Below are 51,957 nucleotides of genomic sequence, written 5' to 3' on the forward strand. Positions count from 1 at the left end.
GAGCTAAGAGGTGTTATCTCTTAGCTCTTATCATGTTGTTTTATATATTGTTCGATTTTGTTTTGTATAATGCTTCTATTAGCAAGATACTGTTTCTGCTTCTAATAATTCTTTAGCACCTTTGTACTCTACACCGTGAGCTTCTGCAACAGCTTCGAATGTTACGTAGCCTTCTAATGTGTTAATACCTTTTAATAATGCAGAGTTGCCTAGGCAAGCTGCTTTGTAGCCCTTGTTAGCAATTTGTACTGCATATGGTACTGTTACGTTTGTTAATGCAAGAGTTGATGTACGTGGAACCGCACCTGGCATGTTTGCAACTGCATAGTGAACAACACCGTGTTTTTCGTAAGTTGGGTTGTCATGAGTTGTAATACGGTCAGTTGTTTCGAAAATACCACCTTGGTCAATCGCGATATCTACAACAACAGAACCTGGTTCCATTGATTTAATCATTTCTTCTGTTACAAGTTTTGGCGCTTTTGCACCTGGGATTAATACTGCACCGATTACAAGATCAGACTCTTTAACAGCTTCTGCAATATTGTAAGGATTAGACATTAAAGTTTTTACTTGGTTTCCGAAAATGTCATCTAATTGACGAAGACGTTCTGCGCTTAAGTCGATGATTGTTACATCCGCCCCTAGTCCAACTGCAATTTTAGCAGCATTTGTACCAGCTTGTCCACCACCGATAATTGTTACTTTACCGCGTTTAACCCCTGGAACACCTGCAAGTAAGATACCTTTACCGCCTTTGTTTTTCTCAAGGAATTGTGCACCAATTTGTGCAGCCATACGACCAGCTACTTCACTCATAGGTGCAAGTAATGGTAATGAACGGTTTTCTAATTGTACTGTTTCGTATGCAATAGAAACAACTTTCTTCTCAATTAAAGCTTTTGTTAATTCTGGCTCTGGAGCTAAGTGTAAGTATGTGAATAAGATTAAACCTTCGCTGAAGTGTTTGTATTCGCTTTCAACTGGTTCCTTAACTTTCATAACCATTTCCATGTTCCAAGCTTCTTCAGCTGTATCAACGATTTTTGCTCCCGCTTCAACATACTGAGCATCTGTGAAACCAGATCCTAAACCTGCACCCTTTTGAATGAATACTTCGTGATTGTTACGAATTAAATGTACAACACCTGCTGGTGTCATTGCCACACGGTTTTCGTTGTTTTTAATTTCTGCTGGTACTCCAATACGCATAATGAAATGCCCCCTTATAATTAACAGAAAAAAGAAAGTCTTTTTTCTTTTTGTAATAATTAATAACTTATGTCCTTATTCTAGCATAACTTCAAAGTTATGAAAACGCTAACATACTATTTTTTTAAAGTTTATATATTTAGAATAGTGTAAATATATAAAACATTGATTCTATTAGGGTGTTCGTATCATTCCATTATCTATTATTCTATTTTCATTATACTTCTTCAAAATAAACTGCAAACATTTATTATTCGACAATAATGTAACAATGTAAAAAAACCAAATGACAACGCATACATATACAGTTATCACTTCACTCAATACTTTAGAGATATATTCTTTTCACAAAAAACAGCTGCTAGCATTTAGCTAGCAGCTGGGTAACTTATAAAGAACTTTGAAAATAAATCATCTGTCGTTTCCGTAATTTTATCAAACAGATCACTTTCTTCCGCTTCTTGCTCTTTTAACATCTTAATTGTTTCACGTGCCGATTCAGGGTAATCGGTAATGATACCATCTACGTTTAACTTATAATATGCCTTTAAACTTTCCATATCATTTACTGTCCATACGTAAATTGGCTTATTTAATTTCCTTGCTTCTTTTACTAATTTTTTATTTAACATGTATTCTTCTGCTACATAAAAATCAGCCTTCACATTCTTTAAATTAGCTCTACTTGCATACAATACATATCCTACTTTTATATCTGGATTTGCACGCTTAAACTCTTTAATGAGAGGATAATGTAATGTTTGAATAACGCATTGTTTCTCAAAGTCATTATCTTTAATCGTTTTTAATACTTTATTTACAAAATCTTTTTCGCCCCCATGAAGCTTCACTTCTATATTAAGTTTGATTTTGCCTTTTGCCAGCTTAATAATCTCATCAAGCGTACTTATCTGTCCTGAAAATCCATCTTGACTAAGAGTAAGCTGCCTTAACTCATCCATCGTTAAATCTGACACATGCACATTAGCATTGGCAAGACGTTTTAACTTCAAATCATGTATAACCGCTAGTTCACCGTCTTTCGTCTGTAATACATCTATTTCAGCGTAGTCTGCTTTTGCATCAATAGCACCTTGTACAGCTTCTTTCGTATTTTCTACCCCTTTTGATATATACCCACGGTGCGCCATAATAATCGGTTCTTTATACGAATTTGAAATAAACGCTACAATGAAGGCAACGACCATTCCAGCAGTAATAATCCCCACAATATATACACCAATAAATTTCCAACGATGTTTTTGGAAGAAACATTTATCTACTTTCGTTGTTGAATAATCTAATCCTTCTTCTAATAACACATCTTCAACGGGAACCTTTTGTAAGTACAATCGCGTTATAGCCATAATATAAAATGGTGTCACGATAAAGCTAAATAAATACAATGTACTTGTTAGGAATACAGAGATTGTCGATTCAGCTAATAATGCAAATGTCCCTTTAGGATTTGTAAATTCATACACACCCCATAGACATAATAAATACATTCCCAAAAATACAACATACATAATTCCTATTGAAACGAAAAAGCCTACTAAGAAAAATAGTACTTTCAAAAAGCTCTCTTTTACTAAAACTGCACTTTTACGTGCTGCCATGCGAAATGGCTTTTGCTCTAATACAACAATAGGTAGGACAAAAATCCAACGAAGGTTCAAATACGCAACTACAGCAAAGAACGTGTAATAACCCACTTGTCCCATCGTTGTCTTAAACAGTTCTCCTGTAATAAAGTTAGGAATTTGAATTTGCGGGATTAATGCTGTTTCATACCCCATATTTAAAAGGGGTAACAATACGACAGCATATAAAATAAATCCTGGTAAGCAATATGTGAAAAGAGTAGGTAAATACGTTACCGTTTTATATAAAATTGGACGTAGTTTCACCTTTTGTCTTTTATGAGCAAAATACGAAATAATAATAAGTACCGCAAATTCCGTAAAAATAAGAAACAGTGCTAACAATGACAAAATTACGATTGCCAAGATGCCATATGGTGTCTTTAAAAACGCTAATAATTCATCGTTCGTTGCATTTGCATAACCACTAAAATACAATAACTTATTAAAAATGATCCCAAATAGCGGGACAAATACAATCGCTGCTAATAATTTATAAGCAAGTTGAAAGGTTAGTACATTCCAAAAAGCAAATCTAACTGTCTGAAAGGAATGTCCCATTACTCCTGGTATAGATAGTTTTTTACGGTGTTGCATATATTCCTCCAAATTCTAAAACGATTTTTGAGATGGATTCCACATTTCCAGTTCCAATCCATCTTTTAATAATAATATATTCCGCTTAACATGAACACTCTTATACATACAACGAAAAAAGTGATGGCTACTTCCCATCACTTTTTTCATTTCCTCTATTTTTTCTCTAGTCCTTGCCCAAATGCTTTCAAGAAACTAAAGCCGAATGTAATAGCCCTGTTAATGTCTGGGTCTTTTAATACTTTAAAGAAATCCATTACCTTCGTTTTTTTACCGCTATTTAATTCATCTGTTGCAAATTGTAATCCAGTAACTAAACTTGATGTAATTTGCTTCGTTATTTCTGGATCAACTGAAGATAACGCTTCTCCTGCCCCCATCATATTGTTCAGTGCATTTTTTACTGGCTCACGATTTAATTGCTCAACAGCGATTTTTGAAACATCTTCCTTTGCAGCAAGCAAACTAATTGCCGCATCTAAAATCCCTGCTTTTTGTAATTGCGCTAGTAACTGCATCGTTTCCTCGACTGCTTCACGGTTATTCGCTAATTCAGCAAACAGTTCCTCTGCTACTTGCTGTTTCTTTTCTTCTTCTGTTACAACTTTCTTTTTAATTAACGTAATTTCTTTCGCCACTATCTCCGCCCCCTAGTCCACAAGTGATACGTATTGCTTTCTTTGCCATTTTTGCTCGATTTCAACACCATTTTGTGGATTACGCTTTTTATCTCTCGGGTTTGAAGATGGTAACGGACGATTTCCTTTTTCACGTAATACACGCATTTTCACCATCGTTTGTTTATATGCTGGTGTACACGTATAAAGGTCTGTTGCCGTCCCAGTTAAAATATTGATTGCCTCTTCATTTATCGTTGCATGCATCGGTAAATACAACTCTTTCCCCGTTACACGATCTGTAATAAGCGCCTGTACTTTGATTTTTCCAAATGGTGATGCTAATTCCACAAGACCACCATCTTTTACATTGCGCTCTATAGCAAGTTCAGGTGAAATTTCAACAAATACTTCAGATACTTTAGATAAAATACCAGCTGATTTATTCGTCATATTCCCTTCATGGAAATGCTCTAACATACGGCCATTATTTAAAAGTAAATCATACTCGTCTGGCGCTACAACCGGTGGTACCCATTCATCTAATGATAAACGAGCTAGTTTATCCGGGAAGTTAAATCCATCAACATATAATAGCGGTGTATCGCTACCATCATGGCTACCCCAGCATAAACTATTCCATCCTTCTAGACGGTCGTACGTTGCTTGAGAGTATAGTGGTGCAAGTGATGCAATTTCATCCATAATTTCACTTGGACTTTCATAATTCCAATCCCCGCCAAGTGCACGAGCTACTTTTTGCAGAATCCACCAGTCTGGTTTTGAATCACCAAGTGGCTTTAATACTTCATACAATCTTTGAATACGACGCTCTGTATTCGTAAACGTTCCTTCTTTTTCTAAACTTGGTGCTGCTGGTAAAATAACGTCAGCAAAACGAGCTGTTTTCGATAAGAACATATCTTGCACAACAAGGAAGTCTAGATTCGATAAAATGTGTTGTACGTGGTTCGCATTCGAATCTACTAAAGCCATTTCTTCACCCATGACATACATACCACGCAGCTTTCCTTCTTCTGCCGCAAGTAACATTGCAATATTATTTAATCCTGGTGCTTTCGGAATGGTAGTACCATATGCTTTTTCAAATTTTGCACGAAGCGTATCATCTGAAACTGCTTGATAGCCCGGAAGCCAGTTCGGTAATGTCGCCATATCACAAGCACCTTGTACGTTATTATGTCCTCGTAATGGATATGCACCTGCACCAGGACGACGATAGTTCCCCGTAACAAGCAATAAGTTTGAAATTGCTGCTGATGTTGTACTTCCTCCTGTATTTTGAGTTACACCCATTCCCCAAAGTACACAAGTACCATCTGCTTCATATACCATACGAGCCATTTCTTTCAGATTTTCTTTAGAAATACCTGTAATTTCTTCTGTATAATCAAGCGTATACTTTTCTAGCATTTTGCTATATTCATTAAAGTTCTTCACATTTTCAGCTAAGAATTTTTTATCATGCCAATCTTGATCAATAATATATTTCGTAATACCAGCAAGCCATACGTAATCCGTTCCTTGGCGCGGATGAATAAATAGATCCGCACGCTCTGCCATTTCATGTTTACGAAGGTCCGCTACAATTAATTTTTGCTCGTGTAATTTATGAGCACGCTTTACTCTCGTTGCAAGCACAGGGTGTCCTTCTGTTGGATTCGCACCAACGATAATAACAAGACCTGCTTCAGCGATATCTTTCACTGTTCCAGCATCCCCGCCCATACCAACAGTTTTAAATAAACCGTCTGTCGCTGGGGACTGACAATAACGCGAACAATTATCTACATTATTTGTTCCATATATTTGTCGGGCTAGTTTTTGCATAAGATAATTCTCTTCATTCGTTACTTTTGAAGAAGAAATAAACCCAAATGCATCGCTGCCATATTCTGATTTAATATGTTGCATATTAGAGGCAACAACTTCAAGAGCCTCTTCCCATGAAGCTTCCACAAACATATCCCCTTGGCGAATTAATGGCTTTGTAATACGATCCTCACTATTTACAAAGTCCCATCCAAATTTACCTTTCACACACGTGGAAATACCATTAACTGGTGCATCTGAAACAGGCTGTACTTTTAAAATGTGACGATCTTTCGTCCACACTTCGAATGAACAACCAACACCACAAAATGTACAAACTGTTTTTGTTTTATTAACTTTCGTTTTACGCATTGCAGACTCTACTTCCGAAACTGCTAAAATGCTACTATATCCAGGCTCTACATCTTTTACAAAATCAATCATCGGATCTAACACATCTGGTTTCAATCCAGTCATGAACCCAGCTTCACCTAGCATTGTTTTTTCCATTAACGCATTACATGGACAAACTGTTACACATTGCCCACAACTCACACAAGACGAGTCATTTATACTTACACCATTGTCCCAAATAACACGCGGACGGTCTAAGCTCCAATCGATCGATATGGTTTCATTGACTTGTAAGTTCTGACATACTTCTACACACTGTCCACAAGCAATACATTGATTGGGATCGTACCGATAAAAGGGATGTGACATGTCCACTTCACACGCACTTACTTTCGGTTCATACGGATATTTCTGTTCTTCAATCTCCATCATATGTACTGTATTATGTACTTTACAGTTACCGTTATTGTTATCACATACGGTACAGTACAATAAATGGTTCTCTAATATTCGATCCATCGCCTCAGTCTGCGCCTCTTTTGCACGCTGAGACTGTCTTTCAATACGCATACCTTCCTCTATCTTTGTTGAGCAAGCACGCATTAACTTCCCATCTACTTCTACAATACATGTATCACAAGTCTGAATTGGATCTACTTCTGGTACATGACAAATTTGAGGATGTTCCAAGTTACTCTCGTTAAATAATTGTAGTATCGTCTGTTCACCTGATGCGGAAAATTCTTTACCATCAACAGTTACACGGACTGTCTGTTCTGCCATAGTTTCCCCTCTCCTTACAACCAACTGTACAACACGCTTATGAATCCGTTTTCAAAAACGCGTTACTATACATATTTTTGAAACGCTCTGCCCAAATACTTTTCTTATGAAGTCGATTCTAGATGCTATAAGGTATCACTACTAAAGCTTGAAAATGTCACTATTCTACAGTTCTATTATATCGTATATATACAATAATAACCAAAATAATCTGGTGTCTTACCGCTAATTGAAGACATATGGTCCAAAAAGAAAATGGAATTGTTCATGTAAAATTATCAAAAGTGAATCCACTCTATCAAACTTCATTTAATAAACGATACGTCACTTCTTACTGTGGAAAAGGCAGACAAGGGTTTATTAGAAATGAATCTTGCAATATGTAAACACATCCAAAGCGAATTGATGGCTATCAATCGAATGTTTACAAAATAACTCCTTCACCGAGGGAATATTTTAGTTATAAAAATGTAATATATTAAACACTTGAATAGTTAACAAAGTTAATATATAATTTCATTACATAAAGTGACACTTTAATCAGTAAGGGTTTACGGGTAGCCTGACTCCCCTCTTAACTTTTTTGCTACAGCCAATTTTTGAGGCGGGAGTTTTACTGCCCATAAATAGCAGGATAATTAAAACAAAACATTGTAGCATATATCTTTTCATTCTTTTACAAATTAAAAGAGACTGCTAACAAAACGCATACTCAATCTTATAAAAGTAATGGATTTATTTGAAATCCACCAGGGAGGTTACAAATATGGAAATTCGCTTATTAACAACAGAGGACGCAGAAATATATTTAAAAGTTTGTATGGAAGGTTTAACAAAGAACCCTGAGGCTTTTAGCTCTTCTTATGAAGATGTTCTTAAACATGAGGATCCTGTATCTGCTATGGCAAAACGATTAAGCAATCCGGATAAGTATACTCTAGGTGTCTTCAAAGATAACGACTTAATCGGTATTGCTACTCTGGAAACAAAGCCCTTCATTAAACAAGAACATAAAGCAAAAATCGGCTCCGTTTTTGTTTCTCCAAAAGCGCGTGGGCTTGGTGCAGGACGAGCTCTAATTAAAGCAATTATTGAAAATGCAGATAGATTACACGTAGAACAACTTATGCTCGATGTTGTCGTTGGTAACGCTGCCGCAAAAAAATTATATGAGTCATTAGGATTCCAAACTTACGGCGTACAAGAACGTTCTTTAAAACACAATGGTCAATATTGGGACGAGGAACATATGGTTTTATTCTTAAATGATTAATATCTCACTATAAATTTTCCAAAAGCATCTTCTTATTAAAAAAGATGCTTTTTTCATTACAACAATGTAATCTTCATGTCACCTTTATCGATCGTACCAATCCTTACCATTCATTATACTAAAAATATAAAGTGAAACTTTAATCAGTGGGGAGCCCCATCCCCCACTGATTATTAGCCTTCACCAATCGGGCGTTTATGGGCAGCCCGACTCCCATCTAACTTCTTCGCATCCACTAAATTCTTGCATGGGAGTCTTACTGCCCTCAAATAGCGGGATAAAATGAGACTTTAATTAGTGAAGCACTGATCATTAAATGAACGTATAGCATTCAATTGATATGTAGAGGAGAATGTGACATGAAACAAAACAAACGAGCTATATTTTTAATATTTACTACAGCGATTGTAACTTCTGGGTTAGCAATTTTACCTTGGTTTATTATATGAACACTCCCCTACTTAGCAAAACTTGAAGTGGGGGTTTCTAACGTTTCGACCTAACGGACGATTAACGTCAGGGGAGTTAACACATTAGCGAGCTGTTTCACGCCTAACCCCTCTATCCCATTTGTCCATGCATTTGGGATTACTTTTCGTAAAATGTTAGCCGCAGCATTTACATCTGCATTAATTAAAGTTTTATTTGCTGAACGATATATGCCGCGCTCTATTCGTTTTCCTGAAAAAGTTGTATTTTGGTCATTTTCTCCATACGTTGGAATGAAGTCGTTATCCAGAAAACTTGCTTTCGATGTATATGATTCTTCAGTTACAACAACTTGAATGCCTACAGCATTTGCTTTGTATGTAATCATTTGAATCAATAAACTATGTGGGATATGACAAAACGATTGGTTATTTCTTTTTCCCATATTCGTTTCTTGTTTCCAACTTTTGTTTTGACCAATAACGATTTTACAAACTTCTTCTTCTTGAGCTAGTTTTACGATATGGTGACTAACTTTATGGAAGACGTCTTTTATTTTCAAGTAACGTTTTTGATGAAGTTTTTCTATCCTTTTAGAAGTAAAAGGTCCTTCATTAGTTTGTTTTCCATTTCTAAGAACGCTTGTAAAATGACTCTTCATTTTGTTGTAATATTGATTTATGCTTTTGACATGTTTGCCCTTAACAAGGACAGGTTTCATACCTGTGTTTGTTACGATGGTTGCAAGGTTATCAATACCTAAATCAATACTCATATAACGAGCATTCTCTTCAATAATTTGTTGTTCAGAAGGAACATCAATTACCAATTCCACTACATATTCATTGTATTTTGGAATCACACGAACTTGTTTCAGTTTACCTTCAGTGAAACCTAATTTCCCAATATTTAATTGCAATTTCGTCTTTGGAAACTTTAAAAATCTACCGTTTTTAATGATGTAATCTTGGTTTGTATACAGAATCTCTTTTTCATAAGAACGAATATACTTTGGAATCCTAGGCGTTCCAGCATATTTGTTTGGATTCTTTTTATAGTCTTTTAAACTAGCAAAAAAAGATTTCCAATTTTGGAACAAACCTTTCATGATTGACTGGCTACATTGCGTAGGCAAAGCTCGATAATCATTTTGAATCATAGCCTTAAATAGTGCATCTAGAAAGTTGTAATCTACATAAGGTTTTTCAAAATTAGGTTCTGAAAACAAATTACATTTAATCTCTTTCTGTTCTTCTTTAGGCTTTAATTTCTCTTTTTCCAATTTCTTCTGATAGGCAAGAAGTTGTGTGTCATTCATCTTACCAATATTTTTATGAATATTATCCAGAACTTCTTTTTGCAAAGGCTGCAACTCTTTTTCTTGTGTTAATCCAGTGTACACCTGGCGTATATAAAAGTTTGTGGTGTTGTACATATTCTTAGCGTTATGACAACATTCTTGAAAATAAGAATACATACGATGCCCTTTTTTAATCCAAATTTGAAGAGTTTTATAGTTTGATGGATTTTCCTTTGTCATTTTATTCACCTCCTTGTTAAGGATATTATAGCGAAATAGAACATATGCTTCCTCTCTTTTCTTGAAAATAAAATATTTCTTTCGATTCACCTCACCACCTTCACTTACGGAGTCCTCTCGAAAGGCATGATAGAAATACTCCCCCTAACAACGAAAAAAGCTTATTGCTTCTTAAGAAGCAATAAGCTTTTTTTATATTATAAAATCCCCAAAAATTTATTTACACAACTTATAATAATAACCATAGATACGGCAACACACATTACAACCGTATTACGATCTTGCTTTTCTTTTTTTGAAATTTCTTCTTTTGGATTCATGTGTATAATCTCCTTTTTTAAAAAAAGTGTGAGATAGGAAATTTTTCTTATCCGATGCGAGGTGAATACGAAAACCCTCTCTATCTCACATACACAATAGAATGGAATTGTCATTTTATAAATAAAATGACATGACGTTATGTCGCAACATAGGGTATTTTGTGTCGCTACGTTTTCTATTATAAAAAATAGTTGTGCAAAACTAGTGCATTTTTTATGTCAATTGCCCCGAGCGAAAAAATCAGCTGTCCATTCAATCACATAAAAAGAGTTTTTTATTGTTTTCATGTAAACTATACAAGTAGAATGAATAGTTTGGGGTGCACAAGATTATGGTAAAAATTTTATTAGTAGACGATGAAGAACGTATGTTACGATTATTAGATCTTTTCTTAAGCCCTCGCGGCTATTTTTGTATGAAAGCTACCTCTGGCCTTGAAGCGCTGGAATTAATCGAACAAAAAGACTTCGATATTATTTTATTAGATGTTATGATGCCAAATATGGATGGTTGGGATACTTGCTATCAAATCCGTCAAATTTCCAACGTTCCAATTATTATGCTAACAGCCCGCAACCAAAATTACGATATGGTTAAAGGTCTTACAATGGGAGCAGATGACTACATTACAAAACCATTTGATGAGCATGTATTAGTCGCGCGAATTGAGGCTATATTACGCCGTACAAAGAAAGACGGATTTGTTAGCTTCAAAGGTATTGAGTGGGATAAAACGAAACATACTGTCACAGTTTATGACGAAAAAATCTCACTAACTCCTATCGAATTTTCGTTACTTGGATTATTTTTACAAAATATAAACCGCGCTTACAGCCGCGATGATCTCATCGAAAGAATTTGGGGCTATCAAACAGACATCGAATACAGAACGATCGATTCGCATATTCGCAATATCCGTGATAAATTACGCAAAAAAGGATTTCCAGTAGAGGATTATTTAGAAACTGTTTATAAAGTCGGATATAAATGGAAAAGTGAATAATCACTACGGTTAGTTCACCTAATAATCCGTGGGGATGGACAAATTCCCACAGATTATTAGGTGAATTTTATATGAAATAAGGTATGGTGAGAAAATGAGTAAACTTTCACTTAAAGTTGGGACATACTTTTTGATATTAGCTTTATGTATTGAAACAATCGCTTTCGTATCTTTTTATAAAAGCCTTTCAAAAATGCGAGTTGAAGAGGAAACGATTGCTCTTTTAGAAAAAGGAAATCGTTATCGTGATACGATTGAACGCCGGGCAAAATGGAGCGAATACGCCCAGCAAAAAAAAAAATACTGAACATTACAAACGTCCTGGATCCCAAAATTTCTCTATTGAACATGCCGCTGAAGATTTAATGGAAACAGAGGCACTTACTAATTCCGATATAATTATCGTTATAACTGATAACTCTGGGAAAATCACGTCTGCCTCAGCAACTGTAACAAAAGATATGCAGCAGCAACTCTATTGCAAAACACAACCTGTTACAAGAGATGGCTTAATAGTAGAAAAGAACTGGAAAAAATCAAAATTCATCTCAACAGTAAGCCCGATTAGAACAAAAGACTTCAATGGTAACTTACACATGCTTTTAAAGACATCATTTTTAGAAAATATGTTACTTAGACTCATGGATCAATTCATCATCGTTAGTATTTTAACACTTATTTTAACAACTATTTCTGTCTTTTTCTTCTCACGCGTTATTACAGAACCACTTATAAAAATGAAGAGAGCAACAGAAAAAATGTCAAAGTTAAATAAGCCGATTCAATTAGGCATTAAACGTAATGATGAACTTGGGAGCTTAGCAAAAACCATTGAAGATTTATCCAGTGAACTTACGTATATGAAAAAAGAACGAAATGAATTTCTCGCTAGTGTCGCTCACGAATTATTAACGCCATTAACCTATATGAAAGGTTATGCAAAGGTAGCAAAGAGAGACTCTTTAACGAAAGAAGAACGTGAAGAATACTTACAAATCATTGAAGATGAAACAGATAGTGTAACCGATCTTGTACAAGATTTATTCATGCTTGTTCAATTAGAACAACACCAGTTTGTTATTAAAAAACAAAAAATGCTGCTTCAACCATTTTTAGAACGAATGGTTGAAAAAACAAAAACAACATTAACGAACAAACAAATGCAACTTCATGTATATTGTAAAGATGATTTAGAAGTTTGGATAGATGAAAGACGTATGGAACAAGTTATGTTAAATTTATTGCACAATGCTTATCAACATTCGCCAGAAAACACATCTATAACGATACGTGTACTAGCGGAAACAGGTTATTTTACAATAAGTGTACAAGATGAAGGTGAAGGTATTCCTGAAGAAGATATCCAACATATTTTTGACCGTTTTTATCGCGTTGATAAATCCAGAACAAGAGCTACCGGTGGAAAAGGCATTGGACTGGCTGTTGCAAAGGAAATTATCGAACTTCATAATGGTTCTATTAAAGTTGAAAGTGAATTAGGAATCGGAACAGAATTTATAATTAAATTACCCTTCGAATAATATATGCGTGAAATCACCAGTAGTAGTAAACACTACTGGTGTTATTTTGTTCATAAAACCAACTCATATAAGCTAAGCTTTTGAAATTATTCTTATTTCAATATAAAATAAGGGTACATTTGTCAAAGATTTGGAGGGTGATATAATTGGATATCCATGTATTAACAAAAGACGAAGCAGAAATTTACTTAAAACTTCGCGTAGAAGGATTAAAACAAAATCCGGAAGCTTTCAGCTCTTCTTATGAAGATATTATTAATAAAGAGTGTGCTATTGAATATAAAGCACAAAAATTAGCACAAGATGAAAACTATACACTAGGTGCATTTAAAGATGGTAATTTAATCGGAGTTGCAACACTGGAAACGAAACCATACGTAAAACAAGAGCATAAAGCTAAAATCGGTTCTGTATACGTATCTCCAAAAGCACGCGGACTTGGAGCGGGAAAAGCACTGATTAAAGAATGTCTCGAGCTTGCTAAATCTTTAGAAGTAGAACAAGTTATGCTTGATGTTGTTGTCGGAAACGATGGTGCAAAAAAACTTTATGAGTCATTAGGCTTCAAAACATTTGGTGTGCAAGAACGTTCATTAAAGTATAACGGACAATATTGGGATGAAGAGCATATGGTCTTATTCCTAGATGAAAATAAATAGTAAAAAGCATCCTCTCCTATATGAGGATGTTTTTTACTTTCTTGTAAACCACGCTGTACTTAATATTTGAATCGCTTTCGCAATTTCTTCTTCTGATAAAATTGCAAATCCCAGTAGAACTACATTTTCAGGTGCAGTACCGTCTTTATAGTACGTAGAAACAGGATATATTTTAATACTATATTTCGCTGCTTCTTTAATTAATTCTTCTTCCCGCATTCCATTATGCACCTTTAATAAAATGTGTAATCCCGAATCTTCTCCTATCACTTCAACAAAATTAGAAAAATATTTTTCTAATTCCAAAACAAGCCGGTCTCTCTTCTTCCGATAGACGACACGCATTTTATGAATATGCTTTTCAAAATGACCTTCACTTAAAAACCTTCTAATTACTTCTTGATCCATTCTTGAAACACTTTGTGTATAAAATAAATATTGCTGTTGATACTTTTTAATTAATTTCTTTGGCAACACCATATAACTCATCCGCAACGATGGTAGCAATGCTTTAGATAGCGTCCCCATATAAATAACTTTCCCATCTGTATCAAGCCCTTGAAGCGCAGGAATCGGCTTTCCCGAATAACGAAATTCACTATCGTAATCATCTTCAATAATATATCTTCCTTCTTCTTTCTTTGCCCATTGTAAAAGCTGTATCCTCCTCGTGATAGGCATGATCATTCCATGCGGAAACTGATGAGAAGGAGTAACAAATACAACATCCGCATCGCTATTTTCTAAATCTGCAATACAAATTCCATCTCTATCCAAAGATAACATTTGAACTCTTTTCTCTCCCTGTTCAAAAGCGACCATTTTCCTATGATATCCAGGATTTTCAACTGCATAATTGCTTCCCTTTAATAATTGAAACAGTAGTTTCACTAATATTTGTGTTCCAGCTCCTAATACGATTTGACTAGCCGAACAACGCACACCTCTAGATTCATACAAATAGTTCGCAATCTCTTCTCTTAAGCTCACTTCTCCTTGAGGGTGTCCAAGAAAGAGGAATTCATTATTATGTGGCTGCCATACTTCATTTATAATTTTCCGATACATATTGAACGGAAAAGCATTTGTATCAATTCCTGTTTGTGTGAAATCAAATTTGTAATTCTTCTCCTGAAACGCTACTTCTCCTATTCTCTCTTCGCTTCCTTCTACATAAACCATTTGCTCAATCTTACAAACAAAATAACCCTTTCTCGATATCGACTCAATATATCCTTCTGCAAGTAATTGTTCATACGCCGCCTCTATCGTATTTTTACTTACTTGTAAATATATTGCCAACTTCCGCTTAGCTGGTAACTTCGTAAAAGGTAAGATCGTTCCCTCTTTAATTTCTTTTTTTATATACTCATACAATTGCACATACAATGCCTTTTTACTATTCATATTTAAATTAGGTGTTAATTCCAACATAACATCTGACCCCTTAATAAAATTAAAATCTGATACTTTTTACAGTACCAGAAGTTATATATAATTCCTTTTATCATGTCACACATAAAAAATCAAATACTGGAGAGGGGGATGCATGATGATGAACAATAATAGACGTATTGGACTCATTATGATTATTACAGGAGCTACATTATGGGGATTATCTGGTCCAATGATTCAATGGCTATTTCAACATACTAACGTATCATCAATTGATTTTTTAACAATTCGCTTGTTGCTTGCAGGAGTATTTATTTTGTCATTCTTACTTATAAAGAAGCAAAACATATTCCACATTTGGAAACGTCCTAGACAATCTATACACCTTGTTATTTTTTCTATTCTTGGCATGCTTGGTGCACAATACGCCTTTATTGAAACAGTTCATATGAGTAACGCGGTCACAGCAACACTATTTCAATTTCTAGGTCCTGTGCTTATTACGATATACGTTGCATTTGAACAAAAGAAATTCCCTGCTTCAATGCAAATACTCGCAATTATAACGGCACTAACAGGGACATACTTCATTATTACAAATGGCTCAATTGAAAATATTGTTTTATCTACAGAAGCCATTATTTTTGGCTTATTAACAGCAATTGGATTTGCATTTTATACCCTTCATCCAGCTACTCTTATTAAAGAGTGCGGAACAACTATAGTAATTGGCTGGGGGATGTTAATCGGAGGAATTGCACTGCTTATTTATAATCGTTCGTTTGGATGGCATCAGCTTTCACAAACTTTTACACTCAAAACTTTTTCTATGCTGATTCTTATCATTATAAGTGGCACTCTTTCTTTTCTTCTATATATCGGTAGTCTTAAATATTTAGCAGCAACAGAAACGAGTATTTTATCTAGCATTGAACCACTTGTAGCTGCCATCGTTTCGATCGCTTGGCTTAATGAATCTTTTGGAGCATATCAATTATTAGGCGGCATATGTATCGTTCTTTCTGTTATTTTCTTAACGCTACCTCAAAAAGAGAACGAACATACTTTTACAACTGAACGAGTATAAAGTGAAACTTTAATCAGTGTTTTTTTGCATCCCCACTGTTTATTAGCACACACTAATCGGGATTTTACGCGCAGCCCACAAATAGCGGGATAAAAAATGTCAAAAGAGGTCGTACAAAACTTACGTCCTCTTTTTATACTTTAAAGGAATTGTCCCACCTTCTAGCAAATACAATTACACTAACAATAAAAAATAGGAGTGTGGCACCATGAAAAAAATCGGAACTCTGCTACTTCTCTCCTTCCTCATCACTGGATGCACACAAGTACAACCTGATTCAAAAGCACCTAAAAAAGAAGCCATAACAACATCATCCTCTCAAATTAACGCGCCTTCTTTTTTTCATCTTAGCGTTTTAAAAGATGTAAATTGGGAAGAAACGCCATCCTTCGTAGAAGGAAAAACACCTTTAAAGGGGATTGAAAGAAGAATTGCAATGGCTGATACACCTATTATCGCAAATGAACAAAATGAAATTATGTGGTACTTTCTAGATTCTCAAATGCCAACTGGAAAATTATCTATTATTGCGTTAAAACAAGGATCTGTAACTCCAACACAAGTACTCTTTCAACAAGAAACTTCCAAACAAACTTGGACTACTTCAAATACAGTCGATGCTACAATAAAAGAACTCCCCCTCGTAATGTCACTGCCATCATCTGGATTATGGATATTAAATATATATGTGAATGAAAAATATTATGATCAGTTTGTGATCACTGCTGAATAAGTTGATAAAACTACTATACTTCCTTGCACCCACTGAATTTTGAGCGGGAGTCTTACTGCCAGCAAATAGCGAGATGATTAGTGGAGAAACATCAATAATTCTACACTTCCTCATTATTTTAATTTCTCACCTCAAAAAAGCAGTGCCTAAAGGCACTGCTTTTAACTATTAATAACTCGGCATTTTCGTAATCTGTGCCACTCCTGAATCAATGGCTGCTTTTGCTACTGCTTCTGCAACACTTGGAACAACTCTTTTATCTAATGGATTTGGAATTACATAACTCGCATGAAGCTCTTCATCCGTAATGATGTTAGCGATTCCATATGCTGCCGCTAATTTCATCTCTTCTGTAATATCAGTCGCGCGCACATCTAACGCACCGCGGAATATTCCAGGGAACGCCAATACATTATTGACTTGATTTGAATAATCAGAACGTCCAGTTCCGACTACAGCTGCACCAGCTTCTAATGCATCTTCTGGGAATATTTCTGGAATTGGATTCGCCATTGCAAACACAATTTGCTTCTCATTCATCGTCTGTACAAGTTCTTTCGTTAATACGTTAGGGGCAGATACACCAATGAAAATATCAGCCTGATGAATTGCTTCCTTTAATGTTCCGCGCACGAATTCTCGATTTGTTTTCTTTGAAACTTCGACCTGTGCTTCATTCATCCATGTTTCCCCTTCACAAACAATACCTTCTAAGCTAACTAACGTAATATGTTTTGCACCGGCTTTTAATAATAATTTTCCAATTGCAATTCCTGCCGAACCAGCACCGTTAATAACAATTTTTACATTATCCATTTGTTTACTTACGACTTTTAGTGCATTAATAACAGCTGCTAAAACGACAATAGCTGTTCCATGTTGATCATCATGGAATACAGGAATATTCGTTTCTTCTTTTAATCGTTTTTCAATTTCAAAGCAACGTGGCGCTGCAATATCTTCTAAATTGATACCAGAAAATGTAGGCTCTAAATTTTTCACAAGGGTAACGATTTCATCTACATCCGTCGTCCCTAGACATAAAGGGAAAGCATCTACATTCGCAAATTTCTTGAATAAAATACTTTTCCCTTCCATAACAGGCATAGCCGCTTTCGGTCCAATATTCCCTAAACCAAGTACTGCAGTTCCATCTGAGACAACCGCTACCATATTACCACGTGCTGTATAGTCATAAACTGTTTCCTCATCTGCTGCAATTGCTTTGCAAGACTCCGCCACGCCTGGTGTATAAGTCAGACTTAAATCATCCGCTGAATTCACTTCCACCTTACTTGTAATTTCAATTTTCCCTACTAACTCTTTATGCAATAACAATGATCTTTCATTAATTTGATTTTCTAACATACTTATAATCTCCCCTTAATTTGACAAGCTAGCTATATGAATATAGCTAGCTTGTTAATCATGAAAACATTTTCAATAAAATTGTCGCTGTTACGACCACTGCTGCCCCGCCTAAACGCGTTGAAATTTGCGCAAAAGGCATTAATTCCATACGATTTGAAGCTGATAGAATCGCAACATCTCCAGTTCCACCTAAACCACTATGACATCCCGTTACAATTGCTGATTCAACAGGATACATTTTCATCGCTTTTCCTACAAGAAAACCTGATGCTACCATTGTAAGAACAACTGATGCACACACAGCAACATATCCTACAGAAAGAACTGCCGCTACGTCTTTTAACGGAATATATAGCAATCCTAAGCCGACCATTAACGGCCATGTTAAATTTTTTGAAATAAATTTATATAAATGGAATGCTCCTTGCTCCATTTTTGCTGGCATTAATTTAAAGTACTTCACAAGTGCTGCTGAGAAAATCATAATGATTGCCCCAGGAATACCGATGAACTTAGAAGCGAATCCTCCAAAGATGAAGAACGTACATGCAATTAATAAACCTGCTCCCATTAATGAGAAGTCAATTGGCTTCTCTGTATTTTGTTCTTTTAATAATTCTGCTTGATTGTCTGTTTTCACTAATACACCGTTACCACTAAGCTCAGGTTTCTTCTCACCTAAACGCTTCATATAGCCTGCGCTCACAATTGCAAACATATTCCCGATAATAGCTGCTGGAATAAGTTGTGATACAAATGTTGCTGATGACTCATTTAAAATATCACCGTAAGCTAACGATAATGGTAAAATCCCTTCTCCAATACCACCACTCACAATTGGTACAATGATGAAGAAGAATGTCCGCTTCATTTCAAATCCAAATAGTGAACCTACTAATAAGCCTACTGCTATAGAAGCTAGCGTCCCTACTACTAAAGGAATAAACATGCGAACGAAACCTTGTACTAATACTTTACGGTTCATTCCTAAAATACTTCCAACTACTAAACAAGAAATATATAAATATAAAAAGTTCGATTTTTTCATTAACATAGTCGCAGCTTCCATTGAAGCTGGATTCATCCAGTTAAAAAATACAAGTAACGATGGAACAAATAACGAAAGAATTGCTGGACCACCGATATTTTTTAAAATTGGAATTCTCATCCCAATGTCGCCTAAAAAAATACCCATAATCATAATAACTGCAAATCCACCAATCATATCAGCTGGCAATTTATTATATACAGACGCTCCATAAATAATAGCAGCCAATACTACATATAACGGTAAAGGTATAACACCGATTTTTACGTTCATAATTTTAGAAACGAAAGATTCTCTTTGTACTTCATTCTCCTCAGATAATGATATCGCTTCCATATCCTTCCGAATTCCCATATGGCACCCCCTTGTTTTCTTAATAACAATATTAAAACGCTTTCAATAGTAAAAATAGTTTTTGTAAGTTTTGTAATTGATTTTGTAATTAAAAAAAGTATAAGCGACTTATAAATAAGTCGCTTATATGTAAAACTCTATTTTATTTTGGTCAACACATCTTAATTTACTCACAGGTCTTCCCACATGTTGATACACCATTTCGTTTTCTAACACTCCAATTTCAGTCAAAAACATTACATACTTTCGAATAGAAACTCTTGAAACGCCTACTAATTGCGCCATTTCATCTGTTGTAAACGCTCGTCCATTCAGCGACTCGATCTTCTGCCAAATTAATTGCAACGTTTGCTTCGTTAATCCTTTCGGAAGCTCTTTAGTGACAGTAGGCTCTCTTTTTTCTTTTTGCAAAATTAATGAATCTAATTCTGATTGACTAATTTTTTGTTGTTCTTTCATGAAAGTGAGTTTTTCTCGATATACCGTTAATGCCTCTTTAAATCGTTCAAATGTAAATGGTTTAATTAAATAATCTACAACCCCATATTGTAATGCTTTTTTAATACTCCCCATATCATGTACAGCTGAAATCATCATAATATCAATTTCTTTTTCTTGATTTCGAATATACATTAAAAGCTCGAATCCAGTCTCTTCAGGCATAAAAATATCAAGTAATACTAAATCTACTCGTGAGTTTTCTAATGCTTCTATCGCCGATTTAACTGAGTTAACTGCATGAACAAGTTCAAACCCTCCTACTTGCTCTAAATAATGTGTATTTAACATTGCTACCATCGGATCATCTTCTACAATTAAAACTTTAATCATATTTGCCTCTCATCCCTACCTTTAGGTATTTCAATTGTTATCGTTGTTCCCTCTCCTAACAATGAGGAAATGTGAATCCCCCCATTTATTCGCTGTATGCTTTCTTTTACAAGATACAAACCATACCCACGATTGTCTCCTTTTGTGGAATAACCTTTTGTAAATAATGTATCTATCTCATCTTCTTTTATGCCATTCCCCGTATCTTGTACTGTAATAGTCAATGTATCCCCATATTGTATCCCAATTTCAACTTGTTTCTTTTCACAATTCATCACTGCCTCTAATGCATTATCTATTAAATTTCCGACAATCGTAATAAGCTCATGAGTAATACTTTCATCATATATTTCCGGCAAGTAGGCATCTTCACTTATAATTAAATTTATATTTTTCTCTCTAGAATAGCTAAGTTTACCTAATAAAAAACCAGCAAATACTGGATTCTTAATTTTTTTCATAACCCCGCCAATTTCATATTGATGCTCCGATACCATACTACTCACATATTTCTGCAACTCTTCATACTGTTTCATATGTGTAAGACCTAATACGACATGCATTTTATTCATAAATTCATGCGATTGTGCCCGTAACGCTTCTGCATATAACCGAATCCCAGTTAATTCCTCTGCTAATTTTCTAATCTCTGTTTTATCACGAAATGTTGCAATCGCGCCAACTATTTCTCCTTTTACATATAAAGGAACACGATTCGTAACAATCGTAATTCCGTAAATATTTTGTTCTTCGTTTAATTGTACCACTCCTGTTTGCAGCACTTCTTTTATACGTGAATTAGGCATATACACTTCAACATCTTTACCGATAAAGTCGTCTTTAAGTCCGCTTTTCTTAAATAGCCGTTTTGCTTCATTATTAATTAACGTTACTTTCGCTTCTTTATCTACAGCAATAATACCTTCTTTGACCGATTGTAACATCGTATTTCTTTCTTCAAGAATTTTCGCTATCCTATGTGGCTCAAGACCAAATAAACTTTTCTTTATATGTCTAGCTAGCAATATCGCTCCTATAATGCCAACTAATAGCCCAACTCCAACACCGATATACATAATATATCTACTTTCCTTAACTCGCTCTTTTACATTATCTGCTGAAATTCCAACCGCAACCACTCCAAGTTGTTCCCCTGTGTCAGAAAAAACCGGTATAAATACTCTCATAGAGACCCCTAAAGTTCCTTCTGCCAGCGACACATGTTCCTTTCCCTTCAATGCCGTTCCTTCATCTCCTCCAATGAAATGTTGCCCTATTTTTTGAGGATTGGGGTGAGATTTCCGGATTCCATTCATATCCATAACTACAATAAATTGAACATCCGTACTCTTTAATAGCTTATTTGTATACACTTGAATCAAGGAGGGATCTACCTTCCCCGCCAACCCATCAATTACAATAGAATCATTTGCCACAATACGTGCAATTGTCTTTGCTTTCTCTGCTTGGCTTTCTTCTGTCGTTCGTTCAACATTATGGCTAATTAAAAAATCTGTTACGAGTAAAGAAAAAATTACAACTGTGCACACTAATAATGTAATCGTTTTCCATAAATTCCATAGTTTTTTCCTTTTTCTCATCCCTTCCATAACTCCCTCAATTATTAAATCGTAAAATAAGTAGAATGATACCATTTTCACTTTATATTTTCCAATCAATAAAACAATCCATAATAATAAAATGTATTTTCACTTAAATCATGTCATTCTTAAAAGTTCGTATTACAAAAATAAGAGAGCTTCTATGTATAGAAACTCTCTTATTTTATATCCTTTTCTTTTCCTAATTTACTAACTTAAATTCGTCACCCACTCTATCTTTTTCCCCTAATTTATTTTGGGCTTTTCACATAACTAACCGCCTGGCTCCCCATCTGTATCCACGCTTGTTCAAAGCTTTCCCTCGGTACCTTTACATCTAAACTATCATTAAGAGGATCTCGAATATATACAGATTCCTTATCGTATCCAATAAGTACAACACAATGCTCATTATACGTAATAGAAACATCCCCACTATTTGTTTCCCATGTAGTAAATTCATCTTCATCCAATGGTGCATATGTTGCATTCGTAATCATGACTACTGGTTGCCCCGCTTTTACACTCTTATACATTTCTTCTATACTCTTCCCTGTTAAATCCACAGCTTTATTAGGTAAATATTTTTTTGCTAACTGAAAAAGTGGTTCATGATATACACCGTATCCGGATTCAGAAAAGGTATAAATATTCCCTACAAATCCTTCATTCGGATTCCCGCGTACACCACCCTCCATAAAATTAACTTTTTTTATTTCATTTGCTAATTCCATCTTATCTACTGAAACGCCTGCGTATTGTAACATCATTGCTAGACTTGTCACTTCACACCCTCTATCCAGCTCTGGTAATTGCTGAATTAAAGGCACATTGGATAAGATGACTTTTTCATCGTTATTACTAAACTCCGTTCGTTTTCCTCCTTGTATATTGAAGAATGTTAACTTCTCCATGTACTTTGTGATTCCATTTGTATATACACTCCATACTACTATGCCAAGTAAAGCTATACATATATACCACTTCAATTTCCGTATCACTCTCACGCCCTTTTTAATTCGTTAAATAAGAATAAAACGCGTCAGCATCTGTTCGAACCATCGGTACAAAATTTAGTTCTTTTTCTTTTTCAGGATGATCTTTTTTTATTTTTTCTGCCACATCTTGAATATTCATATTCGTTTTGTCCATATTAAGCTCATCTGCCATTTGTAGCACTTTTTGTTCATTGATTTCTCTTAATACTTGATATATATCTTTACCATACAAATCAATATGATATTTTTTTGCTTCTGCCTGTACTTTTTGTTCGTACACCTCTTGCGCTAACTCTTCTATCCCTTTTCCTTTTTGAGAAATCCCTAGCTTTCCTGCTTCTTCTCTTACTTTCGTTCCATAAATTTCTTCCGCGATGTCTTCTATCTCTTTTCCTTCAGTCGAAACCCCTAATTTCTCTGCTTCGTTATTAATTTTGATTGCATTGATTTGGCTTATTAAATCCACAATCGATGTGTTTTCTATAGATATCCCCAGGTTTAACGCTTCTTGCTTCACTTTTGTTTCATAAATTTCTTCTGAAAGAGTTCCAACATCCTTTCCTTCAATCGAAATTCCTAACTGTTCTGCTTCTCTTCCTACTTCCGTTTCATGAATTTCTTTTTCTAGCGTAATTTGTTCTTTTCCCTCCGTTTCGATACCTAATTTCTCTGCTTTTTCTTCTGTATTCATTGTATGTATCTTTCCATTGTTTAATTGCTCTTTACTGCGCTGCGCGTAATCTGTCTTTCCTTTTTGTGCTTCAGAAGGAGAGGCACCCCCTAATATACTTAAACTCATTACTCCAATAGTGAATACCGTCATCATTTTCTTTTTCATATTTACTTCCTCCCTCTTTCACTGTCTTTTCCATCATTCCCATAATTTTTTTAATACTATACATAAACCTCATCGCTGCTTGAGATAACATTATGATCGATATAATTTGCTCAAATACACCTTAATAACCGCTTCTTCGTATGACGAATTTTCTTTGTGCAATACATGATATAAATGTTTTCTTAACTTTCCCTTAAAAAAAAGACGACCTTGTAAAAACAAGATCGTCTTCTTACCTATACTTTTTGGTTTTTAGGAAGAACCACTTCAAAACAAGTACCCTCTCCCCATTTGCTCTCTACTAATATTTTTCCGTAATGCTTTTCTACAATCCAATTGGCGATGGAAAGACCTAATCCAGCCCCTTCTGACGTACTTCTTGCTTTATCCCCCTGATAAAAACGATCAAATAATTTCGGAATATCCTCTTCTTTCACTCCTATCCCATCATCTTTCACCTGTACATGAATTGAACTGCTCGTTTGCGTGCAATCGATTTGAATATGCCCACCTTCATTCGTATACTTCATCGCATTATCTAACAATATGACCATCATTTGATGGATTCTCTCTCTATCACCCATAAACAATATGTCGCGTTCTATTTTTAAAATCATCTCTTTTTCTTGATAAGAGGCAATTTCTTTATATGGATCTATGATTTCTTCTAACAATTTATCCAGTCCAAATGTTTTCTTGTCCATCTCAATCTGGTTAGAATCCGAACGGGCTAACAATAATAAATTGCTAACTAGTTTCGATAACCGCCTACATTCCTTTGAAATTGTGGAGATATCCATCGCTTTTTCTTCTATCGTAGCGGATGGTGACTGGAATAATACATCTGTTTTTGATTGAATAACTGCAAGTGGTGTCCTTAGTTCATGCGATGCATCAGAAACGAACTGCTGCTGCTTTTCCCATGAATTTTGAATAGGTACAAGCGCTCTACCAGCTAGGAAAAAGCCGATTCCTATTGCACATAGACTTCCTATGCTACAACCAATAACAAGAATTAAAAACAATGTACGCAGTACTTCTGTTTCAGTCGTCGTTTCACGTAATATTTGAAATGTGACATTCTCTCCCGAACGTGTAGTTTCTTTGAATGCCACGGTTCTATAACTTTTTCCTTTTATTTCTATATCGTAGAAATCTCCAATTTTTTTGGGGAATAGCTTTATTTTGTTTTCTTCCAGAAAACTACGATCTCGAACTCTCGGATCAATCTCTCGCAATTGCTTACTTTCATCCCATAGTAAGTAAAAAGCTTTTGAATCCCCTATACGCAACTCTTTACCCACCTCAAATCGTGGAGGTCCTAGTGGCTTTTCTCTCGTTATCTTTATAATAAAGTCCTTTATCGATTCATCTACTCCCTTATAAATTTCATTGGATGTATATGAATACACTAAACTTCCTAACACCCCAATTAATATAATAAATACTAACGAATTTAATATAGTTAGACGAATGCGTGTTTTTTGAAACATACTTCCTTTTTTCATTGTTCTTTTAATATATATCCAATACCACGAACAGTTTGAATATCTTTCTGATAACCGAATGGCTCTAATTTTTTACGTAAATGATGCACATACACTTCTACAATGGCCACTGTCGTATCTGAATCAAATCCCCAAACACGATCAAAAATTTGTTCACGCATTAAAATCTTTCCGCTATTTTGAATGAGATACTCTAAAAGTTCATACTGTTTTAATGTCAGCTTAATACCTTGTCCATCTACTTGAACATCTTTATCTTTTCCAAACAATTCAATACCTTTATAACGAATGGTTTGCTGCGTTGTTAAACTACCACTTCTGCGCAACAAAGCACGAATTCTCGCTTTTAATTCAGGAGCCTGAAACGGCTTAACGATATAGTCGTCTCCACCAAAATCCAATCCTTTCACTCGATCTTCTAAAGAATCTCTCGCTGTCAAAAACAGGACTGGCGTTTCAATCTTTTCATTACGTATTTTTTGAATCACTTCAAACCCGTCCATCTCTGGCATCATCACATCAAGCAGGATCGCATCATAAATGTTTTGCATTGCCAAAAACAATCCATCTTCTCCATTTAACGCTGTATCTACTTCAAATTCATCACTTAAAATTTGTACGATAGACTCTAGTAACGAAGCATTATCTTCTACTACAAGTAAGCGCATGTTCTCACCTTCCGTAATCTATTTCAATTCTTTTTATTATTGCATCGCTTCTTCTCATAAAAAAAGAATGTAGTCACATTATGTCATTTCATTTTTCACTATGTCCTTCTAAGATATTTCTCTCTATATAATTTTGAATATCTATTATAAATGCTCTTTCTTAAGTTTTGCTTAATAAAAAATTGAAAGAAATAAGATTCTCCTTACCTCTTTCTAATTATAGTCCAAAACAATAGAAATCAAATATGTTTAAAAATTAATTAGTATGTACATCCATTTCGTAATTAACAATTTTTATTTTCAAAACAAAAATCCCATTCAAATACACATCACTGAATCAATCATACTAAAATGACTTCTTCATTCTGTCTATCTAAATGGGATTATTTCGCACTCTTTATTTCTTCGGCTTGTTACACCATCGGTTGTGGCTGCACTACTTCATTCGCTCCTGCTACCCTCAACATATTTGCAATATCTTTAAAGCCTCTTTTTTCAGCACATTGCAATGGCGTAATATTTTCCTTGTTAGCCATATTGACATCTGCACCGTGTTCAATAAGCATTTGAATTACTTTCTTATGGCTTTCACTACCATTTCCTAATACAATTGCTTCTAATAAAGCTGTTCCACCACGTTCATTTTTATAATTTACATCAATATCTGTATGCTCTAATAATTCTTTAACAACCTCTACATGGCCACGCTCTGATGCAGAAATGAGTGCTGTGCCACCTGACCTATTTGTTTCTTTCGTATTAACTCCTGCATTAATTAATAGTTTTACAATATCCGTATATCCTTCTCTACTTGCATAAAGAAATGGATTACTTTGTTTTTCATCTTTCGTTTCAAGATTAGCACCGGCATCAATTAATGCTTTAACTGTCTCTACATGATTTTGATACGTTGCTGCAAGAATAGGTGTTTCTCCGTTGTCACCTTCTACATTGATATTCGCTCCATCTTGGATTAAATTCATAGCTGTTTCTGTGTCCCCAAGAGTTGCAGAAAGTAACAACTGTTTGTCCATTAAATTTATACTTTTTTCTTCTTTAGATTCTTCTTGTTCTTTATGCTTTTCTTTTTTCTTTTCATTTTTCACATGAACCGGTTTCGATTCTGGTTCTTCTTGCTTATCGCAAGCCACTACCGTCATTAAAAGTCCTAATAACATACATAATAAAATTTTTTGTTTTCTCACAACTACAGCTCCTATGAAAGATAATGTTTTCTTAACCATTCCTCCATCACATACAATAATTCTTCTTGATTACATTTATCCATAAGCTCTTTATATTCCTTCTTTAATCGGACTATCTTAAACTTATACTATGTTTCTCAACCTATTGGAATGATACGCCAGGTAGCCTTATCATTAACATTATGAAGCAATTAGTTTAGCACGTTTTTACCGCATTTGTATACATTTCTAAAAAGTACATAAATGATTGCTTTAGGTCACTATATTCCATTGTAACCGTTCTTCTAAAAATTTTACACCTTTTATATATTTGCACCTGATTAATAATAGAAAAGGACAACCATATATGGCTGTCCTACATTTAAATACTTCTTCATCTTAATGAGAATGACTACCGGTGTTCCCCTTTTGCGGGTTCCCCATCATCTCTTTATTCATTTCCCATTTATGCTTTGATAGCTCTTTATACGAAAGCACTTTCCCCTTATAGTTAGATACAAAGCTCTCTGCATCTTTTTTATTTTTAAATGAAATGACATTATAAGCCATTGGTGTCGTTATTGTTTTATCATATACGTAAGTGGCATCTTCTAACGAAATCCAATCTTTCGAATCATAATCTCGAACAAATTTTTCTTTCGTCTTTTCACCTGAATTAATCTCCATCCATTTATACATACAGCCAATATCATCAAACTTTAATGCTTTTCCATCTTTTAAAACGATTTCTGTTGCGAATTGATTATCCATTACCCCAATTTGGCAAATATCACACTTATCATGTTTCTCATCAATGGCAACAGCTGTTGTTTCCTTTTTCCCACATGCTACTACCGTAAATAAGAAACATAAACATGTAGCAAGCACAACATACTTTATTCTCATCACTATTCCTCCCTAAAAACCGTATACTCCACGAAAAGAATATCAAAAGGTTGTGTGAGATTTGTGAAAAAACAATGTGTTTTTTGTAATATATGGAATAAAAAAAGATGTGTAGCCATTTCTACACATCTCCTTATCATTCACAACCTGTAATTAATAAATCATCTTCTAACTTAACTAATAATGTATCCATATCAATTTTCTGGCCAACTTCTACATTTATTAATCTTATATTTCCACTGATCCCGACTGCAATTTTTTCAAGCTCACCGTCACTTTTTCGGATCATCATTAACTTTTCCCACTCATATACGTAAGAGGATTCATTTACAAAAATCTCTTCTATTTTCCCCTCATAAGAACTATAAATTTCTTCTATTCTCGTTTGCATTCAAAACCTACTCCCTACTTCGCACTTCACTATTTTCACCTTATTCTATCATTCTTGTACGAAGTAAATTATATTTTTAAAAATTCAAAATTACCTCCGTGAACAAAATGATCAAAATAAAAATTATGCTTCTAATGATGTTATTTCTCAAATTATTTACCATTTGAATAGATGCTTTTATGATAAACAAAAAAACTTTTTTCTGAATTTTTACTCTATTTTGAAAACGTAATCATTTTTTGGAGGGGGAAATCATATGTTAGCTCTACTTGGATTTGCGATGGTATTTGTCTTTATGTTTTTAATTATGACAAAACGTATGTCAGCGTTAGTAGCATTAATATTAATTCCGATTGTTTTTGCATTAATTGGCGGCTTCTATGCCAACATGGGACCGATGATGCTAGAAGGGATTCAAAAATTAGCACCTACTGGTATTATGCTTATGTTTGCCATTTTATATTTCGGAATTATGATTGATAGTGGTTTATTCGACCCTGTCATAAGTAAGATCTTAAAGTTTGTAAAAGGTGATCCTTTAAAAATTGTTGTCGGAACCGCTATATTAACTATCATCGTTTCTTTAGACGGCGATGGTACAACAACATACATGATTACAGTTTCTGCGATGTATCCACTTTATAAGCGCCTTGGAATGAATCCCCTTATATTAGCTGGGGTTGTTATGTTAGGAGCAGGGGTGACAAATCTTACACCTTGGGGTGGACCAACAGCTCGTGTTATGAGCGCACTTGGACTTGAGGCTTCCGAACTATTTACACCACTTATTCCAGGTATGATTGCTGGTGCAATTTGGGTTGTTTTCGTTGCCTACTATCTTGGAAAAAAAGAAAGAAAACGTTTAGGAATTATGGATGTACAGTATTTAAAACAAATGCAAACAATGGATGAACAAGCTGCAACAATGGAAGCTGCAGTACATAAACGTCCTAAACTACTATGGATTAACTTTTTATTAACTGTTGCTCTTCTTGTTTGTCTCATACTGGAAGTTATGCCGTTACCTGTTTTATTTACAGTCGCTTTTGCTATTGCTGTTATGATTAACTATCCAAACTTAGAGCAACAGAAAGAACGTATTGCCTCTCATGCAGGAAATGTATTAGCGGTTGTTTCTCTCGTATTTGCTGCTGGTATTTTCACAGGTATTTTATCTGGAACAAAAATGGTAGATGCGATGGCTCAAGGGGTAGTAACTCTTATCCCAGATGCACTTGGACCACAATTGCCAATTATTACAGCTCTTCTTAGTATGCCGTTCACATTTTTCATGTCCAACGATGCATTTTATTTCGGTGTATTACCTATTTTAACGAAAGCTGCTGCTACTTACGGAATTAGTGCAGCTGAAATGGGACGCGCTTCATTACTTGGACAACCCGTTCACTTATTAAGTCCACTCGTCGCATCCACTTATTTATTAGTTGGAATGGCCAAAGTTGATTTTGGTGAACACCAACGCTTTACTTTACTTTGGGCTGTTGGAACGACGATGGTTATGTTAATTACCGGAATTGTGATTGGGATTATTCCAATATAAGATGCAAACAAAAAGCAGTAGGAGAAATGAAATCCTCTACTGCTTTTTGTTATGAAGAAACAAGAAAATACCTTCTTTCTGGTCTCCCCACACTTCCATATGTTAGCTCTGCATGTACTTTCTTTCCAGATATCAAATACTCTAAATAGCGCCTCGCTGTTGATCGACTTACCCCAACCATTGAACTTAATATTTCTGCGGTAATACCTTCTTCATTAACTGTTAACATATGCTTTTTTATTTTCGCTAAAGTTAAAGGATCTATTCCTTTTGGGGCGTATTCGATTTGATTACCCTCCACCCCTCTTTGAGACCACAAATGTTCAATTTGTTCTGGGGATAATTTAGTATTTCTCTTTAACTGTGCAATCTTCTTTTGATAATTTTCTAAACTTGCTTTAAATCTATCAAACGTAAGTGGCTTTACAATATAATCTGTTACTCCTCCTCGTAAAGCATGACGTACGACATCTGTTTCTGATGCAGCCGTAATCATAATAATGTCTGTGTTATGCAAATTATGTCTAATATATGTAACGAGTTCGGTCCCTTGCATATCCGGTAAATATACATCTAATAAAACAAGTTGTGGCCTCACAAGTTCTAGCCACTCCTTTGCCTGTTCCCCAGTCGTCGCTGTTCCAATTACTTTGAATCCTTCAATTTTTTCAGTAAAACGACGATGAATGTCCGCAATCCGAATATCGTCTTCTACAATCAGTACTTCAATCTCCTCACCCATTATAATTCGCCTCTCTCTTTTGGTAATGCAATAATAAATAACGCACCACCTAAATCCCCTTTTTCGATTGCAATACTTCCATTTAAATCTTCTACTAACTCTTTCACCTTTGCTAATCCATATCCTCGCTTTTCTCCTTCTTTCGTCGAAAAGCCTTTATAGAATATACTTGTAATGATTTCATCTTGAATCCCTTGTCCTGAATCTTCCACTTCAATTACTATTTCCTCGCCGATATCTGTTACAAACATTCTAACCTTCTTATCATTCTCTTGATTTCTTTCAATTGCTTCAAATGCATTCGTAATTAAGTTCCCCAAAATAGAAACAACATAATTACTCTCAATGTGCAAGCTGAACTTTTCTAAACTACTTTCTCGATCTAGCATAAAATCAATCTTTAACTCTCGCGCTCTATTATAGAAGCCAATTAAAATTCCACCTAACCATGGATTTTGAATTCGCTTCATAATAAATTGAACAAAATCTTGATATACCGCCGTTTCCTTATGAATAAGCTCTAGAGCATCTTCATATGACTCTAATTGGATAAGACCTGAAAGTGTATACAACAAATTATTATATTCATGCGTTTGTGCTCGCAATGCTTCTGTATACTGCTTAGTTTGAGACAGCTCTGCTGTTAACTGATCCATTTCAGATTTCAAACGTAAACTCGAGACGACTCCAGTTACTTTGTTGTTAACTTTAATAGGTAAACGATTAGCAATGACAGCCTTTCCCTTTATATTTAATTGCCTGTCAAACTGTTCCTCACCACTTTGAAGTACCTCAAGTATCGATGAATTAGGAATAACATTTAAAATAAATTCTCCAATGATATTTTGCTGTTTATTTAAAGAAAGGATATCGTATGCTGCTTGATTGACTAAACTAACAATTCCGTTCTTATCAATTACGAGAATTCCTTCACGTACAGATTGAATAACTGTACTATGCTCTTCATATAAAGATGAAATTTCTTCTGGTTCCATTCCAAACATCATCTTTTTTATACTTCTGGCTAAATATATAGAACCAATTATTCCTAGCAATAATCCAGCTATAGCAATCCAAAATACGCGACTACTGTATACTTCCACTGCTTGTTGAATATCTCCCACCGAAAACCCAACAGACACTACTCCAATAATTTCATGGTCTTGATTACGTATTGGAACTTTTCCCCGTAATGAAGGGCCTAACGATCCAGTAGCCTTTGAAATATAAGATTTCCCTTCTAATAATACCCCTTCATTATCGCCTCCAATCATTACTTCTCCAATTCGATCTCGATTAGGATGCGCATAACGAATCCCCTCTTTATTTCCAACTACTATGAAATCAGCATCTGTTTCAATTCGAATTTTCTCGGCGATTGGCTGAATAATAGAAGCTGGGTTTTCTTTTTGAAAAGCTTCTATTATTTCTGGTACAGTAGCTACTGTTTTTGCAACATACAAAGCTCTTTTTCCAATTTGATCTTCTACTGTTTCAGATAATATGTAATAAAATAAATAACTTATTAACAAAAGAACGGCCAAAATCAATGTGCTGATAGTAAGTATAATCCTTGGCTGAAGCTTTAACTTTTTAAATTTCAAAACCATTCCCCTAACATTTCCTAAACCTGAATTTTAAGAATATACAGTTTTTTATTTATATGTAATCATACCATGATTACTACATAATTGACTTCTTTATTTTTATTACTAAATATAAAGCTGATATGATTTTATTAACTTTCATAAGCCCCTTAGCAACCTTTTCCCTATTCAAATTTAATAATTATTCATACAAAAAGAACCTCTAGCATATGCTAGAGGTTCTTTCCATCTTGCTATTCTTTATCTTTTTCTACTTCTTTTCCCTTATCTTCTACCACAGATACGACAGGTTTATCATTCGATAATTGCTGTACTGTACCTTTGCCCGCAAATCCTTCTAATAACTCTTTTAAATCAATGCCAGAAGAAGCTTTTAACGTTTCTTGCATCGTTGCCATTAAATCAGTCGCATACCCTGCCACTTTTCCAGCGCCGCTATTCTTACCACCGCCGCCTGTATCGACAACTGTAATTTTATCAATGTTGCTAAGTGGGCTTGCAATTTCTTTCGCATAACTTGGAAGCATTTTAAGAACCATATCCATAATTGCCGCTTGGCCATATAATTCAAATGCCTCTGCAATTTTTTGCTTCGCTTCTGCTTCTGCTAAACCTTTTAACCTAATAACGTCTGCTTCCGCTGTACCTTGTGCTTTTTGTACTTCTGCTTTCGCTTGACCTTGTGCTTTTTCAATTTCCGCTTTCGCTAGACCTTCCACACGTACTTCTTCTGCACGCGCTCTTGCTTCAGCCTCAATCTTATATTGATCCGCATCTGCCTTTTTAATTTGTTTTACTTTTTCAGCTTCTGCTGACTGCTCCACCGCATAGCGATCTGCATCTGCTTTTTTCTTAACTTCTGCATCATATTGCTTTTCACGACGTGCAATTTCTTTTTCTTCTAATTCAATTTGCTTTTCACGCTCAATGATTTTAACGCGCATTTGCTCTTCTGTAACACCTTGTTGCGCCTTCGCTTGTTGTAATTCATAAGAAAGGTCTGCGTCTGCACGTGCTTGTTCTTGCTCTCTCTTATAAGATTGTACTTTTAACTCTTTATGCTTTTCAGCTTCAGCAATTTGTGCATCACGTTGATATTCAGCTTCTTTTGCTTCTTTCTCAGCACGTGCTTTTTCAATACGTGCTTCTTTTTCACGCTCTGCGTTCGCAATTGTTGCATCACGCTTAACTGTCGCAATTTGCGGCTGACCAAGTGCATCTAAATAGCCGTTCTTATCCATGATTTCTTTAATTGTAAAGGAAACGATGCGAAGCCCCATCTTCTTTAAATCTGTAGAAGCTACTTCGTGCACCTTTTGAGCAAATTGCTCTCTATTACTATAAGCATCTTCTACTGTCATAGAAGATAAGATAGCACGGAGATGTCCTTCTAAAACTTCTTTCGCTTCTATTTTCAACTCTTCTGTTTCTTTTCCTAAATATTGTTCAGCTGCTGTAGATACTTCTTCAATTGTCGATCCTACTTTAATAATAGAAACACCATTTACTGTAATCGGTACACCTTGCTTCGTATACGTATCACGTGTACCAACTTCTAATTTGTAGTTTAATAAGCTTAAAAGCTCTGCTCTTTGCATAATTGGAACTACGAAAGTACCGCCACCTCGAATAATTTTAATCTTCTTTCCATCATCCGTGGTAACAACGTTTTTTCCACCACCAAGCCAGTTCCCTGTAACAATTAACGCTTCATCTGGTCCAACTGTTCGATACTTCGTAATGAATACTAAAATAAGTAGAATTAAAATTGCGAGTAAAACTCCACCGATAATTAATGGAATCGTCATGTAAATTCCCCCTTATAATTTTGGCTTTTTTAAAGAATAAGCGATGTTTTGTACAAGTAAAACACCATCTTGGACTCCCTCGATAATAACCTCAGTTCCTTGTGAAATATCTTTTTTTCCAATTGTTTTAGCTGGGATTGCATTACTTCCAAATTGAGAAGAAATTAATACTTCACCAAATCCTTCTGTAGGAATTGTCGTAATAACCTCTCCCTTGCAACCAATGAATTCATCCATACGTTGTGCTGTATTTTGCTCTGCTTCTGCAATCGGTTTTAAAATTAATATTTTCATGATGAAAACCCCGATAAAAGATATAGCAAATGCACCAGCAAAAATAATAATACTATTAAAGGAAAATAAATATTCTCCTATATAACTAAGTCCGCATAGCATGGCGAAGAAACTAAGTAATAAAGTTACGACGGATACTGATCCGCCTCCAAAACTAAATATTGATTCAAATATATCTCCAAAGAAGATATAAATAACAGTAAGTATAGTAGCAATAATAAATCCGTATAAATAAATTGTTTCAAGTGGATAACCAAACAAAACCATTTCTTATCCCCCTTTCTTAAACAATCCTCTTTTGTTATGTGTATGCCCCACCTCTTTCAAAGATTATCATTCTTAATTTTCAGTTATTTACCCTTTAAAGAAAAACCTGTAAAACAGGCCTCTAAAAAAGAACAGGAGGAACCTATTGTGACAGGCTCCTCCTAGAAAATAACCGATATATTATATATCTATATAATATACTATTTTCCACAAAAAGTAAAGTTAAACATACATTGGAAAAGCACTTATTTTACTGATAATGAGTAGATTCCATCACCATTATTGTATTTATATATTCCATTAAAAATATTAGCATATTCTCTTGAAGAAATAATATAAAATGCAATATTTCATATTATTTCTTCATACATTTTGAACATATAGTGAGCGAAAAGGACTTACAATTTTTGCTACAGTGGCTCCATTATTTAAGCGATCGGAACATCTTCGTATTAATAGCCTTCCCCTATTCAAAAAGACTTGATCATAAGCATATTTCAACATGAAATTGCTATAATCAAGTCTTCTCAAAAACTCATATAGTTTTTTGTATAATAAGATAAAACGTTGTTTATTTTTTAAATAATTTCTTTCTAAATACAAACATACTTAATGCTGAAAGAACAAGTGCTAATCCAGAAAGTAAAGTGGATGTGTTAACTTGACCACCAGTTGCTGCTAAAGAATTCTTGTTTTCCTCTTGCTTATTAGCATGTTGTTTATTTGAATCTTTTTCTTTCGCACTCTCTTGCCCTATGTTTTTCACTGGCCCAACTTGATTATCCTCTTTTGTCTCTTGATCCAATCCAGTTGCTGATTCTTTTGTTGATTCTTTTACTTTTTCTTTTGTTCCTTCAATTTCTTTTGCTGGTTCTTTTGCTGGTTCTTTTGCTTCTTCTTTCGGCCCTTCAACTTCTTTTGTTGGTTCTTTTACTTCTTCCTTTTCAACTATATTCTGAATCACTGTTCCGTTAAATCTTATACTAATTCCATCAGAATCTAACTCGAATTTATATGCCTTTTCCCCTGGAGTACTCCATTTTATTACTCCGTTATTAAGCGTTCCACCCTCACTTGTCAATTTAATATTCTCGATAGTTTCTCCTTCTAAATCATATACAGGCACTTGAATTTCTTCATTTACCTTTGCATCATTTAAAACGATTTTTTGTCTTCCGACATCAATTGTAAACCACTGACCTAACTGTATTAACGGGCTTACATCACGAATCTCATTTCCAGCTAATTTTAGACTAATTAAGTCTAACATCGAGCCAAGAACCGATACATCTTTAACACGATTGTCTGCAAGATTTAACCACTGTAGATTTTTCAATGAAGATAACGGTGTTATATCTTCAATTTGATTATGAGATACATTCATAGCGTTCAATTGTTTCAAGTTCGAGATGAACTCAATATTTTTCAAGCCCACTCCTTCTAAAGTTAAGCTTTCTAAATTCACCATGTACTCTAAACCGGTTACATCCTTTATCTCTTTTCCTTTTTCTTTAAGTATCTCTAATGTTTTAATCTGTAATAAATCCTCTTTTGTTATAGGGGCATTGAGATTCTCTCTACCTAAATTCTCTTTATTAATATGTTGTTGTAAAGTTTTATCAAGAATTACATTTTCACTTTCTTTTTGTTTTTCAACTATATTCTGTATAACCATCCCATTAAACCTTATTTTACTTTCAGCCGAATTCGTATCTAGTTTAAATTCATATATTTTTTCTCCAGGGCTATTCCATTTTACAAATTCATCATGAATCGTTCCGCCTTCACTCTTCCACTTAATATTTTTTATTGCTTGTCCTTTCAAATCGTATATTGGAATTTTTACTGCTTCATCTACGCTTGCTTCATCTAAAAAGATTTTTTGTCTCTGAATGTCAATCCCAATTCGCTTACCTAGTTCTTGAACAGGTCTTATATCAAAAATCTCATTCGCTGCAAGGTTTACCTCGTATAAATCTTTTAGCTCGCCAAGTGCTGATATATCAGAAATAAAATTCTCTTCTAAATTCAGTACTTGTAATTTTCCTAATTTAGATAATGGTGATATATCTTTTAGATCACTATCAGCAATTTCTAGTTCAATAAGCTTACTCATTTTACTAATAGGCTCAACATCACTAATTTGATTATTTCCTATCCATAGTAGTTTCACATTATTTAACTTTTCAATACCCGAAAGATTACTAATTTGATTATTTGCTAAGTATAATTCTTTTACAGATGCCACTGTAAATAATGGTGTAAGATCTTTTATATTATTACCGATTAAATCTAATGTTTTAATCTTTTTCATTTGACTTAATGGTGTAAGATCCGCAATTTTGTTATCTCTTAAAAAGAGCATGTCAAGATTCTCTAGATTAGACACCGGTTGAATGCTTTCAATTAGATTGGAGGATAAATCTAAAAACTTTAAATATCTCAATTCTGAGATAGCAGATATGTCTGTTACATTAGTCTCTCTTAATGTCAACTTCTCTAGATTTTTCATATATTCTAAACCAGCTATTTCATTGATTCCTTCACCTGAATATATGGTTAACGTTTTAATCTTTAATAAATCTTCCTTCGTTATAGGTTCATTTATATTTTTTCTATCTAAATTGTATTTATTAATATGCTGTTGTAATTTTTTATCAACTATTACATTCGCAACTTTTTCTTGTTGTTCCACTTTATCCTCTTTATTTTCCTTTTGCTTTTCTGGAACATTATTTTCTAAATTTAAAGTATTTACTTCAAACTGTACTTGATATTTATTGTTATATCCCATTGTCGGAATGTAAATATGCATTTGCATATTATACCTTTTTCCTAGTTCTCCAACTTCAAATTGAATAACCTTCGTCCCATTTTTCTTTTTATCCTCAGATATTACTTTCACATCATGAAACACACCAGGAGTATGAATATCCTCTGTTTTCAAGTATTGAAAGAAATCACTATCACTTAACGTTGCCGTTACGATTTTCTTTCCATTCTCGATTGTTAATTTCGGATCCTTTATATAAACAGCTGCCATGGACTCTTCATTTGTTTTATCTTTATACGCTTTAATAACAGCATCATATGTACCATTTTCTAAAGCATATCCAGTTTTATTTGCCTCAATTGCTACTGCCGCTAAAGCGGGTGTCGAATACACAGCAAACGGAAGTGATAACGCCGTCGCTATAATCATTGCATTTATACGCTTTCTTTTATTTGTTTTCAACTTTACATCTCCTCCGAAATATATAATTCAAAATGTAATCATTTCTCGAATAAATGATAATGATTTTCATTTTCATTGTCAACCAGAAAAATATAAAGTCTACAAAAAAAATAATCCCTTTTAAAAGGGATTATGCCATTTTCTCTCCTGATTCTTCTCTAAAAAAGCTTTTCATCGCATGGAATACGTCTGCTTTTTGCTTTAAAATATAATATCTAAAGTTCTCATCTTTAATATTTTTATAGGCTGACATGAGCGTACTATGGCGGTTGTACTGATTCACTTCCCCATACCCAAACATATTACACTTCTTCATCAACTCTTCCACAAGCTTTACACATCTAGCATTATCCGAAGTTAAATTATCACCGTCTGAAAAATGGAATGGATAAATATTATAGCGGTCTGGTGAGTATTTATTATCGATTAACTCGAGTGCTTTTTTGTATACAGAAGAACATATCGTTCCCCCGCTTTCTCCTTTTGAGAAAAACTCTTCTTCTGTAACGACTTTCGCTTCTGTATGATGAGCAATAAACTCAATATCAACTGTTTCATACTTTGTACGTAAAAATCTTGCCATCCAGAAAAAGAAACTACGTGCCATATACTTCTCCCATATTCCCATTGATCCACTCGTATCCATCATCGCTAATACAACAGCTTTTGAGTCTGGCTTTAATACTTCATTCCAAGTACGGAACTTTAAATCTTCTTGATGAATGGGATGGAAAGATGCTTTACCACGCATCGCATTTCGTTTATATGCGGATATCATCGTTCGCTTCTTATCGATATTTCCCCACAACCCTGTTTTTCTAATGTCATTAAATTCAATATGTTCAATCCGATTTTCATCCATTTCTTTTCTCTTTAAATTAGGTAGCTCTAATTCTTTGAAAAATGCTTGCTCCAATTCTAAAATAGAGACTTCCGCCTCGTAGTAATCTTCTCCTGCCGCATCTCCTGCTCCTTGCCCTTTTCCTGGTCCTTTTTGCTTTTGACCACCTGATCCATCTCTCGCAACGACATCACCAACTTTGCTGTCACCATTTCCTTGCCCAACATGTTTGTTTTTATCATAATTGTATCTAATCTTATATTCATCTAGAGAACGAATTGGTATTTTTACAACATCTTTGCCATTGGACATAACAATACTTTCTTCTGTTACAAGATCGGGTAAATTATTCTTAATTGCCTCTTGTACTTTTTCTTGATGGCGTTGTTGGTCGTCATATCCTTTGCGATGGAGGGACCAGTTTTCCTGTGAAATCGTGTAATTTGGTTGGTTTTCTTCGCCCATTCCTTTCCCTCCTTACTGTAATTGTTTTCCTCTATGAACAGCAATCTATAAATTTTGTTCTGTAATGTACAAGCTCGAATATTTGAAAGATAACTGCCCATCGAAAATCATCCCATAAACATCTATAACACTCCGAGCATCCTAAACAAAATTGTGCCACTCACATAATAGAAAGAAACATTCAGCCGCTGATAAGAAAGAAACACAATGCATTGTTGCACACATTTTCACTTTGCAACATATTGTATTGTGTTGGCTTTTTTCGTATGAATGGTTGGTTACTCTATCATATGCATATTGTAAAAATAATTGACAATAAATTCATGAAATTGCATCTTAATTTATTATATTTGGACAAGGTATGACACTTTATACACATATGAACAGATAATAAAACGCTGTCCCGCAAAATACAAGAGACAGCGTTTTGTTATCAAACTATCGATTTAGCAGGCTACCTACATAGCGTAATAATTCATTTGCTGAAGAAGAATTATAGCCATGCTCATCAATTAAACGTGCAACAACATCGTTGATTTTCTTAAGCTGATTTTCGTCTGGTGTTTTCGTTGATGTTGTAATTTTCACTATATCTTTTAAATCTGCAAATAGTTTTTTCTGAATCGCTTCACGAAGACGTTCGTGTGAATTGTAATCGAAACGTTTCCCCTTACGTGCATAAGCAGAAATGCGAATTAAAATTTCTTCACGGAATGCTTTTTTAGCATTTTCTGAGATTCCAATTTGCTCTTCAATTGAGCGCATTAATTTTTCATCCGGGCTCATTTCTTCACCTGTTAACGGGTCACGCAATTTCGACTTATTGCAGTACGCCTCAACGTTATCTAAGTAATTATCCATAAGTGTCTTAGCTGATTCTTCATACGAATAAACAAACGCTTTTTGTACTTCTTTCTTAGCAATTTCATCGTATTCTTTTCTCGCTAATGAGATGAAATTCATATAACGCTCCCGATCTTCATTACTAATTGATGGATGCTGATCTAATCCATCTTTTAAAGATCTCAGTACATCTAGTGCGTTAATAGATGGGACCTCTTTTCGAATAATTGTAGAAGAAATTCTGTTAATGACATACCGAGGATCAATCCCCTTCATACCTTCATCTTGATATTCGCGTTGCAGCTCCTCTACATCAATGGCATTATAACCTTCTACCGTTTCTCCATCATACAAACGCATCTTTTTAATTAAATCAATATCTGGACGCTTCGGATCTTTTAAACGAGTTAAAATAGTAAACATTGCTGCAACTCGAAGTGTGTGTGGTGCAATATGAACATTGGACACATCACTTTCACGAATCATTTTTTCATAAATATGTTCTTCTTCACTCACTCGTAAATTATATGGAACCGGCATTACAATAATTCTTGAGTGCAATGCTTCATTTTTCTTATTTGCTATAAATGAGCGATACTCTGTTTCGTTCGTATGCGCTACGATTAATTCATCTGCTGAAATAAGCGCAAATCTACCTGCTTTGAAATTCCCTTCTTGTGTAAGTGATAATAGATGCCATAAAAATTTTTCATCACATTTTAACATCTCTTGGAATTCCATCATGCCGCGATTCGCCTTATTCAATTCTCCATCAAATCGATACGCACGTGGATCTGATTCTGAACCATATTCTGCAATTGTTGAAAAGTCTAGACTACCTGTTAAATCGGCAATATCTTGTGATTTTGGATCAGAAGGACTAAATGTACCAATCCCTGTACGACGATCTTCAGAGAAGAAAATACGCTCTACAACTACATCCTCAATTCTTGACCCATATTCTTGCTCTAGACGCATAACATTTAATGGTGATAAATTCCCTTCAATTCTTACTCCATACTCATCAAAGAATTCATCTCGTAAATGATGTGGAATTAAATGCAGTGGATCTTCATGCATCGGGCAGCCTTTTATTGCAAAAATAGCTCCGCGATCTGTTCGTGAATATGTTTCTAAACCTCGTTTCAACATCGTAACTAATGTTGATTTCCCTCCACTAACAGGACCCATTAATAACAAAATACGTTTTCTAACATCTAATCGTTTTGCAGATGGATGAAAATATTCTTCTACAAGGCGTTCTAAAGCATCCTCTAATCCAAATAGCTGATTACTAAAGAAGTTATACTTTCTTCTACCATCAACTTCTTCAATCCCAGCATCTTTTATCATATTGTAAATGCGAGAGTGTGCTGTTTGAGCCACCCATGGTCTTTCTTTCACAAGCTCCAAATACTCCGCAAACGTACCTTCCCATTGTAAACGTTCTTCTGCTTCTCGATACTGTTCAATTTTCTTTAGAATATCCATTATAGCTCCTCCCCCATCTCCTTGTTCAATCGGATTATTATAAAAGGTATGCTAGGATGTCCTTAAACATTCTTTAAATCAAAACGAAATATATAATAGCTCTATAAAATTCTCTCCAAAATTCAAAGAAAATTCTGTATAATATAGGTATTAAGGTTTTCACACCGCTATTCATTATAAATAAATTCTTTTCTTCTAAGAACCTTACATACATTTCGATTCATAAATAGAATTCGTAAACCAAAAAGTAGGGGGAATATTAATATGAAATTATTATTAATTTTAGGTGTATCACTCACATTTCTTACAGCTATTTTCACATCTGGTTACAACGATAAACCAGGTACACATAAAAAGTGATGTGCTTTTAGCACATCACTTTTTTCCACATTATTTGTAATACATATTTTCTACATCATATTTTGATAAAGGTCGGCTATAATAATAACCTTGTGCAAGTTTCACATTCTTTTCCTTCAAAAATTGAATTTGTTCCGCTTTTTCTACCCCTTCTGCAATTATATTTAACCCTAAAGTACGAGCTAAAAGAATAATCACAGCCGTAATATTTGTATCGCGTTCATCTTTATTTATACCTTCCATAAAGGAACGATCAATTTTTAAAGTATCAATTGGATATGTTTTTAAATAACTTAAAGATGAATACCCCGTTCCAAAATCATCTAAATGAATCTTTAACTTTTGTTCCTTTAGTTGGAGCAACACTCTCTTCGATATGTCTTTATGTATAAGAGCCCCTTCTGTAACCTCTATCGCTAATAAATGAGCTGGTACATTGTACTTATTTAAAGCCCGTGTAATCATCTCTATTAATGTAATAGAACGAAAGTGTCTGGCAGAAATATTAACTGCAATCGGGACAACTTCATATCCTTTATTCAACCATTCGCGTATTTGCTGACACACTTGATTCACTACCCATTCATCAAGTTTAATAATAAACCCCGTTCTTTCTGCAAGTGGAATAAATTGATTGGGAGGGAGAAATCCCAATTCTTTATTCTCCCATCTTATTAAAGCTTCCATACTAGCTATTTTTTTCGTTTCAATATTAACCTGCGGCTGGTAATATAAGAAAAATTCATTTTTCTCTATAGCACGATGTAACTGATTTTCCATTACAAACCTTTTTTCACGTTCACAATCTAATCCTTTACAATAAAAATGATAATGCCCTTTTCCTTTTTCCTTTGCTTTTTCCAAAGCAGCATCAACTCTTTGAAAAAGTATTTTTTCATCAGCTCCATCTGTTGGTGCCATTACAATTCCAATTGATGCACTTAAATACACGTCCTCTTCTTCAATTACAAAATGTTCACTAATCTTTTCTAATATGTTTTTTGCAACTTTCTCTACACATTCTTTCGTTATATTTTCTATTAACATAACAAATTGATCATCATGCTCTCTAAATAAATGCATATCTTCTATTTGTAGATTGCTTAAACATTCTGTAACTTTTTGTAATACTTTATCCCCTTCTTTATGGCCAAATGTATCATTAATAAGATGAAATTCATCCAAATCCATAAAAACAAGTGCAAACTCTTTCTTCTCATTTAAAAACTCATTTAGCTTATTTGTACATGAAATTCTATTCATTAAACCTGTTAACTGGTCATAATAAGCTAAGTATTCTGTCTTCATCTCATTTAAGACTTGCCTTGTAACATCCCTCGTAACAATATACACCCCAACAATTTCACTGTTCACAATAATAGGAATAGTCCTCAAAGAAATATATAGCTCGTCCCCTTCTTTATGAACATATTTCTTTGAAACAATTTGTTTTGCTCTTCCCTGTAAAGCTTCCTCAAATATCATTTGAAAGTCTTCTTCATATTCTTTAATAATAAATTTAAAAATAAATTTGTTATTTAATTCTTCATATCGGTATCCAAATATTTCATACGTTGCAGGATTGGCATATGTAATTCTCCCTATAGAATCTATAGAGATAATGGAGTCATTATTATATTCTAGTAATGACTTAAATAACATTTGTTTTTTCTCTATTTCTGCCTTTTCCTCAACCTGAGCAGTAATATCCCTTGTAATACAAATAATAAACTGACATACCCCTTCTTCGTCGTATACAGGGTTAAGTGAAGATTCATAATGTAGCTTACCCGTTGGCAAGCTAATTACATCACAAAAAGTATGTGATCTCGCTTCTTTTATTACTTTTGTATATTGCTTCTGTAAAATATTTGCTTTGTCTACTGGTAATACTTCAGTAAACGTTTTTCCGTAACATTCTTCGCTTAGCTTCGCGTAATTCATTCCTATTTTATTTACATAAATATATGTAAAAATCTCATCATCAGTAACTTTCACAATAAATACTAAATCTTGAGTAGCGTGTAATAATCCTTTTCTTATTAAATCCGTATCTATCATATTTAAAAAGGTATTTTGATTACTATATTGTTCCTTCATATTTATCTCAACCCGTCTTATCTATTTTTATACATATATTCCATTCTATATGAATATGTACCCCTTTTTAAATGTATGATTGCATATTATTTTTATTTTTAGAAAAAAAGTCGCCATATGGCGACTTTTAATAAACGATTTCTAAATCTAATCCTGGATAATTTTGTTGACGGAATGCTTCATAAATTAAAATTGCTGCTGTATTAGATAAATTTAATGAGCGTACTTTATCCGTCATTGGAATACGTAAACAATGATCGAAGTTTTCTTCGATTACATTAGCTGGTAAGCCATTCGTTTCTCTTCCAAATACGAAATAATAATCCTTCTCACGCTTGCTATAATCAAACGCTGTATGAGCTTTCTCGCCATACTTTGTTAAATAGAAGAATTCTCCATCTTTATTTTTCTCATAAAATTCTTCAATTGAATCATAATACGTAATTTTCACGTGCTGCCAATAATCTAATCCTGCACGCTTTAACATTTTATCATCCGTTGAAAATCCAAGCGGTCTAATCAAATGTAATTCTGTTCCAGTTGCTGCACAAGTACGAGCAATATTCCCTGTATTTGCTGGAATTTCTGGTTGATATAAAACAACATGTACTCCCACGCGATATTCACCTCTGTTTTTTGTCTACTACGTATTATACCACTTGAGCGAAAAATCTCTACCCATTAATAATATGAAAGAATTTATATTTCATTTGCGGTGTATATTTACTAGAGTCTTCATAATTCCAATAACGCCTACGGCTATTCGCTGAATGTGCATTTACAAGTGGCATACCATCTGCGTCTTTTGCTACTACAATCGTCGTATGATTCCACCTGCCGTCATCCTCGAAATCATAAGCAATGACGTCACCAAGAATAAGGTCTTCAGGTCTTTCTACAGCTTCTGCTCGCAGCCCTGTTGTAGCACCTGACAAATACCAATAAAAAGAATGTGCGACAGCCCAGCTCCAACTCCACTGGTTCTCCCTTTGCCACCATCCTTTACGAATATTAGGATATCCGTTCATTGGGACTTCTCCAGTATGAAGACATTGAGAAATAAAATTCGTACAATTATCAGGAAAATTACGATACACAGGGTTTCGGTCATCCCACCAACGCTCTGCATATTTCACTGCCTCTAAACGATTATACTGATAAGAACCGTACTTCTCTTTCGTAATTTCCCTCTCTAATGTCTCACCCGTTCCAATTTCTTCTGCTACTTCAATAGCATAATCATCCATTATACGACTATCATTTAAATAAACTCTTCGTTTTAATTGTTCCTCTTCGATGTAAAATAATTCTTTATGCCTAATTAAATATTTAAAGTGTATTTGATAATCAATTTCTTGATGATTGCTACTATTTAATTGTCTAATGAAAGAAATGTCCGCAGTTGCTTTCACTATATCTGCACTACGTTTTTGAAACAATTGCTTCTTTCTCCATGCCATTTGTAATAAATCTTCAGCAATATCATCCACATCTGTTCGTTGCTCTGTTATATATGCTAAAAATTGTTGTACTTGCTTTTCAATATTTGCTTTTACAACCATTTCGTCTCCCTCCCATATTACAATATGAAGAAGGAAGATATTATCTACTCTTTTTTCTGCGCTAACAATTCAAGTCCACGATTCATTTCATGAAGAACTTCTTCATCCTTTTCACGTTCCATCGCTTTTTCAATCGCTTCGCCTACTCCATCTCCGCCAATTTTCCCAAGTGCCCATGCTGCAGTTCCGCGTAGTACTGGTCTTGGATCGTCTTTCATAACGCCGATTAGATCAGGAATTGCTGCTGTTTCTTTAAAATGCGCAAGTGCTAAAATAGCATTTCGTTGCAATGGCTTTTTCCCTCTCCATGAACCAGACATAATCCCATACTTCTCTTTAAAATCACGATTACTAATTGTTAAAAGTGGTGTTAATAACGGTTTAACTAACTCAGGATCGGGCTCCATTTCAGGATGGTTATGAAAATCCATTCCTTTATTTTTTGGACAAACCGTCTGACATGTATCGCATCCATATATACGATTTCCTATTTTATCGCGATATTCCTCAGGTAGAAATCCTTTCGTCTGTGTTAAAAATGCGATACATTTCTTCGAATCTAACTGTCCGCCTTGTACTAAAGCGCCTGTAGGACAAATATCAATACACTTCGTACAACTTCCACATTGATCTTCTATTGGCTGATCTGGAGGAAATGGGACGTTCGTAATCATTTCTCCCAAATATACATACGAGCCAAATTCAGGCGTAATAATAGCGCAGTTCTTACCACTCCATCCAATACCAGCACGCTCTGAAACAGCTCGATCACTTAGTTCCCCTGTATCAACCATTGATTTCACTTCTATATCCGGCAGTTTTTCAATTAAATATGCTTCTAACTTTTGCAAACGATCTCGTAAAACAAGATGATAATCTTGTCCCCAAGAAGCACGACAAAAAATCCCACGGCGTTCTCCTCGTTTACTTAATGGTGCATTTTTTAATTTTGAAGGATATGCTAAAGCAATCGCAATGATTGACTTTGCACCAGGTAGCAATAACTGCGGGTTCGTTCTCTTCTCTATATCAGGCTCTTCAAATCCAGACTGATAGTTCAATTGTTGCTGCTGGATTAGACGCTGCTTTAATTCCTCAAATGGTGACGCACTAGCAAAGCCTATTTTATCTATACCAATCGTTTTACTATAAGCAATGACATCTTGCTTTAATTGTTCAAAATCCATTCTTAATCGCCTCCTCAGATGAATCTATCCATTATGTAACGATCTATTGGTTAGCAATTCACTTTTGGAATACTATTGTTTACTTCTATTTTCGCATACATTTATGATTTTCAAACAGTGAACTACCCACCACTTAGTATCTCTTACGATCTTACCCCTAAGTGGGGGCTTCTCGGTTCATCGCTACTTTTGATAGCTAACGAATTTGTACGCCTTATTATGCTTTATCAAATCCGTTCACCTCATTTTCCGCTTCATTTCCCATAAGCTATGACGGTGATCACACAACCTGAACATTACACGATTATTATCTACTTTCATTGTTATACCAAAATTTACCTATTATAAGAATGATTATATCAAGGGCGAAATAAATAGGAAAACCAAATATTTGGCTACGCCAAACCGAAATTCATCTCCCCCCTACTGCTAGACTATCGTCTTTCACACGCCTCAGGAAGGAGATTTCTTTCGGATAATACATTAAAAAACGCAATGCCTCGTTTATCTTAGAAACGAAACACTGCGTTGATCACAATTTATTAGAAAAACATTAAATAAAATTTGGAGCGGGTGAAGAGAATCGAACTCTCGACCAGAGCTTGGAAGGCTCTTGTTTTACCACTAAACTACACCCGCAAATATGAAATACATATACGATATTGAAATAACTTATGTAAAGAAGTATAGCATGTAAAAAAATACGAAGCAAGAATTTTATCGAAAAAAGTCGAAAAAGTGATGAGTATCTCATCACTTTTTCAATTCTTTATCAATCGCCTTCTTTATACTGTCGAAATCAGGGTTTGCAAGATTTCCATTTACATACACTGAAGGAGCACCTTGAACTTTCAATTTTTGAGCACGATCTGAATCTTTACGTACATTTTCTTTCATTTCTTTACTATGTAAATCTTTTTTAAATTGCTCTACATTAATTTTTGGAAGCTTCTCTTTCACAATATTAAGAAGTAATTCTTCTGTAATCCATTCTTCCGTATCTTTCTTTTGATTTTGATAAATCTCATCATAGAAAATCCAGAATGAATCTTTATCTTGTTTATAAATTGCTTCACCCGCAGCTGCACCTAAATCAGAATCTTTTCCGATAAATGGGAAGTTAATAAAATATAACTGTACTTTACCTTTATCAATATACTCTTCTTTTAATCGTGGTAATACCGTTACATCCCAAGTACGACAAGCTGGACATTTAAAGTCTCCAAATTCAACTAACTTAACTGGAGCATCATCTTTCCCTAAAGACTGTTGTGTAGAATAAGCAAACATCTCATTCCCTTTATCTTTTTTGTCATTTATGATGCTATACGCAATTGCTCCAATTACAATCAATACTGCGATAGAAAAAACTACACCAAGAACCATGAGTTTGTTTGATGACTTCATATACATTCCTCTTTAAATTCATATTCTGTATACAGCATTGTACACAATACACATAATATCAATACTTACACATATCGCGCAATGAACACGCTCACATAAATTACAAAAATACAACATTTGTGACGATATTGTGTCACAAAATGTCACAATTTATTCAAAAAAAAGAAGCCCTTGTGTAGGAACTTCGTTTAACTTACTGCTTTTTCACGAGCGTTATTTAACATCGACTGCTCTGTCTTTATATCATGACGGATTACTAATTTCTCACTAACTGCTTGTACATACTCATCATGATTGATATATCCTTCTTTCTCCATTAATCTCAAAACTACATTTCGTCTCTCAACTGCTTTATCATAATTTTGTACAGGGGAGTAATAAGCTGGCGCTTTTACTACAGCGGCCATCATTGCACTTTCAGCTAATGTTAACTGATTGACCTTTTTACCAAAGTACAGATTTGCTGCTTTTTCAATTCCCCATGCTCCTTCTCCGTAATAAATATTACTTACATACAATTTTAAAATCTCATCCTTCGTAAATGTACGCTCAATTTTTTTTGTATAAAAAATCTCTTTCCACTTACGAGAGAATGTGCGTTCATTCGTTAAAAAAGCATTTTTAGATAACTGTTGTGTAATTGTACTTCCTCCTTGTACAACACCACCAGCTTTTATATTCTCAATAGACGCCCTGATAATCGCTATATAGTCTAAACCGTTATGATGATAAAACCTTTTATCTTCCGTCGCAATAAATGCCTGTGTTAATGATTCTGGTACCTCTAACTTAGCGGGTACATGTAATTTACTAATATCACTTCGCTCAATCATTACATTCCCAACGAATAATAACATACAACTTAACAATAATAATAAAATAATGGCTTTATAAAATAATTTAGTCATTGGATTCAATGCAACTTTTTGATGATAGTTCACTCTAGATAGTACTCGCTCTTTCATCTTGAACACCTCTTTTCCACACAGCATATAACTCTTACCTTAAGAATACCTTGTTATAAAAGAATATCCCATCGATTTCTCTTACACCTACCTTACATCATTGTAAGGTATAAAAATGTATTGTATCACAGTCCTTTTTTATCTACTATTCATATGAAATATTGAATATAGGTTATTTATAAACCCTAATAATTAGTAGTAACAGATACACAGAAGTTGAGACAGTTATACTTCTTCCATAAAAACACCTTAATTCCACCTTATTCTTTTATTATATCACCTATAAATATATACTTTTGAGCATCTAGCAATCTAATTATATGTGATATATCACCATTATACAGAACAAACGTTCTCAAAATCAATACTAGCCTCTTTATCATTTTGACCTTTTTCTAAAGCAATATACATAAAAAAAGGTTAGCTATTTGATATCGCCTCAAATAGCTAACCTTTTTACAGTCTTCCTAGAAGATTATATGGCTGCACTTCCCACGTTTCATATGGAACAAAGTTTGTCGCTTTCATCACGTCAAGTGTCCTTGATTTCATATGAGGACGCGTTATATACTCATGAATGTTGTCTTCATTTAAAGCAATAAATTTTGCCTCTTTTATTTCTTCAGGTTGAATCTTTATTTCACCACTCACATATGCCACTTTAAACACAACAGCTAAAATATGCATAGAGGCATTATAATAAACCCCTGTAATTCCGATAGGCTTCACCGTTAATCCTGTTTCCTCTTTTATTTCCCTACAAACAGCTTGATCCAGTGCTTCCCCTTCTTCTACCTGTCCCCCAGGCATTTCCCACGTATCAGACCGCCAGTGTACCTTTGCTAATAACACTTCATTTTTTTCATTTGTTAAATAACCTGCTACGGCAACAATATGCTTTGGTGTTTTATGCTCCACATGAAAGCCTCCTAAAAATACAATTATTTCATGTATATCCTATAACCATATTCCCTACCTACAATCAAACACCTTTAAAACCCCATAAAAAAGAGACCCAATCCGTTAAACGAAAGGGTCTCCTTATATTATTCTCCTAAGTCTACGTTGTGGTAAACTTGTTGTACATCTTCTAAATCTTCTAACGCATCAACCATTTTTTCAAATTGTGTTTGTGCATCTTCAGGAAGTTCTACATCACTTTGTGCAAGCATTGTTAATTCAGCAACTGTAAATTCTTCAATACCTGCATCTTTAAGTGCAGATTGTACTGCATGGAATTGATCTGGTTCTGCATACACGATAACAGCATCTTCTTCTTCTAGAATGTCACGTGCATCTACATCTGCTTCCATTAAAATTTCAAGAACTTCATCTGATGTTTTACCTTCAAGACCGATAACAGCTGTCGCATCAAACATATAAGCTACAGAACCGTTTACACCCATGTTACCACTGTTTTTGCTAAATGCAGCTCGTACATCTGCTGCAGTACGGTTTACGTTATTTGTTAGTGTATCTACAATTACCATAGATCCATTTGGCCCAAAACCTTCGTAACGAAGCTCGTCATAGTTTTCTTCTGAACCGCCTTTTGCTTTTTCAATCGCACGGTCAATAATTGTTCTTGGCACATTATATGTTTTTGCACGCTCTAATACGACTCTTAACGTTTGGTTTGATTCAGGATCTGGCTCGCCTTGTTTTGCTGCCACATAAATTTCACGTCCAAATTTCGCGTATATACGGCTTGTATTTGCATCTTTTGATGCTTTTTTGTCTTTAATGTTGTTCCATTTACGGCCCATACTTTCCACTCTCTTTCCCGTTTTAAATCTACATAAAAATATTAATATAAAATATAATGTGTGTTCAACACATTTTTAAAAGAAATATAAAAAGTTCATGTTTGATTCATATTACAGACATAATATAAATCACTATCATTTTGTTCTTTCGACAAGTTATATTATACATGAATTCCTATATTCATTACGAATTTTAGAATCACATAGTATAATTTAACAAAAAAAACTCTAACATTTCTGTTAGAGTTTTTTTACATCGCCGATACCGATGGTCGGGGTCGAACCGACACTCCCGAAGGAACACGATTTTGAGTCGTGCGCGTCTGCCAATTCCGCCACATCGGCACAATAATAAAGGCGGCAACCGGATTCGAACCGGTGGTAAAGGTTTTGCAGACCTCTGCCTTACCACTTGGCTATGCCGCCATATGAAATTTTAATGGAGCGGAAGACGGGATTCGAACCCGCGACCCCAACCTTGGCAAGGTTGTATTCTACCACTGAACTACTTCCGCAAAAATGGCTGGGCTAGCTGGATTCGAACCAGCGCATGACGGAGTCAAAGTCCGTTGCCTTACCGCTTGGCTATAGCCCATCGAAATCTTACTTAATTATATGTAAGTATCCATTAGATTATTTGTAATTTTTAAAATAAAAATGGGGCGACTGATGGGAATCGAACCCACGAATGCCGGAGCCACAATCCGGTGCGTTAACCACTTCGCCACAACCGCCATG

Annotated in this window: 38 protein-coding genes, 6 tRNA genes and 4 pseudogenes; 8 read left to right on the plus strand and 40 right to left on the minus strand. The window is 34.6% G+C overall.

The window, feature by feature from the left end:
• Nucleotides 1-78 precede the first annotated feature (78 nt).
• The 4 genes from ald to fdhF form a co-directional block, all read right to left on the minus strand.
• Nucleotides 79-1,212, minus strand: a complete 1,134-nt coding sequence (gene ald / locus COI75_RS03120) for an alanine dehydrogenase (RefSeq protein ID WP_001219750.1) — start codon at nucleotides 1,210-1,212, stop codon at nucleotides 79-81.
• Between the two features lie 368 nt (nucleotides 1,213-1,580).
• On the minus strand, nucleotides 1,581-3,452 hold the full coding sequence (locus COI75_RS03125; protein WP_001164703.1) for a glycerophosphoryl diester phosphodiesterase membrane domain-containing protein: 1,872 nt from the start codon (nucleotides 3,450-3,452) through the stop codon (nucleotides 1,581-1,583).
• Between the two features lie 155 nt (nucleotides 3,453-3,607).
• Nucleotides 3,608-4,090 carry a DUF1641 domain-containing protein gene (locus tag COI75_RS03130; protein ID WP_001040516.1) on the minus strand — a complete coding sequence of 161 codons (483 nt, stop codon included), beginning with the start codon at nucleotides 4,088-4,090 and terminating at the stop codon, nucleotides 3,608-3,610.
• A gap of 12 nt (nucleotides 4,091-4,102) precedes the next feature.
• Nucleotides 4,103-7,039: a formate dehydrogenase subunit alpha gene (fdhF, locus tag COI75_RS03135; RefSeq protein WP_000840687.1), complete on the minus strand. Its 2,937-nt coding sequence runs from the start codon at nucleotides 7,037-7,039 to the stop codon at nucleotides 4,103-4,105.
• Nucleotides 7,040-7,281: 242 nt separating this feature from the next.
• Here fdhF and COI75_RS03140 point away from each other — a divergent pair.
• Nucleotides 7,282-7,401: pseudogene (locus COI75_RS03140) on the plus strand (formate dehydrogenase accessory sulfurtransferase FdhD); the annotation flags it as partial.
• A 404-nt stretch (nucleotides 7,402-7,805) separates the two neighbouring features.
• Nucleotides 7,806-8,312 carry a GNAT family N-acetyltransferase gene (locus tag COI75_RS03145; RefSeq protein ID WP_000405880.1) on the plus strand — a complete coding sequence of 169 codons (507 nt, stop codon included), beginning with the start codon at nucleotides 7,806-7,808 and terminating at the stop codon, nucleotides 8,310-8,312.
• A 499-nt stretch (nucleotides 8,313-8,811) separates the two neighbouring features.
• Here the strand turns inward: COI75_RS03145 and COI75_RS03150 are convergent, their stop codons facing one another.
• Nucleotides 8,812-10,281, minus strand: a complete 1,470-nt coding sequence (locus COI75_RS03150; protein ID WP_098448231.1) for an RNA-guided endonuclease InsQ/TnpB family protein — start codon at nucleotides 10,279-10,281, stop codon at nucleotides 8,812-8,814.
• 197 nt (nucleotides 10,282-10,478) lie between these two features.
• Complete coding sequence (locus COI75_RS27195; protein ID WP_001068391.1) at nucleotides 10,479-10,601, minus strand: hypothetical protein; 123 nt, start codon at nucleotides 10,599-10,601, stop codon at nucleotides 10,479-10,481.
• Between the two features lie 332 nt (nucleotides 10,602-10,933).
• Here COI75_RS27195 and COI75_RS03160 point away from each other — a divergent pair, with 332 nt between their 5' ends.
• The 3 genes and pseudogenes from COI75_RS03160 to COI75_RS03170 all read left to right on the plus strand — a co-directional run bounded on the left by COI75_RS03160 (nucleotide 10,934) and on the right by COI75_RS03170 (nucleotide 13,805).
• Complete coding sequence (locus tag COI75_RS03160; protein WP_000238946.1) at nucleotides 10,934-11,605, plus strand: response regulator transcription factor; 672 nt, start codon at nucleotides 10,934-10,936, stop codon at nucleotides 11,603-11,605.
• A 94-nt stretch (nucleotides 11,606-11,699) separates the two neighbouring features.
• Nucleotides 11,700-13,146: pseudogene (locus COI75_RS03165) on the plus strand (sensor histidine kinase).
• Nucleotides 13,147-13,292: 146 nt separating this feature from the next.
• Nucleotides 13,293-13,805 (plus strand): GNAT family N-acetyltransferase, encoded by a 513-nt coding sequence (locus COI75_RS03170; RefSeq protein ID WP_000351218.1) that lies wholly within the window; start codon nucleotides 13,293-13,295, stop codon nucleotides 13,803-13,805.
• Between the two features lie 33 nt (nucleotides 13,806-13,838).
• Here the strand turns inward: COI75_RS03170 and COI75_RS03175 are convergent, their stop codons facing one another.
• On the minus strand, nucleotides 13,839-15,239 hold the full coding sequence (locus COI75_RS03175) for a MocR-like pyridoxine biosynthesis transcription factor PdxR (protein WP_000891908.1): 1,401 nt from the start codon (nucleotides 15,237-15,239) through the stop codon (nucleotides 13,839-13,841).
• Between the two features lie 121 nt (nucleotides 15,240-15,360).
• Here COI75_RS03175 and COI75_RS03180 point away from each other — a divergent pair, with 121 nt between their 5' ends.
• The gene (locus tag COI75_RS03180; RefSeq protein WP_098448234.1) at nucleotides 15,361-16,287 is read left to right on the plus strand and encodes a DMT family transporter; all 927 of its coding nucleotides are present in this window, start codon (nucleotides 15,361-15,363) and stop codon (nucleotides 16,285-16,287) included.
• A gap of 208 nt (nucleotides 16,288-16,495) precedes the next feature.
• A complete protein-coding gene (locus tag COI75_RS03185; RefSeq protein WP_000719648.1) occupies nucleotides 16,496-17,020 on the plus strand; it encodes a DUF4871 domain-containing protein in 525 nt (174 codons plus the stop codon).
• Between the two features lie 168 nt (nucleotides 17,021-17,188).
• Here the strand turns inward: COI75_RS03185 and COI75_RS03190 are convergent, their stop codons facing one another.
• The 12 genes and pseudogenes from COI75_RS03190 to COI75_RS03240 all read right to left on the minus strand — a co-directional run bounded on the left by COI75_RS03190 (nucleotide 17,189) and on the right by COI75_RS03240 (nucleotide 28,718).
• The gene (locus COI75_RS03190) at nucleotides 17,189-18,388 is read right to left on the minus strand and encodes an NAD(P)-dependent malic enzyme (protein ID WP_000892427.1); all 1,200 of its coding nucleotides are present in this window, start codon (nucleotides 18,386-18,388) and stop codon (nucleotides 17,189-17,191) included.
• A gap of 58 nt (nucleotides 18,389-18,446) precedes the next feature.
• Complete coding sequence (locus tag COI75_RS03195; protein WP_420042272.1) at nucleotides 18,447-19,775, minus strand: 2-hydroxycarboxylate transporter family protein; 1,329 nt, start codon at nucleotides 19,773-19,775, stop codon at nucleotides 18,447-18,449.
• Between the two features lie 141 nt (nucleotides 19,776-19,916).
• Nucleotides 19,917-20,624, minus strand: coding sequence for a response regulator (locus COI75_RS03200; RefSeq protein ID WP_000598655.1), 708 nt, complete (start codon nucleotides 20,622-20,624; stop codon nucleotides 19,917-19,919).
• On the minus strand, nucleotides 20,621-22,225 hold the full coding sequence (locus tag COI75_RS03205) for a sensor histidine kinase (protein ID WP_033657202.1): 1,605 nt from the start codon (nucleotides 22,223-22,225) through the stop codon (nucleotides 20,621-20,623). The genes COI75_RS03200 and COI75_RS03205 overlap by 4 nt, the downstream gene beginning before the upstream one ends.
• Before the next feature lie 251 nt (nucleotides 22,226-22,476).
• Nucleotides 22,477-23,226: a C39 family peptidase gene (locus COI75_RS03210; RefSeq protein WP_033657099.1), complete on the minus strand. Its 750-nt coding sequence runs from the start codon at nucleotides 23,224-23,226 to the stop codon at nucleotides 22,477-22,479.
• A 13-nt stretch (nucleotides 23,227-23,239) separates the two neighbouring features.
• The gene (locus tag COI75_RS03215; protein WP_000728578.1) at nucleotides 23,240-24,061 is read right to left on the minus strand and encodes a hypothetical protein; all 822 of its coding nucleotides are present in this window, start codon (nucleotides 24,059-24,061) and stop codon (nucleotides 23,240-23,242) included.
• Between the two features lie 236 nt (nucleotides 24,062-24,297).
• Nucleotides 24,298-25,242 (minus strand): annotated as a pseudogene (locus COI75_RS03220) (sensor histidine kinase); the annotation flags it as partial.
• Nucleotides 25,243-25,415: 173 nt separating this feature from the next.
• Nucleotides 25,416-25,569 (minus strand): annotated as a pseudogene (locus tag COI75_RS27750) (sensor histidine kinase); the annotation flags it as partial.
• Nucleotides 25,566-26,237, minus strand: coding sequence for a response regulator transcription factor (locus COI75_RS03225; protein ID WP_001238634.1), 672 nt, complete (start codon nucleotides 26,235-26,237; stop codon nucleotides 25,566-25,568). The pseudogene COI75_RS27750 and the gene COI75_RS03225, both read right to left, overlap by 4 nt.
• Nucleotides 26,238-26,650: 413 nt before the next feature.
• Nucleotides 26,651-27,481 carry an ankyrin repeat domain-containing protein gene (locus tag COI75_RS03230; RefSeq protein ID WP_000239631.1) on the minus strand — a complete coding sequence of 277 codons (831 nt, stop codon included), beginning with the start codon at nucleotides 27,479-27,481 and terminating at the stop codon, nucleotides 26,651-26,653.
• Between the two features lie 339 nt (nucleotides 27,482-27,820).
• Nucleotides 27,821-28,327, minus strand: coding sequence for a nitrous oxide reductase accessory protein NosL (locus COI75_RS03235; RefSeq protein WP_001220936.1), 507 nt, complete (start codon nucleotides 28,325-28,327; stop codon nucleotides 27,821-27,823).
• Between the two features lie 136 nt (nucleotides 28,328-28,463).
• Nucleotides 28,464-28,718: a hypothetical protein gene (locus tag COI75_RS03240; RefSeq protein ID WP_001194766.1), complete on the minus strand. Its 255-nt coding sequence runs from the start codon at nucleotides 28,716-28,718 to the stop codon at nucleotides 28,464-28,466.
• 256 nt (nucleotides 28,719-28,974) lie between these two features.
• On the opposite strand from COI75_RS03240, the gene COI75_RS03245 reads away from it, so the two are divergent.
• Nucleotides 28,975-30,279 (plus strand): CitMHS family transporter, encoded by a 1,305-nt coding sequence (locus tag COI75_RS03245; protein WP_000880461.1) that lies wholly within the window; start codon nucleotides 28,975-28,977, stop codon nucleotides 30,277-30,279.
• Nucleotides 30,280-30,328: 49 nt separating this feature from the next.
• Here the strand turns inward: COI75_RS03245 and COI75_RS03250 are convergent, their stop codons facing one another.
• The 21 genes from COI75_RS03250 to COI75_RS03365 form a co-directional block, all read right to left on the minus strand.
• Nucleotides 30,329-31,021 carry a response regulator gene (locus COI75_RS03250; RefSeq protein ID WP_000503472.1) on the minus strand — a complete coding sequence of 231 codons (693 nt, stop codon included), beginning with the start codon at nucleotides 31,019-31,021 and terminating at the stop codon, nucleotides 30,329-30,331.
• Nucleotides 31,021-32,631 carry an ATP-binding protein gene (locus tag COI75_RS03255; protein ID WP_002095909.1) on the minus strand — a complete coding sequence of 537 codons (1,611 nt, stop codon included), beginning with the start codon at nucleotides 32,629-32,631 and terminating at the stop codon, nucleotides 31,021-31,023. Before COI75_RS03255 ends, COI75_RS03250 begins: the two co-directional genes overlap by 1 nt.
• 230 nt (nucleotides 32,632-32,861) lie before the next feature.
• The gene (locus COI75_RS03260) at nucleotides 32,862-34,436 is read right to left on the minus strand and encodes a flotillin family protein (RefSeq protein ID WP_000154992.1); all 1,575 of its coding nucleotides are present in this window, start codon (nucleotides 34,434-34,436) and stop codon (nucleotides 32,862-32,864) included.
• 12 nt (nucleotides 34,437-34,448) lie between these two features.
• Nucleotides 34,449-34,997, minus strand: coding sequence for an NfeD family protein (locus COI75_RS03265; RefSeq protein ID WP_000242436.1), 549 nt, complete (start codon nucleotides 34,995-34,997; stop codon nucleotides 34,449-34,451).
• A 571-nt stretch (nucleotides 34,998-35,568) separates the two neighbouring features.
• A complete protein-coding gene (locus tag COI75_RS03270) occupies nucleotides 35,569-38,232 on the minus strand; it encodes a leucine-rich repeat domain-containing protein (RefSeq protein WP_098448232.1) in 2,664 nt (887 codons plus the stop codon).
• A 130-nt stretch (nucleotides 38,233-38,362) separates the two neighbouring features.
• The gene (gene yhbH, locus COI75_RS03275; protein ID WP_097807638.1) at nucleotides 38,363-39,538 is read right to left on the minus strand and encodes a sporulation protein YhbH; all 1,176 of its coding nucleotides are present in this window, start codon (nucleotides 39,536-39,538) and stop codon (nucleotides 38,363-38,365) included.
• A gap of 438 nt (nucleotides 39,539-39,976) precedes the next feature.
• Nucleotides 39,977-41,872 carry a PrkA family serine protein kinase gene (locus tag COI75_RS03285; protein WP_000353285.1) on the minus strand — a complete coding sequence of 632 codons (1,896 nt, stop codon included), beginning with the start codon at nucleotides 41,870-41,872 and terminating at the stop codon, nucleotides 39,977-39,979.
• 390 nt (nucleotides 41,873-42,262) lie between these two features.
• Nucleotides 42,263-44,332, minus strand: a complete 2,070-nt coding sequence (locus COI75_RS03295; RefSeq protein WP_000664296.1) for a sensor domain-containing protein — start codon at nucleotides 44,330-44,332, stop codon at nucleotides 42,263-42,265.
• A 127-nt stretch (nucleotides 44,333-44,459) separates the two neighbouring features.
• Entirely contained in the window at nucleotides 44,460-44,948 is a 489-nt protein-coding gene (gene trmL, locus COI75_RS03300; protein WP_000538147.1) for a tRNA (uridine(34)/cytosine(34)/5-carboxymethylaminomethyluridine(34)-2'-O)-methyltransferase TrmL, read from the minus strand.
• Nucleotides 44,949-45,006: 58 nt separating this feature from the next.
• Entirely contained in the window at nucleotides 45,007-45,894 is an 888-nt protein-coding gene (locus COI75_RS03305) for an amidase domain-containing protein (protein WP_000260428.1), read from the minus strand.
• A 44-nt stretch (nucleotides 45,895-45,938) separates the two neighbouring features.
• Nucleotides 45,939-47,081: a tRNA epoxyqueuosine(34) reductase QueG gene (gene queG / locus COI75_RS03310; RefSeq protein WP_000345212.1), complete on the minus strand. Its 1,143-nt coding sequence runs from the start codon at nucleotides 47,079-47,081 to the stop codon at nucleotides 45,939-45,941.
• Nucleotides 47,082-47,646: 565 nt separating this feature from the next.
• Nucleotides 47,647-47,720 (minus strand) — tRNA-Gly (locus COI75_RS03320).
• Between the two features lie 114 nt (nucleotides 47,721-47,834).
• Complete coding sequence (locus tag COI75_RS03325; protein WP_000842728.1) at nucleotides 47,835-48,488, minus strand: DsbA family protein; 654 nt, start codon at nucleotides 48,486-48,488, stop codon at nucleotides 47,835-47,837.
• Between the two features lie 188 nt (nucleotides 48,489-48,676).
• Nucleotides 48,677-49,453, minus strand: a complete 777-nt coding sequence (locus COI75_RS03330; RefSeq protein ID WP_000664714.1) for a transglycosylase domain-containing protein — start codon at nucleotides 49,451-49,453, stop codon at nucleotides 48,677-48,679.
• A gap of 456 nt (nucleotides 49,454-49,909) precedes the next feature.
• A complete protein-coding gene (locus COI75_RS03335) occupies nucleotides 49,910-50,371 on the minus strand; it encodes an NUDIX hydrolase (protein WP_098448233.1) in 462 nt (153 codons plus the stop codon).
• Nucleotides 50,372-50,499: 128 nt separating this feature from the next.
• Complete coding sequence (locus COI75_RS03340) at nucleotides 50,500-51,219, minus strand: YebC/PmpR family DNA-binding transcriptional regulator (RefSeq protein ID WP_000532957.1); 720 nt, start codon at nucleotides 51,217-51,219, stop codon at nucleotides 50,500-50,502.
• Between the two features lie 263 nt (nucleotides 51,220-51,482).
• A tRNA-Leu gene (locus COI75_RS03345) sits at nucleotides 51,483-51,564 on the minus strand.
• 10 nt (nucleotides 51,565-51,574) lie between these two features.
• A tRNA-Cys gene (locus tag COI75_RS03350) sits at nucleotides 51,575-51,645 on the minus strand.
• A gap of 14 nt (nucleotides 51,646-51,659) precedes the next feature.
• Nucleotides 51,660-51,734: transfer RNA gene (locus COI75_RS03355), tRNA-Gly, on the minus strand.
• 5 nt (nucleotides 51,735-51,739) lie between these two features.
• Nucleotides 51,740-51,814: transfer RNA gene (locus COI75_RS03360), tRNA-Gln, on the minus strand.
• A gap of 63 nt (nucleotides 51,815-51,877) precedes the next feature.
• A tRNA-His gene (locus COI75_RS03365) sits at nucleotides 51,878-51,953 on the minus strand.
• Between the last annotated feature and the right edge of the window lie 4 nt (nucleotides 51,954-51,957).

Origin of the sequence: Bacillus cereus (assembly GCF_002564555.1) — a bacterium.
Classification (GTDB): Bacteria; Bacillota; Bacilli; order Bacillales; family Bacillaceae_G; genus Bacillus_A; species Bacillus_A cereus_K.

Bases quoted from the DNA above. Each gene is read 5' to 3' on its own strand.
- COI75_RS03195 (WP_420042272.1), bottom strand. From the start codon at position 19,775: ATGGAAGCGATATCATTATCTGAGGAGAATGAAGTACAAAGAGAATCT.
- ald (WP_001219750.1), bottom strand. From the start codon at position 1,212: ATGCGTATTGGAGTACCAGCAGAAATTAAAAACAACGAAAACCGTGTG.
- COI75_RS03125 (WP_001164703.1), bottom strand. From the start codon at position 3,452: ATGCAACACCGTAAAAAACTATCTATACCAGGAGTAATGGGACATTCC.
- COI75_RS03260 (WP_000154992.1), bottom strand. From the start codon at position 34,436: ATGACGATTCCATTAATTATCGGTGGAGTTTTACTCGCAATTTTAATT.
- queG (WP_000345212.1), bottom strand. From the start codon at position 47,081: ATGGATTTTGAACAATTAAAGCAAGATGTCATTGCTTATAGTAAAACG.
- COI75_RS03245 (WP_000880461.1), top strand. From the start codon at position 28,975: ATGTTAGCTCTACTTGGATTTGCGATGGTATTTGTCTTTATGTTTTTA.
- COI75_RS03255 (WP_002095909.1), bottom strand. From the start codon at position 32,631: ATGGTTTTGAAATTTAAAAAGTTAAAGCTTCAGCCAAGGATTATACTT.
- COI75_RS03180 (WP_098448234.1), top strand. From the start codon at position 15,361: ATGAACAATAATAGACGTATTGGACTCATTATGATTATTACAGGAGCT.
- COI75_RS27195 (WP_001068391.1), bottom strand. From the start codon at position 10,601: ATGAATCCAAAAGAAGAAATTTCAAAAAAAGAAAAGCAAGATCGTAAT.
- COI75_RS03330 (WP_000664714.1), bottom strand. From the start codon at position 49,453: ATGAAAGAGCGAGTACTATCTAGAGTGAACTATCATCAAAAAGTTGCA.
- COI75_RS03205 (WP_033657202.1), bottom strand. From the start codon at position 22,225: ATGAGAAAAAGGAAAAAACTATGGAATTTATGGAAAACGATTACATTA.
- COI75_RS03225 (WP_001238634.1), bottom strand. From the start codon at position 26,237: ATGCGCTTACTTGTAGTAGAAGATAATGCTTCGTTACTAGAGTCTATC.
- COI75_RS03285 (WP_000353285.1), bottom strand. From the start codon at position 41,872: ATGGATATTCTAAAGAAAATTGAACAGTATCGAGAAGCAGAAGAACGT.
- COI75_RS03215 (WP_000728578.1), bottom strand. From the start codon at position 24,061: ATGAAAAAGAAAATGATGACGGTATTCACTATTGGAGTAATGAGTTTA.
- COI75_RS03265 (WP_000242436.1), bottom strand. From the start codon at position 34,997: ATGGTTTTGTTTGGTTATCCACTTGAAACAATTTATTTATACGGATTT.
- COI75_RS03295 (WP_000664296.1), bottom strand. From the start codon at position 44,332: ATGAAGGAACAATATAGTAATCAAAATACCTTTTTAAATATGATAGAT.
- yhbH (WP_097807638.1), bottom strand. From the start codon at position 39,538: ATGGGCGAAGAAAACCAACCAAATTACACGATTTCACAGGAAAACTGG.
- COI75_RS03240 (WP_001194766.1), bottom strand. From the start codon at position 28,718: ATGCAAACGAGAATAGAAGAAATTTATAGTTCTTATGAGGGGAAAATA.
- COI75_RS03340 (WP_000532957.1), bottom strand. From the start codon at position 51,219: ATGGGCCGTAAATGGAACAACATTAAAGACAAAAAAGCATCAAAAGAT.
- COI75_RS03250 (WP_000503472.1), bottom strand. From the start codon at position 31,021: ATGGGTGAGGAGATTGAAGTACTGATTGTAGAAGACGATATTCGGATT.
- COI75_RS03325 (WP_000842728.1), bottom strand. From the start codon at position 48,488: ATGAAGTCATCAAACAAACTCATGGTTCTTGGTGTAGTTTTTTCTATC.
- fdhF (WP_000840687.1), bottom strand. From the start codon at position 7,039: ATGGCAGAACAGACAGTCCGTGTAACTGTTGATGGTAAAGAATTTTCC.
- COI75_RS03305 (WP_000260428.1), bottom strand. From the start codon at position 45,894: ATGGTTGTAAAAGCAAATATTGAAAAGCAAGTACAACAATTTTTAGCA.
- COI75_RS03230 (WP_000239631.1), bottom strand. From the start codon at position 27,481: ATGGTTAAGAAAACATTATCTTTCATAGGAGCTGTAGTTGTGAGAAAA.
- COI75_RS03200 (WP_000598655.1), bottom strand. From the start codon at position 20,624: ATGATTAAAGTTTTAATTGTAGAAGATGATCCGATGGTAGCAATGTTA.
- COI75_RS03160 (WP_000238946.1), top strand. From the start codon at position 10,934: ATGGTAAAAATTTTATTAGTAGACGATGAAGAACGTATGTTACGATTA.
- COI75_RS03145 (WP_000405880.1), top strand. From the start codon at position 7,806: ATGGAAATTCGCTTATTAACAACAGAGGACGCAGAAATATATTTAAAA.
- COI75_RS03185 (WP_000719648.1), top strand. From the start codon at position 16,496: ATGAAAAAAATCGGAACTCTGCTACTTCTCTCCTTCCTCATCACTGGA.
- COI75_RS03175 (WP_000891908.1), bottom strand. From the start codon at position 15,239: ATGTTGGAATTAACACCTAATTTAAATATGAATAGTAAAAAGGCATTG.
- COI75_RS03235 (WP_001220936.1), bottom strand. From the start codon at position 28,327: ATGAGAATAAAGTATGTTGTGCTTGCTACATGTTTATGTTTCTTATTT.
- COI75_RS03190 (WP_000892427.1), bottom strand. From the start codon at position 18,388: ATGTTAGAAAATCAAATTAATGAAAGATCATTGTTATTGCATAAAGAG.
- COI75_RS03150 (WP_098448231.1), bottom strand. From the start codon at position 10,281: ATGACAAAGGAAAATCCATCAAACTATAAAACTCTTCAAATTTGGATT.